At 34.6% G+C, this 57,671-nt stretch carries 59 protein-coding genes and 1 pseudogene (2 of these 60 running past the window's edge); 32 read left to right on the top strand and 28 right to left on the bottom strand.

The window, feature by feature from the left end; translation table 11 throughout:
- The 3 genes from ACQ65V_RS12635 to ACQ65V_RS12625 all read left to right on the top strand — a co-directional run.
- Positions 1-478, top strand: the 3' portion of a protein-coding gene (locus ACQ65V_RS12635) for a peroxiredoxin-like family protein (protein ID WP_273292291.1). Its footprint begins 32 nt before the window's first position; only the last 478 of its 510 coding nucleotides appear in the window; its start codon lies off the left edge, out of view; the stop codon is at positions 476-478.
- A gap of 29 nt (positions 479-507) precedes the next feature.
- Complete coding sequence (locus ACQ65V_RS12630; RefSeq protein WP_155087515.1) at positions 508-915, top strand: VOC family protein; 408 nt, start codon at positions 508-510, stop codon at positions 913-915.
- A gap of 306 nt (positions 916-1,221) precedes the next feature.
- A complete protein-coding gene (locus tag ACQ65V_RS12625) occupies positions 1,222-2,142 on the top strand; it encodes a mechanosensitive ion channel family protein (RefSeq protein ID WP_155087514.1) in 921 nt (306 codons plus the stop codon).
- Between the two features lie 231 nt (positions 2,143-2,373).
- On the opposite strand, the gene ACQ65V_RS12620 is transcribed toward ACQ65V_RS12625, so the two are convergent.
- Both ACQ65V_RS12620 and ACQ65V_RS12615 read right to left on the bottom strand, forming a co-directional pair.
- Positions 2,374-3,768, bottom strand: coding sequence for an NAD-dependent succinate-semialdehyde dehydrogenase (locus ACQ65V_RS12620; protein WP_430468175.1), 1,395 nt, complete (start codon positions 3,766-3,768; stop codon positions 2,374-2,376).
- 17 nt (positions 3,769-3,785) lie between these two features.
- A complete protein-coding gene (locus tag ACQ65V_RS12615; protein ID WP_430468174.1) occupies positions 3,786-4,526 on the bottom strand; it encodes an SDR family oxidoreductase in 741 nt (246 codons plus the stop codon).
- A gap of 334 nt (positions 4,527-4,860) precedes the next feature.
- Here ACQ65V_RS12615 and ACQ65V_RS12610 point away from each other — a divergent pair, with 334 nt between their 5' ends.
- Complete coding sequence (locus tag ACQ65V_RS12610; RefSeq protein WP_273292696.1) at positions 4,861-5,289, top strand: FKBP-type peptidyl-prolyl cis-trans isomerase; 429 nt, start codon at positions 4,861-4,863, stop codon at positions 5,287-5,289.
- Between the two features lie 231 nt (positions 5,290-5,520).
- On the opposite strand, the gene ACQ65V_RS12605 is transcribed toward ACQ65V_RS12610, so the two are convergent.
- Entirely contained in the window at positions 5,521-6,264 is a 744-nt protein-coding gene (locus tag ACQ65V_RS12605; RefSeq protein ID WP_430468173.1) for an arylesterase, read from the bottom strand.
- 26 nt (positions 6,265-6,290) lie between these two features.
- Here ACQ65V_RS12605 and ACQ65V_RS12600 point away from each other — a divergent pair, with 26 nt between their 5' ends.
- Both ACQ65V_RS12600 and ACQ65V_RS12595 read left to right on the top strand, forming a co-directional pair.
- Positions 6,291-6,980 carry an ABC transporter ATP-binding protein gene (locus tag ACQ65V_RS12600; protein WP_412560905.1) on the top strand — a complete coding sequence of 230 codons (690 nt, stop codon included), beginning with the start codon at positions 6,291-6,293 and terminating at the stop codon, positions 6,978-6,980.
- A 47-nt stretch (positions 6,981-7,027) separates the two neighbouring features.
- Entirely contained in the window at positions 7,028-9,526 is a 2,499-nt protein-coding gene (locus ACQ65V_RS12595) for an ABC transporter permease (RefSeq protein ID WP_430468635.1), read from the top strand.
- 98 nt (positions 9,527-9,624) lie between these two features.
- On the opposite strand, the gene ACQ65V_RS12590 is transcribed toward ACQ65V_RS12595, so the two are convergent.
- Positions 9,625-10,623, bottom strand: a complete 999-nt coding sequence (locus ACQ65V_RS12590) for an NADP-dependent oxidoreductase (RefSeq protein ID WP_430468172.1) — start codon at positions 10,621-10,623, stop codon at positions 9,625-9,627.
- 208 nt (positions 10,624-10,831) lie between these two features.
- Here ACQ65V_RS12590 and ACQ65V_RS12585 point away from each other — a divergent pair, with 208 nt between their 5' ends.
- The 18 genes from ACQ65V_RS12585 to ACQ65V_RS12500 all read left to right on the top strand — a co-directional run bounded on the left by ACQ65V_RS12585 (position 10,832) and on the right by ACQ65V_RS12500 (position 29,146).
- Positions 10,832-11,332 carry a hypothetical protein gene (locus ACQ65V_RS12585; RefSeq protein ID WP_155087507.1) on the top strand — a complete coding sequence of 167 codons (501 nt, stop codon included), beginning with the start codon at positions 10,832-10,834 and terminating at the stop codon, positions 11,330-11,332.
- Positions 11,333-11,539: 207 nt separating this feature from the next.
- The gene (locus tag ACQ65V_RS12580) at positions 11,540-12,724 is read left to right on the top strand and encodes an acyl-CoA dehydrogenase family protein (protein WP_430468171.1); all 1,185 of its coding nucleotides are present in this window, start codon (positions 11,540-11,542) and stop codon (positions 12,722-12,724) included.
- Between the two features lie 127 nt (positions 12,725-12,851).
- Entirely contained in the window at positions 12,852-13,907 is a 1,056-nt protein-coding gene (locus ACQ65V_RS12575) for a serine hydrolase domain-containing protein (protein WP_430468170.1), read from the top strand.
- 274 nt (positions 13,908-14,181) lie between these two features.
- Entirely contained in the window at positions 14,182-14,934 is a 753-nt protein-coding gene (locus ACQ65V_RS12570; RefSeq protein WP_430468169.1) for an HNH endonuclease, read from the top strand.
- A 60-nt stretch (positions 14,935-14,994) separates the two neighbouring features.
- Complete coding sequence (locus tag ACQ65V_RS12565; protein ID WP_155087503.1) at positions 14,995-16,188, top strand: hypothetical protein; 1,194 nt, start codon at positions 14,995-14,997, stop codon at positions 16,186-16,188.
- Positions 16,189-16,190: 2 nt separating this feature from the next.
- The gene (locus tag ACQ65V_RS12560) at positions 16,191-16,997 is read left to right on the top strand and encodes a hypothetical protein (protein WP_155087502.1); all 807 of its coding nucleotides are present in this window, start codon (positions 16,191-16,193) and stop codon (positions 16,995-16,997) included.
- The gene (locus ACQ65V_RS12555) at positions 16,994-18,346 is read left to right on the top strand and encodes a DNA cytosine methyltransferase (protein ID WP_155087501.1); all 1,353 of its coding nucleotides are present in this window, start codon (positions 16,994-16,996) and stop codon (positions 18,344-18,346) included. The genes ACQ65V_RS12560 and ACQ65V_RS12555 overlap by 4 nt, the downstream gene beginning before the upstream one ends.
- Before the next feature lie 1,136 nt (positions 18,347-19,482).
- The gene (locus ACQ65V_RS12550) at positions 19,483-19,950 is read left to right on the top strand and encodes a Dps family protein (RefSeq protein WP_155087500.1); all 468 of its coding nucleotides are present in this window, start codon (positions 19,483-19,485) and stop codon (positions 19,948-19,950) included.
- 28 nt (positions 19,951-19,978) lie between these two features.
- A complete protein-coding gene (locus ACQ65V_RS12545) occupies positions 19,979-20,293 on the top strand; it encodes a phosphoribosylpyrophosphate synthetase (protein WP_155087499.1) in 315 nt (104 codons plus the stop codon).
- A 129-nt stretch (positions 20,294-20,422) separates the two neighbouring features.
- On the top strand, positions 20,423-21,508 hold the full coding sequence (locus ACQ65V_RS12540) for a mechanosensitive ion channel domain-containing protein (protein ID WP_430468168.1): 1,086 nt from the start codon (positions 20,423-20,425) through the stop codon (positions 21,506-21,508).
- Between the two features lie 266 nt (positions 21,509-21,774).
- Positions 21,775-22,401, top strand: coding sequence for an MCP four helix bundle domain-containing protein (locus ACQ65V_RS12535; RefSeq protein ID WP_430468167.1), 627 nt, complete (start codon positions 21,775-21,777; stop codon positions 22,399-22,401).
- A gap of 7 nt (positions 22,402-22,408) precedes the next feature.
- Positions 22,409-23,500 carry a sensor histidine kinase gene (locus tag ACQ65V_RS12530; protein ID WP_430468634.1) on the top strand — a complete coding sequence of 364 codons (1,092 nt, stop codon included), beginning with the start codon at positions 22,409-22,411 and terminating at the stop codon, positions 23,498-23,500.
- A gap of 7 nt (positions 23,501-23,507) precedes the next feature.
- Complete coding sequence (locus ACQ65V_RS12525) at positions 23,508-24,836, top strand: sigma-54-dependent transcriptional regulator (RefSeq protein ID WP_430468166.1); 1,329 nt, start codon at positions 23,508-23,510, stop codon at positions 24,834-24,836.
- Positions 24,837-25,653: 817 nt separating this feature from the next.
- On the top strand, positions 25,654-26,967 hold the full coding sequence (locus tag ACQ65V_RS12520) for a Glu/Leu/Phe/Val family dehydrogenase (protein ID WP_430468165.1): 1,314 nt from the start codon (positions 25,654-25,656) through the stop codon (positions 26,965-26,967).
- A 20-nt stretch (positions 26,968-26,987) separates the two neighbouring features.
- Positions 26,988-27,407, top strand: a complete 420-nt coding sequence (locus tag ACQ65V_RS12515; RefSeq protein ID WP_273292717.1) for a GreA/GreB family elongation factor — start codon at positions 26,988-26,990, stop codon at positions 27,405-27,407.
- Between the two features lie 12 nt (positions 27,408-27,419).
- Complete coding sequence (locus ACQ65V_RS12510) at positions 27,420-27,839, top strand: hypothetical protein (RefSeq protein ID WP_430468164.1); 420 nt, start codon at positions 27,420-27,422, stop codon at positions 27,837-27,839.
- A 21-nt stretch (positions 27,840-27,860) separates the two neighbouring features.
- Positions 27,861-28,250 carry a hypothetical protein gene (locus ACQ65V_RS12505; protein ID WP_430468163.1) on the top strand — a complete coding sequence of 130 codons (390 nt, stop codon included), beginning with the start codon at positions 27,861-27,863 and terminating at the stop codon, positions 28,248-28,250.
- Between the two features lie 62 nt (positions 28,251-28,312).
- Complete coding sequence (locus ACQ65V_RS12500; protein ID WP_430468162.1) at positions 28,313-29,146, top strand: universal stress protein; 834 nt, start codon at positions 28,313-28,315, stop codon at positions 29,144-29,146.
- Between the two features lie 865 nt (positions 29,147-30,011).
- Here the strand turns inward: ACQ65V_RS12500 and ACQ65V_RS12495 are convergent.
- The 8 genes from ACQ65V_RS12495 to ACQ65V_RS12460 all read right to left on the bottom strand — a co-directional run bounded on the left by ACQ65V_RS12495 (position 30,012) and on the right by ACQ65V_RS12460 (position 38,631).
- Positions 30,012-30,656, bottom strand: a complete 645-nt coding sequence (locus ACQ65V_RS12495) for a hypothetical protein (RefSeq protein WP_430468161.1) — start codon at positions 30,654-30,656, stop codon at positions 30,012-30,014.
- Positions 30,657-30,772: 116 nt separating this feature from the next.
- Entirely contained in the window at positions 30,773-31,279 is a 507-nt protein-coding gene (locus ACQ65V_RS12490) for a Pycsar system effector family protein (RefSeq protein WP_430468160.1), read from the bottom strand.
- A 14-nt stretch (positions 31,280-31,293) separates the two neighbouring features.
- Entirely contained in the window at positions 31,294-33,108 is a 1,815-nt protein-coding gene (locus ACQ65V_RS12485) for an adenylate/guanylate cyclase domain-containing protein (protein WP_430468159.1), read from the bottom strand.
- Positions 33,095-34,228 carry a hypothetical protein gene (locus tag ACQ65V_RS12480; protein ID WP_430468158.1) on the bottom strand — a complete coding sequence of 378 codons (1,134 nt, stop codon included), beginning with the start codon at positions 34,226-34,228 and terminating at the stop codon, positions 33,095-33,097. Before ACQ65V_RS12480 ends, ACQ65V_RS12485 begins: the two co-directional genes overlap by 14 nt.
- 389 nt (positions 34,229-34,617) lie before the next feature.
- On the bottom strand, positions 34,618-35,688 hold the full coding sequence (locus ACQ65V_RS12475) for an alkene reductase (protein WP_430468157.1): 1,071 nt from the start codon (positions 35,686-35,688) through the stop codon (positions 34,618-34,620).
- 147 nt (positions 35,689-35,835) lie between these two features.
- On the bottom strand, positions 35,836-36,237 hold the full coding sequence (locus ACQ65V_RS12470) for a hypothetical protein (RefSeq protein WP_430468156.1): 402 nt from the start codon (positions 36,235-36,237) through the stop codon (positions 35,836-35,838).
- Positions 36,238-36,393: 156 nt separating this feature from the next.
- On the bottom strand, positions 36,394-37,947 hold the full coding sequence (locus ACQ65V_RS12465; RefSeq protein WP_430468155.1) for a DEAD/DEAH box helicase: 1,554 nt from the start codon (positions 37,945-37,947) through the stop codon (positions 36,394-36,396).
- Between the two features lie 258 nt (positions 37,948-38,205).
- On the bottom strand, positions 38,206-38,631 hold the full coding sequence (locus ACQ65V_RS12460) for a PepSY-like domain-containing protein (RefSeq protein WP_430468154.1): 426 nt from the start codon (positions 38,629-38,631) through the stop codon (positions 38,206-38,208).
- Positions 38,632-38,815: 184 nt separating this feature from the next.
- Here ACQ65V_RS12460 and ACQ65V_RS12455 point away from each other — a divergent pair, with 184 nt between their 5' ends.
- Positions 38,816-39,745, top strand: coding sequence for a peptidoglycan DD-metalloendopeptidase family protein (locus ACQ65V_RS12455; RefSeq protein ID WP_430468153.1), 930 nt, complete (start codon positions 38,816-38,818; stop codon positions 39,743-39,745).
- A 38-nt stretch (positions 39,746-39,783) separates the two neighbouring features.
- A complete protein-coding gene (locus ACQ65V_RS12450; protein ID WP_430468152.1) occupies positions 39,784-42,012 on the top strand; it encodes a DNA topoisomerase 3 in 2,229 nt (742 codons plus the stop codon).
- Between the two features lie 136 nt (positions 42,013-42,148).
- Here ACQ65V_RS12450 and ACQ65V_RS12445 read toward each other — a convergent pair whose 3' ends face one another.
- The 4 genes from ACQ65V_RS12445 to ACQ65V_RS12430 form a co-directional block, all read right to left on the bottom strand.
- Complete coding sequence (locus tag ACQ65V_RS12445; protein WP_430468151.1) at positions 42,149-42,619, bottom strand: GyrI-like domain-containing protein; 471 nt, start codon at positions 42,617-42,619, stop codon at positions 42,149-42,151.
- A gap of 67 nt (positions 42,620-42,686) precedes the next feature.
- Positions 42,687-43,142, bottom strand: a complete 456-nt coding sequence (locus tag ACQ65V_RS12440) for a cold-shock protein (RefSeq protein ID WP_430468150.1) — start codon at positions 43,140-43,142, stop codon at positions 42,687-42,689.
- A 162-nt stretch (positions 43,143-43,304) separates the two neighbouring features.
- Positions 43,305-43,766 (bottom strand): DUF4251 domain-containing protein, encoded by a 462-nt coding sequence (locus tag ACQ65V_RS12435; RefSeq protein ID WP_412560922.1) that lies wholly within the window; start codon positions 43,764-43,766, stop codon positions 43,305-43,307.
- 1 nt (position 43,767) lies between these two features.
- Entirely contained in the window at positions 43,768-46,236 is a 2,469-nt protein-coding gene (locus ACQ65V_RS12430; RefSeq protein WP_430468149.1) for a zinc-dependent metalloprotease, read from the bottom strand.
- Positions 46,237-46,369: 133 nt separating this feature from the next.
- On the opposite strand from ACQ65V_RS12430, the gene ACQ65V_RS12425 reads away from it, so the two are divergent.
- Both ACQ65V_RS12425 and ACQ65V_RS12420 read left to right on the top strand, forming a co-directional pair.
- Entirely contained in the window at positions 46,370-46,669 is a 300-nt protein-coding gene (locus tag ACQ65V_RS12425) for a DUF3817 domain-containing protein (RefSeq protein WP_273290407.1), read from the top strand.
- A complete protein-coding gene (locus tag ACQ65V_RS12420; protein WP_430468148.1) occupies positions 46,656-47,894 on the top strand; it encodes a mechanosensitive ion channel family protein in 1,239 nt (412 codons plus the stop codon). The genes ACQ65V_RS12425 and ACQ65V_RS12420 overlap by 14 nt, the downstream gene beginning before the upstream one ends.
- Here ACQ65V_RS12420 and ACQ65V_RS12415 read toward each other — a convergent pair.
- From ACQ65V_RS12415 to ACQ65V_RS12405, 3 genes are all read right to left on the bottom strand, one after another.
- Complete coding sequence (locus ACQ65V_RS12415; RefSeq protein ID WP_412560925.1) at positions 47,891-48,283, bottom strand: acyl-CoA thioesterase; 393 nt, start codon at positions 48,281-48,283, stop codon at positions 47,891-47,893. The two genes, ACQ65V_RS12420 and ACQ65V_RS12415, sit on opposite strands and share 4 nt — an antisense overlap.
- A gap of 164 nt (positions 48,284-48,447) precedes the next feature.
- Positions 48,448-48,996: a 2OG-Fe(II) oxygenase gene (locus tag ACQ65V_RS12410; protein WP_430468147.1), complete on the bottom strand. Its 549-nt coding sequence runs from the start codon at positions 48,994-48,996 to the stop codon at positions 48,448-48,450.
- 33 nt (positions 48,997-49,029) lie between these two features.
- Complete coding sequence (locus ACQ65V_RS12405; RefSeq protein ID WP_430468146.1) at positions 49,030-49,917, bottom strand: DUF72 domain-containing protein; 888 nt, start codon at positions 49,915-49,917, stop codon at positions 49,030-49,032.
- A 178-nt stretch (positions 49,918-50,095) separates the two neighbouring features.
- On the opposite strand from ACQ65V_RS12405, the gene ACQ65V_RS12400 reads away from it, so the two are divergent.
- Positions 50,096-50,512: a glyoxalase gene (locus ACQ65V_RS12400; protein WP_155087467.1), complete on the top strand. Its 417-nt coding sequence runs from the start codon at positions 50,096-50,098 to the stop codon at positions 50,510-50,512.
- Here ACQ65V_RS12400 and ACQ65V_RS12395 read toward each other — a convergent pair.
- The 5 genes from ACQ65V_RS12395 to ACQ65V_RS12375 form a co-directional block, all read right to left on the bottom strand.
- Positions 50,509-51,186, bottom strand: a complete 678-nt coding sequence (locus tag ACQ65V_RS12395; RefSeq protein ID WP_430468145.1) for a DUF2461 domain-containing protein — start codon at positions 51,184-51,186, stop codon at positions 50,509-50,511. The two genes, ACQ65V_RS12400 and ACQ65V_RS12395, sit on opposite strands and share 4 nt — an antisense overlap.
- A gap of 74 nt (positions 51,187-51,260) precedes the next feature.
- A complete protein-coding gene (locus tag ACQ65V_RS12390; RefSeq protein WP_430468144.1) occupies positions 51,261-51,821 on the bottom strand; it encodes a hypothetical protein in 561 nt (186 codons plus the stop codon).
- A gap of 49 nt (positions 51,822-51,870) precedes the next feature.
- Positions 51,871-52,035: a DUF1328 domain-containing protein gene (locus tag ACQ65V_RS12385; protein ID WP_273290396.1), complete on the bottom strand. Its 165-nt coding sequence runs from the start codon at positions 52,033-52,035 to the stop codon at positions 51,871-51,873.
- A gap of 147 nt (positions 52,036-52,182) precedes the next feature.
- Entirely contained in the window at positions 52,183-53,085 is a 903-nt protein-coding gene (locus ACQ65V_RS12380; RefSeq protein ID WP_430468143.1) for a mechanosensitive ion channel family protein, read from the bottom strand.
- Positions 53,086-53,139: 54 nt separating this feature from the next.
- Complete coding sequence (locus ACQ65V_RS12375; protein ID WP_430468142.1) at positions 53,140-53,643, bottom strand: Dps family protein; 504 nt, start codon at positions 53,641-53,643, stop codon at positions 53,140-53,142.
- A 260-nt stretch (positions 53,644-53,903) separates the two neighbouring features.
- Here ACQ65V_RS12375 and ACQ65V_RS12370 point away from each other — a divergent pair, with 260 nt between their 5' ends.
- Both ACQ65V_RS12370 and ACQ65V_RS12365 read left to right on the top strand, forming a co-directional pair.
- On the top strand, positions 53,904-54,125 hold the full coding sequence (locus tag ACQ65V_RS12370) for a hypothetical protein (protein ID WP_155087696.1): 222 nt from the start codon (positions 53,904-53,906) through the stop codon (positions 54,123-54,125).
- Between the two features lie 164 nt (positions 54,126-54,289).
- Positions 54,290-54,724, top strand: a complete 435-nt coding sequence (locus ACQ65V_RS12365) for a hypothetical protein (RefSeq protein ID WP_430468141.1) — start codon at positions 54,290-54,292, stop codon at positions 54,722-54,724.
- A gap of 51 nt (positions 54,725-54,775) precedes the next feature.
- On the opposite strand, the gene truA is transcribed toward ACQ65V_RS12365, so the two are convergent.
- Positions 54,776-55,561, bottom strand: a complete 786-nt coding sequence (truA, locus tag ACQ65V_RS12360) for a tRNA pseudouridine(38-40) synthase TruA (protein WP_430468140.1) — start codon at positions 55,559-55,561, stop codon at positions 54,776-54,778.
- 126 nt (positions 55,562-55,687) lie between these two features.
- Here truA and ACQ65V_RS12355 point away from each other — a divergent pair, with 126 nt between their 5' ends.
- Positions 55,688-56,131 carry a toxin-antitoxin system YwqK family antitoxin gene (locus ACQ65V_RS12355; RefSeq protein ID WP_430468139.1) on the top strand — a complete coding sequence of 148 codons (444 nt, stop codon included), beginning with the start codon at positions 55,688-55,690 and terminating at the stop codon, positions 56,129-56,131.
- Here ACQ65V_RS12355 and hisIE read toward each other — a convergent pair.
- From hisIE to hisA, 3 genes and pseudogenes are all read right to left on the bottom strand, one after another.
- A pseudogene (hisIE, locus tag ACQ65V_RS12350) lies at positions 56,132-56,734 on the bottom strand (bifunctional phosphoribosyl-AMP cyclohydrolase/phosphoribosyl-ATP diphosphatase HisIE); the annotation flags it as partial. It abuts the gene before it with no gap.
- Between the two features lie 18 nt (positions 56,735-56,752).
- A complete protein-coding gene (hisF, locus tag ACQ65V_RS12345; RefSeq protein WP_430468138.1) occupies positions 56,753-57,508 on the bottom strand; it encodes an imidazole glycerol phosphate synthase subunit HisF in 756 nt (251 codons plus the stop codon).
- 36 nt (positions 57,509-57,544) lie between these two features.
- Positions 57,545-57,671 carry the 3' portion of a 1-(5-phosphoribosyl)-5-[(5-phosphoribosylamino)methylideneamino]imidazole-4-carboxamide isomerase gene (gene hisA, locus ACQ65V_RS12340; RefSeq protein ID WP_430468137.1) on the bottom strand. The gene runs 617 nt beyond the window's last position, so the window shows 127 of its 744 coding nt (coding positions 618-744); the start codon falls outside the window, past its right edge — the gene reads right to left on this strand; the stop codon is at positions 57,545-57,547.

Below are 57,671 nucleotides of genomic sequence, written 5' to 3'. Positions count from 1 at the left end.
AAAAATAAACCTAGTCAATGATACCTTATGGGAATTGAGTGAACAGTCTCCTAAAAATTTCTCACTTATACTATTCTATCGAGGCAAACACTGTCCTATTTGCAAAAAGCAATTGGAAGAACTACAAAAGAAGTTATCGAAGTTTATTGAACGTGGTGTTAATGTTATTGCCATCAGTACTGATACGGAAGATGTAGCCAAAGCCACTTATAATGAGTGGGATATTGCAGATATACCTCTTGGATATGGGTTATCTATTGAAGAGGCTAGAGATTGGGGATTGTTTATCTCCAAAGGTATTAAGGATAGTGAGCCAGAGTATTTTACTGAGCCAGGACTGTTTCTATTAGCTCCTGATCAAACTATATATTGGGAATCCATACAGTCCATGCCTTTTGGAAGACCTAGCTTTAATGATTTATTAGGTGGCATAGATTATATCCTTAAGGAAGATTACCCAGCGAGAGGTGAAGCATAAATAGTCTAACAATTTAAAATAAAAATATTATGAAAGTACAACCATATTTAGCCTTTAAGGGAGATTGTAAAAATGCATTAGAGCACTACCAATCTATCTTGGGAGGCAACATTGTAAACGAACAAACTTATAACGACGTAGAAGCAGACATACCAGGAAGCTACCGCAATAAGTTACAGCATGCTGAACTTAAAGGTGATGGTTTTCACATTATGGCCTATGATGCATCACCAGATACTCCATTGACCAATGGCACTAATATTAATATGAGTATTGATGCGGAAAGTAAGGATAAGGCGAAAGACATCTTTAACAAGCTTAGCCAAGGCGGTACCATACACACACCGTTTCAAGAAATGTCTTGGGATGCCTGCTATGGCAGATGTTCCGATAAGTACAACGTTAGTTGGATGGTTAATTATAAGAAGCAAGGTTAGTTTTATTAGTTAGCCGAATTATTAATTAGGTCTTTGATTAATTAATAATTGAAAAGCACAGTTTTTATAACTGTGCTTTTCGCATACTATGTATTAAGAATGGATACGTTAGTAATTCCATGTAGGAAAAATCGATAGTTAACCCGAATATGACCCGCTTAAGACCCGAATTAAACCCGAAGATGATACGCTTATGCCATATTCATTTATTTGTAATAGGAAATGTGTTCTTTTTAAAATGTTTCAAGTTAATTCTTCAACCCATTATTCACGATTTTATAAAATCAAATAAAAACTTTGCACACTATGTTACTTATTTCACAAACAGCTTCTGACACCATATGGGATTCCGTTATGGACTATTATGAAAAGTTATTAGGGCTATTGCCACGCATCGCCTTGGGTATCTTGATTATTGTTGTTGGTGTACTTATTGCCAATCTTATTACCAGTTTCTATAGAAAACGTATTCTTAAAAAAGCTGAAGATCCATTAATGGCTCGGTTTTTAGCGCAAGCCATAAAAATTATCTTGGTCATCATTGCTATACTATTGGCTCTACAGGTTGCCGGATTAAGTGGTGTTGCCACAGGCGTTCTTACTGCTGCTGGTGGTGCCGCGATTATTTTAGGGTTTGCATTTCAGGATATTGGAAAGAATTTTTTGGCAGGTATTATCCTTGCTTTTAACAGACCATTTAATATTAACGATACCATAAAAATTGATAATCACTTTGGGAAAGTGAAGGCTCTGAATTTTAGGTATGCACATGTTAAGACCTTTGATGGTCGAGATATTTACATTCCCAATAGTGATGTGCTTACCAAGCCCGTTGAAAACTATACTGCAGATGGTTTTTACCGAAAGGACTTTATTGTAGGTATTGGTTATGAGGATGATATTGATGCCGCCAAGCAGGTAATCGTTGATATTTTAGACAGTAATGAATATATAGTTCAGAATGATGATGACCACGAAAGTTTTGTAATCGAAGACGAGCTTGCTGCCAGTACCGTTAATCTTAAGGTTTTCTTTTGGGTTGACACCTATGACTATCGTAAATCTGCGGCTGTTATACAAGGTATTATTATTCGGAAAGTAAAAGAAGCTTTAGAGGATAAAGGCTTTAACCTCCCTGCAGATATTAAGGAATTGAAACTCTATGGCAACGAAGAGGATATTCCTTTGCGTGTAAAAAAAGATCCTAAGGATGTTGAAAAGGCATAAAAAAAGTGAATTTAGATTAGGTGGTCTAAATTCACTTTATCATACATTCCTTCAGTTGGCATTATCCGACGAAGTGCAATGGGTATATTCTCAGCTGTTTAACTTTAAGCACCCCAAATATGATAGTCTTAATATACAATAAATTATTGATTTATCAAATTGATTAACAATACTTTATAAGTTCGTCCTCAATTAAGCAACTGCTTTTGTTGAGACTTGCAAAGACTCTACTTATTCTGAAATGAGAATGGCTTTAATATTCACGAATTCCTTCATTCCAAAGCCTCCATGTTCGCGTCCAAAACCTGAGTTCTTTACACCACCAAAGGGCATATTGGGTTCTGCCAATCCGAAAGAATTGACAAATACCATACCTGTATCAAAATGTTTTTCCGCCAATTCAACAGCACGTTCTTTATCTTCTGAAAAGATTCCTCCTCCCAATCCGAAACGACTATCATTGGCAATGCGCATGGCATCTTCATCATCTTTTGCTTTTATCAATGATGCTACAGGACCAAAAAGCTCATCATCATAAGCGGGTTGTCCTGGCTCCACCTGTTCTATAACGGTTGCAGGATAAAAGTAGCCCTCACCATCAGGAATTTCGCCTCCGCACAAAATCTTGGCCCCTTTGTCTACACTTTTGGTAACCTGATCGTGCAATGTTTCTCGCAAGTCCTTACGCGCCATAGGCCCTAATTTGGTGTCTTTTTCATTAGGATCTCCCATTTTTAAATCTTTCATAGCTTTTACAAAGCCTTTCTTAAACTCGTCATAGATAGCTTCTACAGCAATAAACCGTTTTGCCGCAATACAGGTTTCACCATTATTATAGATTCTACCCATCACGCATTTTTTAACGGCCTTTTCAATATCGGCATCTTCAAGAATTAAATAGGCATCGTTACTTCCCAATTCGAGAACCGACTTTTTAAGCTCGGCTCCTGCTTTTTTGCCAATGGTCTTTCCAGCATCTGGACTTCCTGTTAATGTTATACCTCTTACCAAATCGTGTTTAATAAGGTCATCGGATTGTTCGTGTTCTATTACCAATACCTGAAATAAATCCTTTGGCAAGCCTGCTTCATTGAAAATAGCTTCCAACATTTTGGCCGTACCTGTAACGTTGGAGGCATGTTTTAAAAACACGGAATTACCAGCCATAAGATTGGTTATGGCGTAGCGAATAACCTGATAGCTCGGATAGTTCCACGGTTGAATACCATAAATAATACCGATGGGCTGATAGGTAATGATGCCACGGCCACCATTGGAGAGTTCGCGTTCTTCGTTTTGTAATACGTCTGCTGCATTGTCTGCACAGTAGTTACAAATGGCGGCACACAAATCCACTTCTTGATGGCTCTGCTTTAAGAGTTTCCCCATTTCGTCCGTCATGAGTTGGGATAGCTCCTCTTTATGATCCTTTAAGGCTTTTCCGATAGACTTAATAATCTCACCACGATCTTCAAAAGATTTATGGCGCCATTTTAAAAATGCCTTATGAGAATTTTGTACCGCAGTTTCTATTTGTTCGTCGGTCATATATCTATAACTCGAGAGTTCTTTTCCATTGAGCGGATTAATGGTTTTAAATGATTTTTGTTTTGTTTCAGTTTCCATAGTTGTTTTTTGGTATTTTATTTTTGTTCGGTTGGTACAATGTACACATCATTAATATTCACACGTGCTGGTTGTGTTAAGGTGTAGTGAATGGCGTTGGCAATGTCTTCAGATTCCAAGGTGGTCATCTTTTGCATTTCCTTCATTTTTTCCTTGATGTCCTCATCAGTAATGGTACTTGTTAAATTGGTATCCACAGCACCTGGCTCAATAGAGGTAACGTTAATGCCATATTTTGGTGAGAGCTCTTGGCGCAGACCTTCGGAAAACATCTTTACTGCCGACTTTGTGGCGCAATAGACTGCTCCACCTGGGAAGTAACGGTGTGCTGCCATGGACGAAATATTGATGATATCACCACCTTTATTTTTTTTGAGTTCTGTCAATACCGCAGCGACACCATTGAGCACGCCTTTAATATTCACATCTACCATTTGTTCCCATTCGTCGGTCTTTAATTTTTCTACAAAGGATAAGGGCATTAAGCCTGCATTGTTAATGAGTCCGTCCACTTTGCCAAATTTATCAACCGTTTGTTGCACGGCGTTTTTAAAATCGTCTGATTTAGTAACGTCTCCAGAGACTACCAAGGCCTCTCCTTTATTATTTTCAATATCTTGTTTAAGAGTTTTGAGTTTATCTTCGCTACGTGCCATCAGCACTACTTTTGCACCGTCTTGTGACAGCTTTTTTGCTGTTGCTTCTCCGATTCCGCTTGATGCTCCTGTAATTATCAGGACTTTGTCTTCTAATGTCATAGTTTTTTGTTTTTGATTTAAGACAAGGTACCTGTAATTTCAAGGGATGGTTAGCTCTAATACAACTATTATTTGCTCATATATAGTATATAAGTTAGGTGATTGTAAAGTGTGTTTACGATAATTAAATTCTATGATTATTGAATTTTGAAATGCTTAGACCAGCTAAGTATATTAATAATTAGTGAGACATCACGTAATGGCATTTTTGCAATTAGAAGTAGTCCTAAACGTTAAGTTTTTTATAAAATCCCATATTATTCCCGTTTCATTCTTTTAACCATTATGTAGCCCATACCTTTGCAGCGTTTTTTATTAATACAAAGTAATAATTATGAGTAAAGTAAGAGAAAATGATGTGGTAAAAGTCCACTACACTGGAAAATTAAACGATGGACAAGTCTTTGATAGTTCTTTGGAAAGAGAGCCCTTAAAAGTAGAATTGGGTAAAGGACAATTGATACCAGGTTTTGAACAAGGACTTATTGATATGGCAGTAAATGAGAAGAAAACGATTACCGTAGAAAAGAAGGATGCCTATGGTGAGGTTGATGAATCTCTTTATCATAAAGTACCTAAATCAGAATTGCCTGAGGATATCAACCCTGAAGTTGGAATGGGCTTAGTTGGTTCTAGTGCAGATGGTGGTCAGCAACAGTTTAGAATTATAAAAGTTGAAGATCAGGATATCATCTTAGATGCAAATCATCCTTTAGCAGGTCAGGATTTAGTATTTGACCTTGAAGTGGTTGAGATTTTATAATCTGATTAAGATACCTTAATACTTAAACGTCTTATCTATTTGGTAGGGCGTTTTTTTTGTGCTTTGGTTCTTGGATTATTAGATGCCTAGCAACTACACTTCGACTGCGCTCAGTGTGATACCTCACCTTGTCTATTCGTTTGAAAGGAGAGATTGCTTCGTTCCTCGCAATGCCGTTTGGGTAGGGTAGCGAGATTGCTTCGTCCTTTGCCCTCGCAATGACAGTCTGGTTTATAATAGAGGTTTTAGATACTCCCAAACCGTATTGGCAATAATCTTGTGCCCTTTAACCGTAGGGTGGATGCCATCGCTTTGGTTAAGTTCTGCGATACCGCCAACATCCTTTAAGATGAATGGGATGAAAACCACATCGTTTTTCTTTGCCAGTTCTGCATACATGGTTCTAAATCCTGAAGTGTAATCTTGGCCCATATTTGGTGGCAGTTCCATGCCTGCTAATATGATTTTTATGTTTGGGTCTTTTTGTTTTACGGTAGTGATAATGGCTTGTAGGTTATTACGTGTTTCTGATAGTGGAACACCTCGTAAGCCATCGTTAGCACCAAGTTCCAGTAAAAATATTTCAATATCTTGATTGAGAATCCAATCGATACGACTTCTACCACCTGAAGAAGTTTCGCCACTCACACCTGAATTGACGACCGTATAATTTAGATCGAGCGAATCAATCTTTTGCTGTACTACCTCTGGGTAGGCGTCATCAGTGGTTTCCAATCCATAACCAGCCGTGATACTATCACCAAAAAATAGGATAGTCTTATTGTCTGTGGTTTCTGAATTCTCCGTCTCTTCAACAACCGCATCATCTAAATCCTTGGTGTTTTGTTTGTTGTTATTATTTCCGCAGGAAACCATCAACATACACAACATTATAAAATAACAAAACTTTAAGATTTTATGCGGTACAGAATTTAGAAGAATTGAAACCAATTGATTATTTTGAGCCAGATTCATAAGCAATACAATAAACGTCACTATTTATGTCAAAGATATTAAAGATTAATGGTCTTGAGAAAACATATACCAGCGGTAACAAACAATTAACAGTATTACAGAATATTAGTTTTGATGTGGAACAAGGGCAGACCTTTTCCATCGTTGGGCCTTCAGGTAGCGGTAAAACCACTTTGTTGGGATTATGCGCAGGCTTGGATACACCAAATTCTGGAAGTGTAGAACTATGTGGCCATGACCTAAACACTTTAAATGAAGATCAACGTGCCCAATTACGGAATAGGGAAGTAGGTTTTATTTTTCAAAACTTTCAGTTGTTGCCTACACTTACAGCTTTAGAAAATGTTAGTGTGCCGTTAGAATTGCAAGGAGCAAAGCATGCCGCTAAGCGTGGTATGGAACTCTTGGATCAGGTTGGGTTGGCAGACCGTTTTCATCATTATCCGTCACAACTTTCGGGAGGTGAGCAACAGCGTGTGGCTTTGGCGAGAGCTTTTAGTAATTCACCATCCATTTTATTTGCTGATGAACCTACAGGTAACCTTGATGAGGAAACTGGAGAAAAGGTCATTAAGTTATTGTTCGATTTAAATAAAGCGTCCAATACAACTTTAGTCATCGTTTCCCATGATCTGGACTTAGCGAATCGCACCCAACAAATCCTTCGTTTAAAAGGAGGGCAAATTCTAACCAATCAACCTACAGCAGCACATTGAAGTCAAACATATTAACATCAAAAACCAACATGTCATGGTTGTTTAAGATGGCATGGAGAGATGCTAAAGCCAGTCGTGTACGACTTGTATTGTTTATGGCATCTATTGTATTGGGTATAGCCGCTGTGGTATCGATTCAATTGTTTAGAGATAACCTTCAGGATAATATTCAGCAGCAATCTAAATCGCTCATGGGAGCTGATTATCTTATTGATATTGACGAAACACCCAACGAACGTGCCCAAGCCATTATCGATTCCTTAAATCCTGTGGCTACGGAAGTGAATTTTGTATCTATGATTGCTTTCCCGAAAAATGGAGGTACTAAATTGGTGCGTGTTAGAGGATTGGAAGGAGCATTTCCGATTTATGGAAAAATGAAAACCCAACCCGAATTGGCATCTTCGACGTATCAAGATGACAACGGAGCTCTGGTTGATGCCACATTGATGCTTCAGTATAATATTAAGCCAGGCGATTCCATAAAAGTAGGGGAGTTGACGCTACCAATTATTGGGTCGCTGAACAGTTTACCTGGTAGCTCTGCGGTGATGTCATCCGTTGCACCACCTGTAGTGATTCCGTTTGGATTGGTGCCAGACACGGAACTGCTTCAATTTGGAAGCCGAAAAGAATACCAATACTATTATAAAGCAGATGCACAAACCGATTTATTGCAGCTGGAAGAGGTACTCGAACCCATGCTCGATGCCGAGAAGGCTGATTTGGACACGCATACGAGTACCAGCAGGCGATTGGGACGTCGTTATGAAAACATGGGCAAGTTTTTGAATCTCGTTGCCTTTATAGCGTTGCTTTTGGGCTGTGTCGGAATTGCAAGTTCGGTACATATTTATATTCGTGAAAAACTGAAACATATTGCGGTATTAAAATGTTTGGGTGCTTCTAGACGCCAAAGTTTTCTGATTTACCTCATTCAAATTGCAGGTATTGGAATTATTGGAGGTTGTATTGGAGGTCTTATCGGGATAGGAATTCAGGAATCCTTTCCGTATATCTTACAGGAATTTTTACCTTTTGAGGTGAATATATCCATTACTGCTCAACCGGTCATAATGGGAATTGTGCTTGGCTTTTTAATGGCTGTGCTTTTTGCCTTGTTGTCTTTGCTCAACACATGGTATGTATCACCATTACAAGCTTTACGTATTAGTGACACGAGCAATTCCAATAAGCCGAAAGTGACCAGATTTGCTGTTTTTGGTGCTATTAATTTGTTCTTATTCTTATTTTCCTATTGGCTTTTAGAGCATATACCTTATGCTATTGCGTTTGTCATAGGTATGCTGATTACTTTTGCCATACTTGCTGGCGTCGCTACTTTAATCATGAAACTGATAAAATTATGGTTTCCAAAATCCTTGGGTTATACCACAAGGCAAAGTCTTTTAAATCTATATCGACCTAATAATCAAACCTTGGTACTAATTGTAGCGATTGGTTTGGGCACCTTTTTAATCAGCACCTTATATTTTACAAAGGACATTCTGCTGGCTAAAACCGAGGTTGGAAGCGGAGCACAATCTGCCAATATCATTATGTTAGACGTTCAACCCGAACAAGGAGAGGCCATTAGCAATACCATCGCTGGAAATGACTTGGAGGTCATCGATAATATTCCTTTAGTGACCATGCGCATTCATAGCGTAAAAGGTATGGAAGCTAACGAGGTGCAACAGGATACGACCATACGTATGAGGCGTTGGGTGTTTAATCATGAGTTCAGAACGACTTATCGCGATAGCTTAATAGCTTCAGAAGAAATTCTGGAAGGGGAGTGGGTTTCCGAAGTTTCGGCAGGTGAGGTGATTCCGATTTCCATTTCAGATAATGTTGCCGAAGATGCTCAAGTCACTATTGGCGATAAAATTGTTTTTAATGTACAAGGAGTCCTTATGGAAACCGTTGTAGGAAGTATTCGTATGGTAGATTGGGGACAATTACAGCTTAATTTTTCGGTGGTGTTCCCAAAAGGAGTATTGGAGAAAGCACCACAGTTTAATGTGTTAACGACCAATGCACCAAATGAAGCCAGTTCAGCACGTTTGCAACAAGCTGTGGTTAAGGACTTCCCTAATGTCACGATTATTGATTTACGACAAGTTTACACTATTGTTGAAGATATTTTGAGCAAGGTCACCTGGATCATTAATTTTATGGCGTTCTTCAGTATTCTTACTGGCATCATTGTATTGATAGGTTCTGTCCGTACAAGTAAATATCAACGCATCAAGGAAAGTGTTCTTTTAAGGACTCTAGGAGCCCAAAACAAGCAAATCCTTAAAATCTCTGCCTTAGAATATTTATTGCTGGGCTTGGTTGGTAGTTTAGTTGGTATTGTATTAGCTTTAATCAGTGCGATGCTCTTAGCTCTATTTGTATTTAACGAACCGTTTGTGCCCTCAGTGATTCCGTTTGTGGTATTTCTACCTATCATTTCACTGTTGGTATTAGGGATAGGGTTGAGCAATATTCGTGGTGTATTGAATAGTTCGCCTTTGGAGGTATTGCGTCGGGAGGTGTAATTAATTATTACTTTCAACTTTATGAACATAAAAAAAGGGAATTAAAAGATGATTACATTTTTAATTCCCTTTACTAGTGTAATTTATTAGCCTGATATTTAAATTTTTACTACCATCTTCCCTTTATTCTTACCATCAAACAGATCAATAAAGGCTTGAGGAATGTTTTCAAAACCTTCAACTATTGTTTCAGAATAGGTGAGCTTGTCATCTGCTAACCAACCTGATAAGGTTTTAATAGCTTGTGGGAATTTGTCTTCAAAATTAGACACTATAAAACCTTGCATAGAGGCACTGTTTTTTATGAGAAATGGTCTTACACTAATACTTTTAGGGATTTCGGTATTGTTATACACCGCTATGGCACCACAATTCACCGTTCTGGCAAATTTATTAATGTTAAACAGTACGGCATCAGAAATAGGACCTCCGACATTATCAAAATATACATCCACACCATTTGGTGCAGCTTCAGCAATAGCCTTTGTCATATTTTCGGTAGTATTGTAATTGATGCCAGCATCAAAACCAAACTTAGATTTTAGCAGCTCAACTTTTTCGTCGGAACCTGCAATACCAATCACTTTGAGTCCTAAAATTTTTCCTATTTGTCCAACGACACTACCAACAGCACCTGCAGCACCAGACACCACTAATGTTTCGCCTTCTTTTGGCTTCCCAATTTCTATTAAGCCACAATAAGCCGTTAAGCCAGTCATACCCAAAATACCTAAGTATGCACTTAAATCTGCTTTGGAAGGATCTACTTTTTGAAGTCCTTTGCCGCTCGACACTTGTTTTGTTTTCCAGTCCAACATTCCGGATACATAGTCGCCTTCCTTAAAGTTGTCATTTTTAGATTCGAGAACTTTAGCAATAACACCAGAATGAATGGGTTTATTGAGTTCAAATGGTTCTACATAAGATTTGGCGTCACTCATTCTTCCTCTTAAATATGGATCAACGGAAACATAAAGCGTTTCTAAAAGTAGTTGCCCATCTTCAACAGTTAGATTATCCTCTTCCTTAATGAATTCAAAATCAGCTGGACTTGGTGTTCCTTTAGGTCTATTTTTTAATAAAATGGTCTGTATCATAATCGTTTTTTAGTTGTCATTAAAATAAGGAAAAATGAATACACATGGACTGTATTAACATAGATTTATGGGTTTGTAAATTGTATGCAGAATTAGTCGTGGTGTCTTGCAGAGTTTGACTATGGTAGTGCTGCGTAGGGAAGTCTAGAAAATAACTTTTGATGACATTCTTGATTTTGATCGATGCTATATAAACAAAATCAAAATTATGAAAACCACAACAAAATTAGTAGTACTTCTACTCACTGCAAGTTTTATTTTCTCTTGTTCTAGTGACGACAGTAATGAACCCGAAGGGCAGCTCCCTATGGTGTTTAATGTAGATCCCTTATTGTACAAACAGTACGATATAGATATTAGCCCACAATTTAGCAATGTACAGGTCTATGCTTGGGCAGTATTTACGGTTCAGCCAACCGCAAGTCAATATACCTTGACCTATACCTGTGAGACAGCACCACATTTGAGTTTTCAAATTACGTGGCAAAATGGTGAACCCATTCCAGATCCTGGAGCACCACCACCAAATTGGATTCCAGGTTACGAATTAGGTATTATTAATGGGCAATACCATATAGTTATTTTGGGTAGTGGCTGTCAAAGTGGTATAGGTGGCTCTTGCACTGTTAATGGTGAAACACCAAATTTATTAGAAAGCAACCTAAGAGACATACAAGGTACTGTTGAAGTCCGTATAGATTTTGAATAGTAAAATTTTAAGTTCAGTTTACAAAAGCATCCATTGGGTGCTTTTTTTATCTTTAAGCGTGACTGAACAGAGCTTATAACCAAATCATTAAAAGCGTATTGAACACATAATTGCCAATTGATGAATTCTCGTTTAAAGTAAACTACTGAGATTAGATTAAAACATAAAAAGGCACTATCTTTAGATAGAATTAACCTTTTCAAAGCCATGTTAAAAAATGTACTATTAGAACGCGACATCTATGCATCAGAAGAACATAAAATGATGCAGAGTATGATTCAAGACTTCATACAAAATGAAATGATGGATCAAATCGATGAATGGGAAGAAAACGGCATGGTCAATCGCACTATTTGGGAACGTGCAGGTGAATTGGGTTTACTCTGTATCGATATGCCTGAAGACTATGGTGGCAGCGGATTGGATTTTAGTTTTAGTGCCTTACTCATCGAAGAAATGAACAAAGAAGGTATAACTGGTCCAGGCTTCTCACTACATTCTGATATCGTAGCACCATATCTCTTAAAATACGGCACCGAAGCCCAGAAACAAAACTACTTACCTCAAATGGCTTCTGGTAAAATGATTACCTCAATTGGCATGACAGAACCCAATTGCGGTAGCGACCTTAAAGCTATACGAACAATAGCAGAAGATAAAGGTGATCATTATTTGGTCAACGGACAAAAAACATTTATCACCAATGGCTATATGTGTGATATGTCCATCGTTGCCGTGAAAACCAATTCAGGAACTGAAAATGAAGGCGTCTCTTTATTAATTATAGAAACCGCATTCGATGGTTTCACCAAAGGAGTGCCATTTAAAAAAATAGGCTTAAAAGCTCAAGATACCTGCGAATTGTTTTTTGATAATGTAAAAGTCCCAAAAGACAACCTATTGGGTGAAGAGGGCCAAGGTTTTAAAATTATGATGACAGAATTAGCACGCGAACGTTTGTCAGTGGCACTTGCTGCCATCGGTGGAGCAGAGGGAGCCATAGAAAAAACCATAGCGTACACCTCTACAAGAACTGCTTTTAAACAGCCCATTGCACAATTTCAGAACACACAATTTATACTTGCAGAATGTGCCACTCAATTACAACTCAACCAAGCCTTTATAGACCGTTGTACACGTTTGGTCTCTGCTCATCAGCTCACTGCCGCAAATGCTTCTATAGCAAAATATGCGGCCACTGAAATGCATGGTAAAGTCGTTGACGAATGCCTACAGTTATTTGGAGGTTATGGCTATATGTGGGATTATCCTATTGCACGTATGTATGCCGATAATAGAGTGGCCAGAATTTATGCTGGCACCAATGAGATCATGAAATTATTAATAGCGCGTGGTTTATTTAAGGAACTGTTTCAGAAGAATAAAGCGTAAGGTCTAATATGCATAGAGAAGAAATTCAATTCATCCCTAACCTATTACAGTTCAGTAATTCACAATTTAATCATTGTCTGATCTAAGATATATTTGAACCCCAAATTACAATCAGCGGTATACATTTATGGAAAGCACCAAAAAAAAGCCCTCAAAAGGAAAACAGATATTCAGAATTGTATTATTTGTTGGGACTTTTATATCCTTATGGTTTGTACCTTGGATTTTAGTTAAGGCGTGGCTATTACCACTGCCTAACACTGTTCAAGAACAAGTCAACCAGACTTTAAGTTATGGCTTTGATGGTGTTATTGTATATGTAGATGAAGCCGGTAAACCACCAGCATTCTACACAGCTGGTTATCATAATAAAGAAGAAAAAATTCCTGCCAAACCACACGCTTTGTTCAAAATAGCAAGTATAAGCAAGTTGTATGTCGCTGTAGCTATTACCAAATTAGCTCATGAACAGCGTATCGACTTGGATGAATCACTAACTGAATACTTTCCTGAACTTATAAGAAGAATTGAAAATGCCAATAAAATTACATTGCGTATGATGGTGCAACACCGAAGTGGTATTCCTAATTTTACGGACAATCCTGAATTTTGGGCAAACCAACCCAACACCAATATCGATGTGCTAGACTATGCACTCGATTTACCAGCGACTTTTGAACCGAACGAAGATTACGGCTATTCCAACACCAATTACTTATTGCTTTCTAGAATCATTGAGCAAGTCACCGGAGGTAGCCGTCAAGAGTATTTCAAAAAAGAAATTTTAATACCACTTGGACTGAAAAATACATTTGGATCCATTGACGAGGTAAATCTAGACGATGTTATGAGTGGTTATTATGTCGGTATTGATAAGGACTTTAAGGACGAGAATAACGGCATGATGATAGCTACAGCAGAAGATGTCGGTGTTTTTTTAAGAGCTTTAAACGATGGTTCACTGCTTGATGAAGAAGAAATGGACATCTATAGGTCTATTTATGAATTCAATCATGGAGGCTTGGCACCAGGTTACCAATGTATGGCAGAATACCACAAGGATATTGATGCTGTTGTGGTGCAGTTTATGAACACTACCGATTTTGAAGGTTATCAATGGAATTTATTGGAAATAACGCATAGTCGTGTTGTTAAGATTTTGCTTGAGGCAAAGGGATTGTAAAACATTCATGATAAATTATGTAACAAGTATTGCCCAAAAGCACTATTACGCTAATTGTTGCTTTGTGTCCTATAATGTACTTGCGTTATGTACAACATGGGCTTTATTCACAAGGTTTCTATTTTAAATTATTGAGCTCATGAATCTTCGATTTGGTTAAAAGCGCATGTTAAGACATAGTTTCTAGAAAAATTTGATCTATTATTTTCTTTACTTAGTTAATGAAATACTCTTTTTCTGAAAGGGCAGAGGAGTGGAGGAAAATGTGTGTGGAATGGGAATTTTAATTATATTTAAAATAAAAGTTTTAATGGCTAAAATCACACAAGAACATATTAAAAAATCATTCGAAATAGCAAAAAGTATTTATGAAAATAGAATAACGCAAAAAAAAGGTTTAGATGAGTTAGTAGATTTCGGAATGAATCGAAATTCCGCATCAGATTATGTTTACAACTATCAATGCATGATGACTGGAAAACTTATGACAAGAAATTCAAATGTCTTTGGTACTGAATATTATTTAAGTAAAATCTATGAGAATGAAGGTGAAAAAGGATTGCAAAACGCCTTAATTTCCTTATCCGCTCATTTAGATTATTATGAAAACGTATCTAATACTAGAGTTTTAAAACGAAGAAAAATTTATAATAAGTATTTAGAAAAACTAGAAAATAAAACTCAACTAGTTTTTCCAGACGAAATAGAAAAAAGTGAAAAATTTTTAGAAGGTAAGTCAAAAAAAGTATATGTCAATGTGTTCGAAAGAAATACAGCGGCTCGAAATAAATGTATTGATTATTATGGCTACATATGTCAAATCTGTGACTTTGACTTTGAGAAAAAATATGGTGAGATTGGAAGACATTTTATACACGTTCATCACATAATAGATATATCTTCAATAGGTGCTGAATATGAGTTAAACCCTATTTTAGATTTAGTACCTGTCTGTCCTAATTGTCATGCCATGTTACATAAAAGAAAGCCCGCATATTCATTAGAGGAAATTAAAAAACTTATATGATTATCGAATAAGATAAAAATTGGATAATATCTTTATATTTGTTATAAATAACGCTAATCAATGACTTTTGCAGGTAAAGGAAATAGAAGACCACAATTAGATATTCAAATTGATTTAATTCAAGTTGATAAAAAGAACCCTCGTTTAGTACCTTATTTAGAAAATCCAGATGAGGCGACTCAATTCGATTTAATTTCAGTTCTTTATGAAAATTTTGACACTGAAGTCGTGGCAATGTCTTTAGTCGAAAATGGATATTTTGACGAAGAACCAATAATAGTAGTACCTAATAAAATACCTGCAGATTTTTCGTTTTCGACTTATCAAAATCCTGATGATTTAGCTGATGCTATTAGTAACTTAATTGACCATGATGAGATTAGTTTTACCGTAGTTGAAGGAAATAGAAGAACTTCGGCAATAAAGCTAATAACCGATACAACTTTAAGGAAAAAGTTAGGAATTGATAAATTTTATCCAAAAACCAATAATGATTCTGTTGTATTAGATATAACAAACATTCCTTGTATAATTTATGAGAAAAGAGAGGATGTTTCATCTTACCTTGGAGTAAGACATATTGCAGGATTACTAAAATGGGAAGCATTTGCTCAAGCAGCTTACACAGCTAGTGTTATCGATCAAGAACTCGAAAAAGGACTCTCAATAGCTGATTCAATAAAACAAGTACAAAAAGTTGTTGGCGATAGATCCGATAAACTTAGGAAACAATACATAACATATAAATTATTTTTAGAGGCAAAGAATAATCTTGAAGATTTTGATGTTAGACCAATTATAAATAAGTTTTCGTTATTAACAGTTGCATATAATTCCGCCTCAATCAGAGATTATATTGGAGTTGACTCTTATGCAAAGGTAGACCTAGAAAATGAATTAGTTGAATCAAATAAACAGGATGAGTTTAAAAATTTACTGACATGGATTTATGGAAATAAAGAAACTAATGAACAACCTGTTTTAACAGATTCTAGAAAAATAACTAATACGTTAAGCCATGTGGTAAAAGAACCTGAAGCCGTAGAGTTTTTAATTCAATTTAAAGATTTGGAAGGAGCATATGAAAGAACTGGTGGTGAAAGAGATTATTTATCTAAAAAATTAGTAAGTGCAAATAGAGCGATACAAACTTCTTTAAAATTTGCATATAAATATAAAAACGATGATGAGTTGTTAAAACAAGTTGCAGAATTAGAGGAATTGATTGCAGCTTTAAAAAGTAATTTATCATAATAATGTCACAATATATTAGTTTCAAAGTTGGGAAAGAGATTGAATGGCTTGAATTGAATCTACTAAAAAACAATCAGCCGCTAAGTAAATCAAAAATAAGTGATTTAGCAGTTGGAGTAGATGAACAAACTATTGATGGATGGCTAACCACTTTAGAATGGAGAACATTTTTATACAATAAACCTATCTACGAAGTCAAAGGAAATAAGATTACTCCAAATTTTTCATGGGATCAAATTCCTGAATATTTTTTATGTTTATATTATTCATTTAATGGGGCAAATGATAATTCTGGCGGAACCGGTTTATTTGAAAAAATTTCAGCACAGGCACTTAAAAATTTCCTTAATGGTGAAGTCTTTACTTTTGGTTTCCCTGCTGGAAAAGGATTTAATGAGAATTTAGATGAAATAGAAAAATTATGTTATGAAACTAGAAATATGCAGGCAGATTCCTCATATAAAGATGATGGTGTAGATGTTTTAGGATATAAATCTTTTCAAGATAAAAGGAGTTCTAATTTATATGTTTTACAACAATGTGCAGCTGGGAAGCATTGGGCAAAGAAGAGGGCAATAAACATGAACAATTGGACTAATTATTTAGTTTGGTTTCCAGAAAATATTATACAATCAATTTCTACTGTGGAGTTTGTTCAACAAAAGACTTGGAATAAAAGAACCTCAAGTTTTGGGATGCTTTTTGATAGATTAAGAATATATAATTTCTTGTATGAAAAGAATGTAGAACCCAGTTTACGAAGTGAAGTGTCTAAATGGTGTAATGATAAAATTACTCAAGGAATATGAGGTTTATAGATTTATTTGCTGGTTTAGGTGGATTTCACGTAGCTCTTGAAAATCTTGGTCATGAGTGTGTTTTTGCAAGTGAGAAAAAAGAAAATTTAGCTTTACTTTATGAAAAGAATTTTAATATTTCTGTAAATAGAGATATAACAAAAGTTGACATTTGTGAAATACCTAAATTTGATATTTTATGTGCAGGATTTCCTTGCCAGCCATTTTCAAAAGCAGGTGACCAGTTTGGACTTAATGATAAAAAAAATGGTAATCTTTTTGATAAATTAGTGGACATTATTGAATACCATGAACCTGAGTTCTTCATTTTAGAAAATGTTCGAAATTTAAAAAGTCATGATAATTTTAATACCTGGAAGTATATTAAAGATAAACTTGAAAATAAATTAGGTTATTTCATTGATGATGAAATTCTATCTCCTCATAATTTTGGTATTCCTCAACATAGAGAAAGAATATTTATAATTGGCTCTAAAAATGGTTTACAACATTTTAATTGGCCAGAACCTTCAAAATCCACAGAATCAATTTTAGAATTTTTAGACGTAAACCCTAAAGAAGCAACTAAACTTGAAAATGAAAAAATATCAGTAATCAAGCTATGGCAAGAGTTTATTAATAAAATTCCTTTAGAAGATAGCTTACCTAGTTTCCCAATTTGGAGTATGGAATTTGGAGCAACCTATCCTTTTGAAAATGAAATACCATATAGAAGTTCTTCTAATGCCTTAGGGAGATGTAAAGGCAAGTTTGGAATTCCTTTGAAAGGAATGACTAGAAAAGAAAAATTTGAAAATTTACCGAATTATGCAAAGAAAAATCAATTGCATAAGGAGACAAAAGAACCAATTCAATTTCCAAATTGGAAAAAGCACTACATAAGAAGCAATAGAGCTTTTTATGAAAAGTATAAAGTGGAGTTGGAGCCAATTGTGAAAAAAATTAAAGATTTAGGTGTGTCTAGTTGGCAAAAATTTGAATGGAATGTTCAAGGAGGAGAGAGAGATTTATCTAAATATATATTACAATTTAGAGGTTCTGGAGTTAGAGTTAAAAAAACTGATTTTTTTCCTTCTTTGGTAACTGTTAGTACTCAAATACCTGTTATTGGCTGGGAAAATAGGTATATTACACCAATTGAAGGCGCAAGAATACAATCTTTAAATGGAATATCATTACCAGAAAATCTTGGTAGCTGTTTTGCAGCTCTTGGTAATGCGGTTAATGCTCATGTTGTTGAATTAATTGCTTCTAATTTGATTATTGAAGTTGAGGAAAACAATCATGAAGATATAGATTTGCCAATTGATATATCCAATAAGCAGAAAGTTGCTATTTAGTATTATTATGTAAAATAGAATTTCAATATTTAGCTCGGCCTCATAAAATTTTGGTTAAAACAATAGGTGAAATGAGCGTACATATTTTAGGGGTTTAGTAATACATAACGTAAAGAAGTCTAACTATAAATGGAACTTCAAAGCAATCTTAGCTAGTTCAAAAGTTTCCTAAAATATAGTGAATGAGCCGTTAATTGTTTCCAAAATTATATGCAGCCTTGAATTTTTGTTTCTTTTGTTTCAAGACAAAAGATATTAGAAACTTAAAAAAAGTCAATTTGGAATTCAAAATATAACAAGTGCATAGAATTTTATTTTTTTAAAATTTATGCTCTTGTGGCAATCCACGAGAATCGTCTAAAATTTTTTATCACGTACATTTTTATCATTTACGTGATTTTTAAATAGTAATCAAAAGTTAGCTTTTATTGTGCGGCTGGCAAGCGGCTGGAAATTGCATATAAAATAAATTACAATAGTAATTTGATTTTATCAACGCAATGAGCGTTTGACAGCGGACATTTGACATAACGGCAAATTATAGGACATGTGCTTTTTTAACTCTGCGAAGCAAACCGTTTCTAGTTTAATGCCCAAGTACTGCACATTAAAACCAATAATACTAAAGCTTCTGGGATATTTTACATAATATCATTATAGTTGACAAATGGTACACTATCATTAAATAATCAACAATAGCATTTGTCCTATAATGTACTTGCGTTATGTACAACATGGGCTTTGGTTAAAAGCGCATGTTAAATAATACTTTTCTTTATTTTTTTCTTCTCAAATAATTCTCTAATCGGTTAATGAAACACTCTTTTTAAGCAAGGGCAGAGAAGTGGAGGAAAATGTGTGTGGAATGGATTTTTAGATACAATAATTAACGAATATGGTCAATGTCATAGAATTATATATATAAACCGGGTAATTATCACCCAATCGAGTATTTATTACCCAATTTTTATTATTAAAATTATCATTGCGATTTACGTAAACACTTGATATTTAGTGTTTAACAGTTTTATGATATGTCTTGATAATATTTAGGTACAGGCATTGCTAATATCATATAATAACAATAAAAAGTTAGCAATAGCGTAAAATTTTTTAACGGATAAAAACTTAAATAAATGAAAAATTTAGTAGGATTAGACAGTAACAAAGCTGAGAAACTAGCGGAAGAGCTCAATATTTTATTGGCAGATTATGAAATTTTCTATCAAAATCTTAGAGGACTTCACTGGAATATAAAAGGAAAAGAGTTTTTTGAGTTACACGATAAGTTTGAGGAATTATACAAAGATGCCTTCGTTAAAATTGACGAAATCGCAGAACGAATTCTAACGCTAGAAGCTGTACCATTACATATATACTCAGACTATCTAAAAACCACACAGATTAAAGAAGAAAAAAACGTATCGGATGGTACAAAAGGAGTACAGGTAGTAATAAATAATTTTAAAACTTTAGTGGAAAAAGAGCGCGAAATACTTGCTATTGCAGCAGATGTAGATGATGAAGGCACAGTAAGTTTAATGAGTGACTACATTTCAGAAACGGAAAAAACACTTTGGATGTTTAATTCTTATTTAAAATAGTGAAACCATCAAATAAAGCAAACATAAAATGGGAAAATATACAAGTTTATCTGAAGCAATAAACGACCTTACAAATAAAGGCTATATCTATAACTTTAATATGAAAGAAAATTTTATAGAGTGCCCTGAAAATCAATGTCAATTGCAACCAGACGAGTTTGAAATCGATGAAAAACACCGTTTTCAAGAAATGTCAGATGTAGATAATGAAAGTGTTTTATATGCCATTTCATCAACAGATGGTTCTGTAAAAGGTCTATTAGTAAATGCTTATGGTATTTATGCCGATTACGCATCTTTTAAGTTAGTTCAAAAACTAAATAGACCAGATAGATTTGGCTAAAATAGGAATACTTATTGGTTCTTTTATTTATACAAACATCGAGTATTTTATTATGTGAATGTTTTCAATTAAGGAATAAGAATCTTCAATAAAAATATAGAAGTATTTAGTTTTTTAAAATTATAAACTATGACAGATTTTTTAGAAACACATCAACTAGATATTATTTTTGGGATAATAGTCATAGCTGTAATTTTTATTTTACGGTTTTTAACCAATAAATTACACCGTTGGCTCGCTAATGAGCAACAGGAAAAGTTTCCAGGAGAAATATCAAAGCCGTTAAAATTATTAAAACGTATACTTAATACTTTATGGATTGTATTAGGCTTAATAGCTTTAACCTATCTAGTTGTAGATGAAAGTAAACAAAGCACCTTGGCGGATAATTTCAAAATAGCGCTTTATATAGGTGTTGTTTTGTCGCTAACCATTATTGCTGCTACAACTTCAAGTATGTGGTTTAAGCACGATATTAAAAAAAAGAAGGAAACGGAGCAAGATTCAACTAGTTTTCAGTTTCTAAGATACATTGTTCTTTTTGGTATTTATTTTACAGGAATTATACTTTGTCTTTTAGCCTTCCCGTCGTTAAAAGGTTTAACTCAAACAGCTTTGGGTGGAGCAGGTGTTTTGGCATTAATTGCTGGTTTTGCATCGCAAGAAGCTTTATCTAACGTTATAGGTGGTATATTCATAATTTCATTTAAACCTTTCAGGGTTGGTGACCTAATAAAAGTCACAGATACAATGATTGGTAGGGTTAGTGATATAACGCTACGTCATACAGTAATTCGTAATTTTGAAAATAAGATGATTGTCATTCCAAACGCTATAATCAATAAAGAAAAACTCATTAATTTTGATATGGGAGAACTAAAAACTTGCGAGCGTATTGAGATTGGAATCTCATATGATAGCAATATAGATTTGGCAAAAAAAATCATGCAAGAAGAATGTGAAAAACATCCACTTATATTAGACAACCGTACAGAACAAGACATACAAGATGGCAAACCAATAGTTAGAACAGCTCTTATAGCGTTAAATGATTCCTCAATGACAATTAGAGCATGGACTTGGGGAAGAAATTTCAGCGATAGCTTTCAACTAAAAATTGATGTTTTAGAAAGTATTAAAAAGCGGTTTGATAAAGAAGGAATTGAAATACCATTCCCACATAGAACTGTTGTCATGAAACAAGATTCACAATAAGTTTTATGATAGCAATTAGCGTTGCTCAACAATAATATATCTTTTAAAATATCATATTAAGAGTGTTCATATGAGAATTTTATATTTCAGATTTAGGTTTATTTTTGGGTAATATTTACGCAAGCGGGTAAATATTACCCGATAGTATTTTAGATACAATAGTTTAAAATACTAATAATCAATTATTTATGTTATATGACTATTAAAGGCACAAATTATGATTATACCATTTACATTTATTTTCTAATGACTAAAAATAAGTAGTTATGACTAAAAAAACATCTACTTCAAACCGTGTAAATATTGGTTTTGCGCTTGCCACAGTTTTTTTATTGGTTCTCGCCACAAATAGAATTGACCAAAGACATTTTGAAACTGTTCAAGATACATTAACTACAGTTTATAATGATAGAGTGGTTGCACAGGATTATGTTTATAAGATGAACAATATTATGCACAATAAACGATTGCAGCTTCTCGATTCAAATACTACTGAAAATCAAAATAAGCTTAATAAAGAATTTGCTACCTTGATTGATGTATTTTCAACAACCAAACTCACACCCAAAGAATCTAAAACGTTTAATGATTTAAAGCAGAATTTTGAAACATTAAAACGTAATGAGAATAAAACGGAAGATCAATTAAACAATAAAAAGTTAATAGATAATTTAAACACTATTGAAACAGATCTAAATAACCTGGCACTCATTCAAGTTTCAGAAAGTAAACTTAAAGTCGGTATTGCACAAAAGAGCTTGGATACTAATAATCTAATGTCTAATCTTGAAATTGGTTTTTTAGTTTTTATGGGTATCATTGTTCAGCTTGTCGTATTTTACAGGATAAGAAAATCTAGCTATGCAAAAGCAGAACAATCAACACGTCTATAACAGCAAAATGGATACCACCAAAAATGCATTAAAAGAACGAATCAAAGAGCTAACTTGCCTCTATGAAGTATCTTCTATTATTGCTAATACCAATTTTGAACTTATTGAAGATACTTTAAAAGCAATTGCTTTTAGTCTAAAAAAAGCGTTTCAGTATCCTGAAAAAACAGATATATTGATTGATTGTGATACGGTCTCAATTACAACGAATTCCTTTTCAAGAGATAATTTAACTATTGCTTCCAGTATCAAAATATTTAATACAGAAAAAGGCACTATTATAGTGCATTTGAATACTTCAGAATCAAAAAAAATCAATTTTCTAAAAGAAGAACAATTGCTGTTGGATAATGTTGCACTTAAAGTAGGAAACCTTTTTGAGCGCATAGAAATCCAAAAAAACGAAGCATCACTTAAACGTCAAATGGAGCATGCGGACCGTTTAAGTATTTTGGGCGAAATTACTGCAGGTATTGCTCATGAGCTAAACACACCTTTAGCAAATATTCTTGGCTTTTCAGAATTGCTCAAAGTCGATTTAAAATCAAATTCCAAAGCAATTTCAGATATAGATAAAATAATTAAGAATGCTATATTCTCTAGGGAAGTGGTTAAAAAACTAATGTTTTTTGCTTGTGAGATGCCACAAGAAATGAAGCGTGTCAACATCATAGTACACATAAAAAATGCGATTAAACTATTAGATGCCACATTTAAGAAAGAGCAGGTAAAGTATATCGTGAAAACTGAAGAAGATGAATTATGGTTGAGAGCAGACCCTATACAATTAACACAGATTATTTTCAACTTATTGATGAATGCCATTTACTTTTCACCTAAAAACGGTCTAATAACCATTAATACATTTAGCTCAAAAAACAATATTGTCTTGAAAATTTCCGATGAAGGACCTGGTTTTAAAAAAGACAATTTAAGTAAGGTTTTTCAACCCTTTTTCACAACTAAACCTATGGGAGATGGATCAGGCTTGGGATTAAGTGTTGTGCATGGCATTGTCGCCTCACACAAAGGCACAATAACAGCCGAAAATAACACAAAAAAAGGTGCTACCTTTACAATTACACTTCCAAAAGACTAAATTGATTATGCAATTACGAAAAGAAAATATACTTATTGTTGACGATGATGTTAATATTCTAGAGCTTTTGCAGCGTCACTTACAATCATGGAATTATCATGTTTTTAAAGCTATTTCGGTAAAAGAAGCGGTCACAATTTTGCGAGACACACAAATAGATTTATTGATTACCGATTTAAAAATGCCAGAGGTTGATGGTTTTGAGCTCATAAAATTTGTGTCAGAGCACTATCCTAAATTACCAAAATTGGTAGTTACTGGTTATCCATCCGTTCAAGGGTCTTTGGAAGCTATTAAGTCTGGAGTGGTGGATTATTTAACCAAACCTTTCACAAAAGATGAATTGAAATCTGCATTAGACAAGTCTTTAGTTGCTTCAGAAGGAAAGGCAATACAACCTAAAAACACTTCCGAACATAGAACTGAACCTTATGGAGAAATCATTGGCAATTCAGAAAAAATAAATGACGTTATACAGGTTATAGAGCGTGTAAAAGATAACAAGGCAACTGTTTTTATAAAAGGTGAAAGTGGTACAGGTAAAGAATTGGTGGCTCGAGCCATTCACTATCAAGGTAAATTTTCGAGAGCACCATTTATTGCGGTAAACTGTGGTGGTATTCCAGAGAACTTGTTGGAAGCAGAACTGTTTGGCTACGTTAAAGGCGCGTTTACAGGTGCTGAAACCAATAGAGAAGGTTTTTTTCAAGCCGCAAATGGTGGCACTATTTTTTTAGATGAAATAGGTAATGCTTCACTTACGGTTCAATCACGATTATTACGCGTGCTTCAAGAAAAAGAAGTGGTTCGTGTAGGTTCAACAAAAGCCGAAAAAGTTGATGTTCGCATCATAGCAGCTACAAATAGCGATTTGCAAGATATGATACAGAAGCAAACCTTTAGGGAAGATTTGTATTATCGATTAACAGTGGTGGAAATTCATATTGCACCATTACGTGAACGAAAGGATGATATTGCATTACTAGTCGATAAATTTCTGTTTAAATATGGCATTGAATATAAAGACCGATTTTTGAAAATCACACCTGAGGCTTTGGATATCTTAAACCGTTATAATTGGCCAGGAAATATTAGAGAACTAGAAAATATCGTTCAGCGTGCTGTGATTATGTGCGACATGGTTGTAGATGTTGAGCATCTACCAGACCACTTAAAACATACCATAGCTTTTTCTGCGGACGCTTTGGTGCCACTTAAGGTGGTTGAAAAACAATATATAGAAAAAGTATTACGAGCTACAGGAAATAATAAAACTAAAGCAGCAGAAATTCTTCAAATAGACCGTAAAACCATCCGCCAAAAATTAGCGGATTAGTCATTGCATGCTGATACCTTTTTACGCAGGTGGGTAAATAAGTATCGGTATAAAATTTAATAGAACAATAGTTAATAACCTCAAAACCCTTTATGCAAAAGGGTTTTGAGGTTTTTGGTTGATTAAGGTAATGCAATTGGCACAAGCATTGCCTTTAGGTATGTGAATAACATTAATACATTTAATTATGAACCACATTAATATCTGTCCGAGTTGCATACATCGCAATAACTGCGCACTAACGATGCAAAAAGATAAGGTTTGGTCGTGTAGTGAGTATGACGAAGAGGTTGAGGATTTAACCACCCTAGAGACAGTGCAAGAACCAAAAGAGAATGAAGAAAGAAAACTAGAATTAGTTTAACAATGTAATACTAAAGATTATGATTTTTAACGCAATAATATCAGCAGTAAGATGTAAAAATTCAAGAACTAAAAAATCTGATAAAGCATCACGAAACAAATACATCACTCAAAAATACAATGAGAGATCTATTGTAAATAGAATTTAATTAAGAAAGTCTATTCAGCGATAACCTTATTGGAAACTTAAAAAATGGTCACTTTGGGCACAGTTAAAACTAACAGTATGATAGTTGGATAATTAATAGCAATTCGATTGTGCTTAATGTGACTTTAAAAAAATAAATACAAAAACAAAAAATAATGGAAATTAAAGCAATTATATACGAATTCATAAATCGAAGGACAAAACAAAATAAATTGAGATTTGATACTATTAAAACAAGTCCTTACAGATTTGCAAATAGAAGAAAATTCTAAAATCAATTAAGCAACAACCTAAAACATATCAGAAATGACAACAATAACAGCAGAATTAAAAAAACCATCAAAAAAATCAAAAAAAGCACCTGTAAGAGGTATGATGGATAATGTTATGGAGCAGTTTGAAAGTGCTGCAGATCAAATTAACCTTCATCCAAACATCAGAAAAATTTTAAGCATTACCAACAATGAAATCATTGTGAATTTTCCAGTAAAAATGGATAATGGGGAAGTGGAAATATTTACAGGTTATAGAGTACAACATAATAACGCATTAGGACCATATAAAGGTGGTTTACGCTATCATCCAACGGTAGATATAGATGCAGCAAGAGCATTAGCAATGTGGATGACCTGGAAAACTTCATTGGCAGGTTTGCCTTATGGAGGCGGAAAAGGAGGTATTAAGTTAGACCCAACAAAATATTCTAAAGGAGAGTTAGAACGTATTACAAGACGTTTTACGTTTGCTCTGGCAGATAATATTGGGCCGGAACATGATATACCTGCACCAGATATTAACACCAATAGCCAAACCATGGCCTGGATTGCAGACACCTATATGAGTACGCGTCCACCAGCAGAACGTACAGCAAACCAACATGTGGTAACAGGTAAGCCAGATGGAAGTGGCGGACTGGAAGGTCGTGATAGAGCTACTGGTTATGGTGTATATCTATCGATTAAGTTTTGGGCAGAAAAAAATAACAAAAGTCTAGATGGCAAAAAATTCATTGTTCAAGGTTTTGGTAATGTTGGTTATTGGGCGGCACATTTCTTGGAAAAAGATGGTGCAAAATTAGTCGCTGTACAAGATGCTTATGGTAGTATTCAAAACCAAAAAGGGATTAAGGTTGAAGATTTGTTTAAATACAGTAAAATCAATGATGGAAGCATTGTGGATTTCCCTAATGCCAAGCCTGTTGACAAGAATCAATTTTTCACTTTAGATTGTGATATCTGTATACCTGCAGCTTTAGGCAACCAGATTACTTCAGATAATGCACCAAAGATTAAGGCAAGACTTATCGCAGAAGGTGCCAATGGACCAACAAATGTTGAAGGGGAAAAAATATTGTTGGATAGAGGTATCACTATCATTCCAGATATCTTATGCAATTCCGGTGGAGTAGTAGGTAGTTATTTTGAATGGCTTCAAAACAGAAATGGAGAGCTTTGGCAGTTAGATGAGGTTATGGAAAAACTAGATAAAAAGATGAAAGAATCTTTTGATAAAGTTTTTGACTATTCTAAAAATGAAGGTGTTGATATGCGTACAGCAGCATTTTGTATCGCTATAGAACGCATTGAAAAAGCATACATACAAAGAGGGATTTTTCCTTAATAATTTAAAAGAATAAAAACATGAAGTACGGAAGTTTAATTTTAGAAAAGAAAGAGTATGTCTACCTTAAGCGCATACTCAATATATCAGGCTATGCTGAAGACCATGAAACACAAAGGTGTTTAATGAATTTATCCGAAGAGCTAAAAACAGCACATATTGTTGACGAGGAAGATATGCCAAAAGATGTTATCCGTTTTAACTCAACAGTAACGGTAACATTTAATAATGGTGTGGAAAAAACACTGCAATTGGTTATTCCTATGGATAAAGATTTTCAAAATAGTAGGATTTCTGTTTTAACACCAATGGGATCTGCATTGATTGGCTACTCAGAAGGAGATTCTATTATATGGGACTTTCCAAATGGCACACAGCAAATTACAATTTCTAAGGTTCAGCAGAAAGAAACCTACAGTGGTATAGATATAGTTATATAAAAATTTAAAATTATGAAAACTTTAAATACAGAAATATTCAATCACGACACTAGTATTGATGTAACACACAAAATCAATACTATGGAACTGGATAACTGGATTAATCATTTAAGATACATTAAAAAGGAGCTCGGTAACCTCATAAATATCTGTAACAAGGATTTAAAAAACAATCTCAATGAGCATGATATCGTAGAGCGTTTTGAAAAAAAACAAATTGAAAATGAAACATTGCTTAGTGCGCTTCTGAGGTATTCAAATTCTAGAACAGATATTGCCGAATGCGAAGACACGCAATGCGATATGGTGTACATCACAGAGCACGAGAGTTACCGCAGAAGCTACCTCTATCATTTAGATAAATACCGAAGGTTAAAAGATGCTTTTTTTGATAAAGTGCATGGTAAATTTTCACTTTCAAAAATTGATTAACCTTTAAAAATAATATAAAATTTGAGTACAATTCCTGCATATAAAATAGACGTCCATAGACGCTTGTGTATAAAAAAAGATTTAAACGAGTTAAATCTATGGACGACTATGCTAGAAGATTTTAATATCGAATTAGACCATTTTGCCATCATTGAAAAACAGTTGGTAAAAGTGATTTCGGTAGCACAAAACATCCAGGCCATACGCAGAAAAATTGTGCTCACAATGGCTAATCTTTGTAAGTACGAGCAAGAGCTGAAAACAGAATACGAATACGGAAAAACGGAATATGATGCCACTAGGCTAAAGGTGCATGAGCATAAACGCGATACCTATTTAAAATTGGTAGAAGAGCATCAGAAATTTAAAATTCAATTTTACACGATACTAAAAAAGTATCAACGCAGGTAATGGTGAGAACAATCAAGTTTAAATACGCAGCATTCAAATAAAATACTAATTTAAAATTCAAAATGATGAAAAAAATATTGATTCCAACAGATTTTTCGCTTAATAGTTATCAGACGGTTGACTATATCACCAGTCTCTTCAAAAAGGTAAATTGTGAGTTTTATTTTTTGAATACCTATAGATATGAAAATTCTGGTTTAAGTGCTATTGAAATGCTTCAGGCTGACGACGAATGGTTCGACAAACCAAAAGAAGAATCCCTAAAAAAACTCGGAAAATTAGTAACACGATATACCTTAAAATCTAATAATGATAAACATTCATTCCATGCAATTTCAGAACATAGGGATATTGTAGATGGTGTAAAAGAAAATGTTGATACAATAGGTGTTGATGTTGTGGTATTAACAGGTAATGGTACTGCTCAATTAAGCTCAACGACTGAGAGTATATTAGAAAGGGTAAGGTCTTGTCCGGTTTTAATTGTGCCACCACATGCCACAGCATGCAAAGGTATTACTTTGACTATTGCTTCTGATTTTCAACACAAAATCAATACAAGCGAAATAGAACGTTTTATCAAGGCACTAGAAAACACGAACACTCAAATCGGTATATTGGTACTAAAAGAACAGAATAATCTTTCGGACAAAGCAGTGTCAAATTTAGAAATATTATTAGAATGTCTCAAGCAACTTTCAAGCAAGTCTATTGCTTTAGAATTTTTAAACCCAGCATATAGATTAAAGGATTACGCTTCTAATCACAATGACGAAATTATGTGTGTAGTAGATAATAAACCCGATTTGTTTAGAAGAATTGGTATTGTAAAATCAAAGGTGATTTCAACCTTAAAAAAACTAAACAGCAACACCGTATTAACGGTACATCAATAAAATTATAAGTTATTAAAATTTAACTTTTGTTTTTTAGGTGGAATAAGTGTTGATGCCTTAACGATGTAATAAAATATATATTGAAAATATGGATAATTTAAGTATAATAACAATCATTGCAGTAATTCTATTTGCAAGATTAGGTTTCAGGCTTTTAGTAGGTTATGAAGAAATGAAAAACGATAAAGATGAGGCTGGCGAAAAAACACATTACACTTGTTGGAAGAACGATAAGTGATTGATCATCGTGAAAAAATAGTAAATTCTTATTCTTTTGTGCTAAGGAGTTTTTACCCAGATGAAGCGTTGGCAAAACGACCTCATATCATTTTGGCAAAACAATAGGTGGAATGAGCGTAAACATTTTGAGCTATACAAATTCAATTATCCAGTAGCTAAGAATCGCGTATTTGAAAATCTATCGTGATTTGGTCGTATAACGGAATTTTGAAAGCACATGATCTAGTGAGATTGCTTCACCTGATAAAAATCAGGCTCGCAATGACGTTTCAATTGTTTATGAGGTTTATTTTATCTTTTAGTTTTAATCCCACAATTAGCTCAACATAATCATAAACGATATATAATACTTTTAAAATGAGAAGATCCTGAGGATGTTTTCATTTTAAAACGAATTTAATCTAATTCCAATCCCACAATTAGCTTGTACATAATCATTGACGTTATAGCACACTGCGTGATGCTAGAACTATGATTATGTCAAATATCGCCCAAAAGCGCTATTACGCTAATTGTTATAAAATGTCCTATAATTTATGTTATGTAAAATAGAATTGTTGTAGTGCTAAACCTTCTACTCTAAAAATCCACTATCGCTCTTCATTAAGTTTTATTAATTGAGCTATTAATTTAAATCCGTATGGTCATTAAGCAAAACCTTTGTTAGCCATTGGCCTTCGTGCAGTTGATGCATCAAACCAGAAATTATAGCTTTTTTACTAAACCGTTTACCAAATCCGTCGATGCCAATAGTATCATTCACTTTGGCTTTAGTGTTGCCTGATATTGTAAGGTTTCCTAAAAGTTGTGCTTTGTCAGAATTTGAAATTATAAGTTCGGAATCCATGATATCAATTCCGTTGGTAACACTGATAACAGGTTTTTTATTTATATCAAAATCTAGTTTACGTTTTACATATCCTGTATGGTCATGACGCAAACAACTAACATGTAGTTGCGGCTTGTTATCCTTACCTACAATGAGTTTTTGCTGTACAACTATGCCTTTAAAAACGCTATCATTTTTATGCTCATAACCAAGTTTTATTTCAATTTGAGCATTAAATTCAAAAGTTTTAGAATCCGTCACTTTAAACTCATCACCTATGGTGCTGTCATCTCTTAATATAATCAGGGCTTCATCAACAGCATTGGCATATTGTAGTATTTCTATGCTAATAATTTCTACTACATCAGGTATTTCTTTTCCATTGGAAAGGATGGAGAAACTAACTAATTCTGCATTAAAGTCCGAAGGTGACGATGCCATATGTTTTTATGTGTTTAATTTAAGTGGTAAATACGGTTTATAGCTTCCCTAATTCTATTTATTTAGCTATAAAGGATTGAAATCCAATATACTAAATCTTGTTGGATTTAAGAGGTTTACACAAACATTACCCAATACAACACTATGATGATGACAAACAGAAAGCTCAAGGCAAAAAACGTAATGGAACGTTTTACATTATTAAATTTCTCATCAATTATTGTGCTTTCGGCATGAATCTGTTCTGCCAAAACTTTATAAAGCTCATCTTCAGAACCACAGATTTTTATTAATTCTTCAGTGTACTCATCCTGACTACCGAAACGATGCGCAGCGTCCTTAAAGAAGAACACATTTTTATCATAATGCAAATGCATGGCTGGTCTAAAACACCTAAAACAGAAATATATGGAAATACCCACGAGCACAAACCAACAGATCAGTAACACCAGAAGTACGGTATTTTCCATAAATACATCCTTAAAGCGCTCTAGGCGATCTACAAAGAGCCCAAGGATTAAACTGTGAAATGAAAATACCACGCCTGCTTTAAGTTCGGAGGCTCTTATGAGCTTTTCCAGACGTTCTAATTGTTCCCAATAATTGTTAGGATCTTGTGCCATAGTAAAGTTTTATGCTATGAATTTACAAAATACATATTCAATTCGCCTCGGTTTTTTACAGCGAGTTTACCTCTATACTCGCAATCAAACGCATCTTTCACCAATCTATAGGTGTCTTCCGAGATATTGATACGTCCTGCTTCAGAACTGCTTTCCATTCGCGCCGCAATATTTACGGTATCTCCCCAAATATCGTAAGCAAATTTTTTGGTGCCCACTACTCCAGCAACCACTGGCCCTGTATTAATACCTATTCTAATATCGAATGTAGCATCGGTAATATCGTCTAGTTTTGCTGTAGCCACAAAATCGTTCATTTCTTTTGCCGCTAATACCATGTGCTCGGCATGTTTTTCATTGTCGAAATTTAGTCCACCAGCAGCCATGTAGGCATCACCTATGGTTTTAATTTTTTCCAGGTCGTATTTTTCCATAATTAAATCGAACTTAGAAAAATAATGGTCAATCGTTTGTACTAGTACTTCTGGAGAGAGATTTTCGGCATATTTGGTAAACCCTTTAAAGTCTGAAAACAACACCGTAACCTGAGGATATTTTTTAGCTTCCACTCTACCCTTGTCCTTAAGTTCTTTGGCGGTGTCTTCTGGTAAGATGTTTAATAATAGATCGTCTGAGCGTTGTTTTTCGGCAGCTATGATTTTATTGGTGGCCTTTACAAATTTGTGACGTTTGAATAAGCCATAAGCTAGTAAACCTATAAGAAACAGAACACCTACAGATGCCCACATTAGTATGTTTTGGGTTTTTTGTTTTTGATTGGCTAACTCTGCTTCAGTTTGAGCTTTACTCGTCATGGCATTACCAATTCTTTGAACTTCTTTTATATTTCTTACACTGTCCCTATAGATAATATAGTCTTTATAATGACGATGTGCTAGCTCTATATTACCTGCTTTCTCATATAATTCTGAGAGTTTTAGATTGGCATCGCTTATTTCTTTTTTTAAACCATTTTTCTTTGCTAGAGCAAGACTACGATTTGCATATTTAAACGCCAAATCAAAATTTTCTTTATCAGCATATATATCAGCTAAATAGGTTAGGTAAATAGATATCGCATAGTAATCGTCTAATTCTTCTAAAATTGTAATGGCCTCGTTTATGTTATTTTCCGCAAGTAAATCATTGTTTTGTTCAGCATGTACTATACCAATATTTCCAAGGTTATAGGCTCTTCCTAGTGGATTATCTAATTTTTTAAAAATAAGGCTCGACTCATTAAAATAGGCTAATGCCTCATCATATTTTTGATGGGTAATAGACCAATCACCAGCATTCAATAATGCTGATGCAAGATTTATGGAATCCTTCACCTTCCTCAACATGGCTATTCCTTTAGTATAATATTTTTCTGCATATTCTTTATTTTCCATAGCAGCATAGGTGTCTGCAATAGATATTTGAAGATAACCCATAGAACGTTTGTCTTTAGCATTTTCCGCGTAATCAAGACTTTTAAGAAATGCATCTATGGCTTTTGAGTTATCCCCTTTAGATTGCAGTGCATTGCCTTTTGCTAAATATCCATTTTTAAATGCTTCTAAAGATGAATCTTTAGGCTTAACAGCTTCGGCTTTATCAATTAAAATATTGGCATAGGCAAGAATAGAGTCTGGATTGGTCTCAGATTCGGTAATTTTAGTTAAAATTCTAAATTCAGTTAGACTGTAATCTCCTGTTTTGTATAAATTTTTTAGGTGATCTGCTTTATTTTGGTTTTGACCAAAAGCAAATTGAAAGCAAAATAAAAAAAGACCTATCCAAAAATAGGCCTTACTTTTATTAAGATAGACCTTATCTTGTACCATCGGCTTTCATTTTAAGCTTAGGATCAACAGTAAAAGTTTGCGTATTAAATGGCATAGGAGCCACATCTATCCAATTATTATTGGCATAACTATTCATATATTTTACTTGTGGACCATAAAAAACAATTGGCCCTCTAGAATTGTTTCCTGCAATACCTTCAATAACAAATGGTGCATTTGCCACAGAATTCCAAGTATTATTGGCATAACTATTCATATATGCAACTTGTGAGCCTGCATAGGCCACTACACCTTGAGAATTATTACCCGCTATACCTTCTATATTAAATGGTGCAACGGCCACCTCATGCCAAACATTTTCGGCATAACTATTCATATAGGCGACTTGATTTCCTGAATAAATAATGGCTCCAGCTGTATTTTCGCCAGCAATACCTTCTATATTAAACGGTGCATTAGCAACCTCATGCCAAACATTTTCAGCATAACTATTCATATAGGCTACACGATTACCAGAGTACGCTATAACTCCATGTGAATTATCACCAGCTATACCTTCAATTTCAAAAGGTGCAGGCGTTAGACGTTGCCAAACATTATTTCGATAACTGTTCATATAAGCCACCTGATTACCTGAATAAACAATTGCTCCATGAGTATTTTCACCTGCAATACCTTGAATTTCGAAAGGCGCGTCCGAAACGACTTGCCATACATTATTTGCATAACTGTTCATATAGGCTACTTTATTGCCTAGGTAAGCAATAGGCCCATATTCATTATTGCCAGCAATGCCTTCATAGCCAGCCAATCCTATAGTGATGCTATAGCTTTCTTCATCTCCATCATTTATTGAATTATCTCCTTTTATTTTAGCTGTGTATTTATTGGCTCCATCTCCCCTACGAATATCCTTAAGGAGGGTAGAGCCACCATCTTTTTTTATATTCTGAAAGAATATTGGTGTTACTCCATTTTTAGCCACCGCTGTCCATGTAATTTTCTTATTTCTATAAATGGTTGAAACGTAATTAGCTGGATCACCTGGACTTGATGGATCGCCTAAATCGTCTGAGAATACTACTGTAGTATTAGTATTACTACTGTTAATTGCCTCTGTATCTACTGTTACAGTAACATTTGTGTCTTTTGCACTCATAATTTTATATTTAATTGATTAATAAATGATTCTAAGGAGGAAGGGAATTATGAATTATGTGTATGTGAAGTTTCTAGACTATTGGTATTCCATAGCCAAAGATTTTTCCTTAAAACATAAAATATACTTTATCATATTAGTGCGTATAGCACCACTTAATAAGTAGAACGCATATTGAGATCTACACAATAGTATTGCTCTATAGAGCTCAAGAGTAAATTAGGGATAACAATAAGATGATATAAAAGTTCTGTAACGTGAGGTAATTTTAAAAGTAGGAATTTATTTCTTATTATCCTAATATATAAGTTTAACGGAATTTTATTTAGGGTAATGAAACAAAAAAGCCTCACGCAAAGGTCAGGCTCAATTCATCTATATTTTAAATTTTAATAATCCGTATAACCCTCTGCACCTGGCGTGTAGAATAAATCAGCATTAGGCTCTTTTATCTCATCCCTATTTAAAAACTTCTTCACCAAGTCAGGATTACTGATATACGATCTTGCAATGTATGCCAAGTCAAAACCATCTTTTAATACTTGTTCTGCATCTTCAACGCTATGAATGTCTCCTCCTGTAATTATGGTGCCACCAAAATTGAGTTTTATGGTGTCCTTAATATCGGTTTTAAACTCAGGTGCGTCCATAGAATCCCTGTGGTCCACAATATGTATATAAGCTAAACCTATTCGACGCATTTCTTGTGCTAAATAAGAATAGAGCTCTACCAGATCATCATAGTTATGCTCCATATCATTAAAGGCTCCATAAGGTGACACTCTTATACCGAGACGTTTTGCACCAATGACATTGGCCACTTTTTCTGCGGTTTCTATGACAAAACGCGCCCTATTGGTAAAATCGCCCCCATAACCGTCTTCCCTTACGTTAGATCTTGGATTGAGAAATTGCTCCATTAAATACCCATTTGCCGAGTGCAGTTCTACTCCATCCACTCCTGCCCTTTCAACCAGCATTTCTGCACTATCGGTATATTCCTGTTGGGCATGTTCAATGTCTTTTAGAGTCATTTCCCTTGGTGTAGGATGTGGCACAAGCCCTTTACTGTCTGTGAACATTTCTCCAGCAGCTTTTACGGGACTTGGTGCTAGTACCTCTCCTCCATCTGGTAGATTTTCTTCTGCAGCAATACGACCGCAGTGCATTAGTTGCACAAAAAACTTACCTCCTTTATCATGTATGGTTTTGGCAATTTGCTCCCAGCCTTCGATCTGAGCGGGTGAATATGCACCTGGTATCCGTGGATAGCCTATTCCGTTTATTGATGGTGATGTTCCTTCGCTAATGATGAGTCCTGCTCCTGCTCTTTGGCCGTAATAGGTCTCCATTAAATCGTTTGGGATATTATTAATGGCACGATTACGCGTCATCGGTGCCATTACAATTCTATTTTTTAGTTCTATATTACCTAGTCGGTATGATTCGAATATACTCATATATATTTTTTGATGTTCCCCTAAAATTAAGGGATAAAAAATATTTAGTTTGATAGTTTTACTACAAGTTTTAACGTAAATGCAAAAAGACGATGGGTTTAGATTCCATCGTCAATCAAAGCAATTTTATTTATCTAGGCAAGATGCTTACTTGTTGTCATCATCTTCCATGCTGTCATCATCCTCTTCAACTTCCGTAATAGCTATAGGTTGTATCTGCGGTTTAATACGTCTATACAAATCAAATTGTGGTTGTGTAAGGATATTACGCATTTCCATAGTCTCTGCTTTACGCAGATTGTAGATCATGTCTAATTTTTCTTTTCCAGTATAAGTTTCGTGAAGCTTTTCTTCCCTTATCAAGAATTCCTCTATTTTCTTTTGAAATAAGGTGAATTGCTTGCCGTCTAAACCTAGCTGATCATCATATTTTTTTGTGATGCTGGTCGCTACACTTTCTAAGGCTTCACTGTCCTTTTGCATTATAGGGTCTTGTGCAGATAATTGTATAGTGAATGCTAAAGCTAAGATGTATATTAGTGTCTTCATGTGTTTTAAAGTTTTATGGTTATACTATAATATAACAGACATGACGCATGAAGTCAAATAAATTAAGAAACCTTAACGTTGGATCATTCGATTTAACAATGAATTAATACTTTATGTTAAATTATTTAACTATTTGAATATTAGCATCTTAAAATATTAATCCTCAGGTGGGTGTCCATGGATTTCTTCAAATTTTTCATCGAAGTTGGCACGCAAGTAAGAATTGAGTTTTTTCTTATAATCGTCCTTTAACCATTTCAGGAAATTGTGTGTGCTTTTACTGATACATTTAGCGTAAATTTCAATACGCATATTAATATCGTCCTTAAGCATTTTAGCTAAACCTAAGGCGTCATAAACATCCTCGCTATTCTCAATGCAGATTTTGGCATGTTGCTCAATGGAACGTTCTAAAACCACTTTAGAAGATTCTCCCTTGGCTACAGCATCCTTATAGGTTTGTTTGATATCAAAATACGTCTCTTCAGATTTTGAAAACTCTTCTTTAATCTCATCATCCAATTCGTGCTTAAAGTTAGCTTCAATTGCTTCATCACTCTTAATGCGGTCTGCATACCAATTCGGAGATTTAAAAATCAGTTGCCAATCCAAATCCGCTCCCCAAGGTCCGAATCTATAAAGGTTATTCCCAAGATCAATAACCGTAAATTTGGATTTATTGTTCAAAATACGTGAGCCTCTACCAATCATTTGATAGTATAAAGTCAGGGATTTAGTCGCTCTATTTAAGATGATGGTATCTATGGTAGGCTCGTCAAAACCTGTGGTTAAAATACTAACCGACGTCAATATGGCATTTGGTGTTTCATGAAACCATTGCAATATTTGCTTACGTTGTTTCTTAGTCGCTGTATTGTCCAAGTGCATTATTGGCAATCCTGCTTCTCTAAAGGCGTAGTACACACTAATCGAAGTATTGATACCATTGTTGAAAATCAAGGCCTTCTTCCCTAGCGAATGTTTTTTATAAGCATCGACCGTTTTTTGAAGCATTGCCGGACTCGTATATAAATCTTCCGAGGATTTTACGGTATAATCACCATTAGAGCCGACTTCCAACGAGGTCAGTCCCATATCATAAGCATACGTTTCGCAGCGTGCCAAAAACTCATTTTCGATAAGGTTTTCTATAGTTTCACCAGCAATAAGTTCTTGGTAATTATCCTTCATAGGTAATTCCTTATTAGAACTTAAAGGCGTTGCCGTAACTCCAAGAATAAAGGACTTGTCAAAAAACTTAAATAACTTGGTAAATGAGTTATAGTGTGCTTCATCAATAATTACCAATCCGACATCCGAGATATCCAGCATATTGTCATTCAAACGATTATTGAGCGTTTCTACCATGGCCACAAAACAAGAGTACTCAGCTTGGTCGTCTAAATTCGCTTTACTGTTCACTACTTTATTGGTCACGCCAAAACTGGTCAACATTTTAGAGGTCTGGTTACACAGCTCTATCCTATGCGTCATCACCAACACTTTTTTATCGTGATTTTTAAGATATTGGCGTACCATTTCGGAAAAGATCACAGTTTTACCACCACCAGTTGGCAATTGATAAAGTAAGTGGTAATCGTCTGGTGCGTTGTCAAACTTATCGAATATCTGCTGGATGGCTCCTTGTTGATATTCGTAAAGTTCCTTATCGGTTTTCTTTTCTTGAATGACTGGCTTGGTTTCGGACATGCTATATATTATTGCTTTTTTGGAGTTGCAAATCTACAATAGTTTAAGGCATAAAAAAAGCATCATACTCTGATGCTTTTAAAATTATACTATTGGGAACCCGTTGTGCGTTATTAACATTTCATCGATTTTTGCCCTATCCCTTAAGGGAATATCGATGAAATTTCAAGTTCATCCTTTAGGACAAGAGACAAAAAGCTTGAAATTTCAATTGTTTTTAACGAAATTCACTCATAATGCCCAACGCGTTATTGAGAATTAATTCAAAATGGTGCCGTCTTCTCTAAACTCCACATCTTTGTTTTTTCCTTTTTGCTTAAACTCTACATCATAGAACAAGCCTTTGGTAGCACTTTCTACTTTTTCTACTTCGGTAATTTTTTCATCATCAAACTTCTCCTTAATGACTTTTTTTATGGCATCTGGCAGATCATCTTCATCAATACTGGTTTCGGTTTCCACCCAAGTACCATCAGCGTTAAAATCTGCTCTATATTTAATACCATCTATTTTGAAATTAGCCTCGTAATAACCATGAGAGTCTTTATGCCAATCTGGATCATTTTCTCCAGGATATTTAGCCTGAAATGTTTTCTTTACAGCTTCTGGTGCTTGTCCTCTTACCGAAGTGTTACAACTAAAGGTTATTATTATCGCTACTAAAATCAATCGTTTTAAAATCATGTGTTCTTTTTAAAATTTCTAAAAGCTTAATATAATAATCTGCCTACGCAATGGCAATACTTTAACAATAGCTTAATAATTCTTAACATCTGTGGTATTGTTGATAACGTATTTATCTATCATAAAAAAGGAAATACTATTTACAGTATTTTTACGTTTTCGCTTACAATACTATTTTATATTAATGAAACATTTATTCTTATGTATTGCCTTGATAACAGGCATTATAACCGCTAAAGCACAAGAAAAAACCAATCCAAAAACCATAAAGTTAAATTTGCCTTTAACTGATTTCAGCAAAGGTTTAGCAACACCCAATATTGAAATTCCGATTGTTGAGGAGAGCAATTCTGAGGCTAATATTGACATAAAAGCAGAATATTGGGACACCACAGTTTACAATCCTTATAAAGATAACGTTGAAGAATTCCCTATTCAGTTAACGTTTAACGATTCTACTTACGCCTCGCCTATTCAGCGTAAAAAAGTAATAACCTCTCGTTATGGTTGGCGCAGAGGACGTCCGCATAAAGGTATTGATATCGATTTAATTACAGGTGACACTGTAGTTTCTGTACTCGATGGCATTGTGCGATTTGCAAGATATAGTCGTGGGCATGGCAAAACTGTTGTGGTACGACATTTTAATGGATTAGAAACGACTTATGCCCATTTATCACATATTGCAGTAAAAGCAAATGATACCGTGTTTAAAGGCGAATATATTGGCAAAGGAGGAAATACAGGGCGTTCTACCGGAAGTCATTTACACTTTGTAGCAAATTACAAGGGAGAATATATTCATCCGGAATACTTGTTTAAATTTGATAATACCAATGCTATACGATCCCAAGACATTTGGGTCACCCGAAAGTGGACCAGGCCATTTTACCATAGCTCAAGAGGTTTAGCAAAGCTTACGCTTTTTACAACTAAAGAAGAGGCTTTAGCGAGTTTAGAAAAAGAGCGCAAAGTTTATGTGGTAAGACCAGGTGATACTTTATCGCGTATTTCTAAACGTAACCAAACCAGTATTGCGGCGATTTGTAGGACGAATAAAATCCGAAGTACATCGACGCTTAAAATCGGTCAGAAATTGATTTTAGAGCTTTAATTTTCTTTATTTTGTGGCTTCATTAAATTAGCTTCCTTTTGAAAGTTTGTATAGCCGAAAAACCAAGTGTAGCGAGAGAAATTGCAGCAGTATTAGGAGCCAACACCAAGCGTGATGGTTACTTTGAAGGCAATGGCTATGCGGTAACTTACACGTTTGGGCATCTCTGCACTTTATATGAACCTGCAGATTACAAACCGTATTGGAAAAGTTGGGACTTAAACAACTTGCCGATGCTTCCTAAAAAATTTCAGGTTAAGGTTGCTGATAATGAGGGCATAAAAAAGCAATTCAATATTGTAAAATCACTTTTTGATAAAGCCGAAGTGGTTATAAACTGCGGTGATGCTGGCCAGGAAGGAGAATTGATTCAGCGTTGGGTGATCAATGAAGCCAATTACAAAGGTAAAGTGCAGCGTTTATGGATTTCGTCATTAACCACTGAAGCTATAAAAGAAGGTTTTAAAAATCTTAAATCCTCAAAAGATTATGATAACCTCTACTATGCTGGATTTTCTAGATCTATTGGTGATTGGCTTCTTGGTATTAATGCTACACGACTTTATACCGTAAAACATGGTGGTTACAAACAGGTGCTTTCGGTAGGACGTGTACAGACTCCTACGCTTGCCATGTTAGTCAATCGTTTTAAAGAGATTGAAAACTTCGTACCACAGCCTTATTGGGAACTACAAACCTTATATAGAGATACCTTGTTTAGTTATGAAGAAGGTCGTTTTCTTAAGATGGAAGATGGCGAAATTTTAGCCAACAAAGTAAAAGAGCACGAATTTGAAATTGTTTCCATCACCAAAAAGAAAGGTACTGAATATGCTCCTAAGCTATTTGACCTTACAGGCTTGCAAGTGTATTGTAATACTAAGTTTGGGTTTTCGGCAGATGACACCTTAAAAATTGCGCAAAAGCTATATGAAAAAAAGGCTGTGACTTACCCAAGAGTTGATACCACATTTTTACCAAATGACGTCTATCCAAAAGTAAAAGGTATTTTAACTAAACTTACTGATTACTCAAATCTTACAGCGCCTTTATTGACTAAAAAAATAAAGAAATCCGCTAAGGTGTTTAACGATAAAAAAGTAACCGATCACCATGCTATAATTCCAACAGGAATACAGACCCATTTGCAATATAATGAGCAGCAAGTTTATGATATTATTGTTAAGCGTTTTATAGCGGTTTTTTATGACGATTGTAAAGTTTCTAATACTACAGTCATTGGAAAAGCAGCTGATGTCAATTTTAAAACTACAGGGAAAGAGATTTTGTCCAAAGGTTGGCGCGTTGTTTTTGAATCAGACACTTCTAAAAACAAAGGGGAATCCATTTTACCAACATTTGCAAAAGGCGAAAAAGGACCACACGAGCCTTCATTCTTAGAAAAGCAAACCAAGCCACCAAAACAATACACGGAAGCCTCTCTCCTGCGCGCCATGGAAACCGCTGGCAAGCAAGTGGATGATGATGAGCTACGAGATTTAATGAAAGAAAACGGGATTGGCAGACCATCCACGCGTGCTAATATCATTGAAACGCTATTTAAACGTAAGTACATAAAACGCAACAAAAAGCAGATATTACCTACGGTAACTGGTATTCAACTTATTGATACCATACAAAATGAATTGCTAAAATCTGCCGAACTAACCGGAACCTGGGAAAAGCAATTAAAGGATATTGAAAAAGGTAAAATTAGTGCCAATGCTTTTATTAAAGGTATGAAACGCATGGTTGATGCCTTGGTCTATGAGGTAAGAAGTGAGAAAGTGCAAACACGGATTTCTGCAGTAAATAATAAACCCGTAGGAAAATCGAAGTCGAAATCGAAAGGAAAAACAAAAGCTAAAAATTTAGTGGGCAGCAAATGTCCAAAATGCAAATCTGGTCAGCTTATAAAAGGAAAATCGGCTTATGGTTGTAATCTTTATGGCAAGTCTTGTGATTTTACCTTGCCTTTTAAGTTTGGTGAGAAAACCATTTCTGAAAATCAATATATACGTTTATTAAGTAAAGGTTCTACCGTAAACTTAAAAGGGTTTAAGATAAATGGAAAATCCGTTGAAGGTTTATTGCGTTTTGATGATGCTTTTAAACTAAAGCTAGAGCCCAAACAAACCACTAAGAAAGCAGCTGTAAAAGCTGGTGACATATGCCCAAAATGCAAAACGGGTAAAATACTAAAAGGTAAAACCGCTTTTGGCTGTAGTAATTACAAAGTTGGTTGTGATTATCGGGTGAGTTTTTAAATTTTATTCCATAAGTATCTATTGGAATTACACCCCTAAAGTCCCCTCAAGGGGACAATTCATACATTTAAATTAGTCGATTGTCCCCTTGAGGGGACTTTAAAGGTGTTTTATTTAATGCTCTATAGGAATTCTATTAGTTAAGACTATCAGTAATCGGCACATAAAAGTCCTCCTCAGAGTCCAGGCTTCCGTTTTTGTACTTTGATCCCATAATTTGAAAATGTGGTCTGTCATCGATTTGATACCCAGAATTTGGTAGCCATTCGGTCATTATACGTTGATACGTTGCTCCAGCATCCATCCCTTTATGAAGAAATACAGCGTACAAACCGCTGGGAATGGTGTAAGACATCATACCTTCTGGAATATTATTAATTTCTGAAACTTCGGCACATGCCCAAATCTCGAAAGGTTTATTAAAATTACCATAATCCTCATACTCTTGCATTGCAATCAACTCGTTGTTTTTCCAATTACCAACTTCTTCTTTTCGAGGCATAAATTGTTTCCAAAGCGCAATAATACTTTCCATCTGATGCCTTAGCATATGACTTTTCATGCCAATGAGTTTTTTTTCTTGTATGGTAACTATTCTTGGATTCATAAACTTGTTAGATGTAAAAAAGCCACTATCTAAGATAATGGCTTTATGTTATTTTCAAAGTGTATTGTTATGCTTTTTTCACTTTTACGGCATTCATGCCACGTTGACCTTTTTCAAGTTCAAAAGTGACTTTATCGTTCTCAGCAATGTCGTCTATAATATTACTGACGTGCGTAAAATGCTTTTCGTTAGTTTCTGTATCTATAATAAATCCGAACCCTTTAGAGCTATCGTAAAATGATACTTTACCGTTTCTAACTGGGTCAAATTCTTCGTCAGAATCTTCTTTTTGAGGCACACCAAGTACAATGTTTTTGGCTTTTACCTTGATTTTCATTGAAGGATCTGGTGGAGTATCCGTAAGGTTTCCGTTGTGGTCCACATATGCCAAAGGAATACCTGTGATTCCGCTTTCTTCTTTTTCGAGTTTGCGCGCTTCCATCTTCTTACGCTTTTCCTCTCGCTTTTTTAATCGTTTTTTTTCTTTTTCGCTTTTACTAAATGTCTGTTGTGATCTACCCATTCGTTGTTTTAAAAATTAATATATGCTTGCTTATGAAAATATATAATGCAAACAAGTTAATTTACTTAACAATGAATCGTATTAAAAACCAGAAAAGATAACGTAGAAAATGTTACTAGTGTGGTGTGGTATCTTCAATAAACTTGTGGCAAATATACAATTTTATCTACTTTGAACTTTACCTACCTGTGTAATGTTATTAACACTAGACTTTATGGCTAAAAATGCATTACCATTTGGTTTTATGTCTATATAAACTTTTATGTCGTCTACAGTAAATTCAATCGCTATTTCTTGCGCATCATCGTCAAAGTTAACGTTGTAATTTGTAATTTTTCCATTAACATTAATTGCTTCATCTTTAGCATATAAAGCAGATGCAAATCCTGAAACTTCACTTTGGTTTACAGCTATATTATTCGTAGCACTATCTAATTTCTCTCTCTTTTTATTATTGTACACAAAATCTCCGACAAACTTATAATCTTTGGACTGTACCAAAGCTTTCATCTCATTGTATGTAGATTGAAACTTCTCTTTTTGTGTTGTTTTAGATTGGGCACAACTTAGGCTTGTCGCCGTAAATCCGAACAATAGTGTTAGTATGAATAAATATTTTTTCATTTTATTTTGGTTCAAAAAGGTTATTAATTCTTTCTATACAATCTCTATAATGGTATTTGGTTTCCGTGTTAACCGATGCTCTAACTGCTGAATTTAATACTTGTTTCAATTGGTTAAGCTCTCCTCTTACCAAAGCCCTTACATCAGACTGATTCACATCAAAATACTGTCTGCTACGTCTAGGGTCTAATTTTTCTGTCATTAGGTACTCCATTCTATCTAAATAAACGCGCTGTAAGTTACGTCTAAAAACTGATACGTTAGCTCCAGAGCGTGTCTCTTTCCATAAGCCTAAACGTATATCTTTAAGCATATTTAAAGCAGAATAATTATCACTATCCATGGTATGATGATCAATAAGTCTACCAATGCGCTCAAAATTCAATAAATTATTCAGGTGACGGCTTTGCAAGCGTCTTAGTTGCTCAGTATATCCTGCATAGTTTATATTTTGAAGAATTGATCTATCGATTAACCACTCAGGTGTTTCAAATGCATTTTTGTGCAACCATTGAATCGCATCCTTTTGATAGGCTTTATCTACAGGATTATAAACCATACCTTCTTGTGACGGATTTTTAGTGTCTTCTACTACTCCACCAACATGGGCAACCACATGGCCAACATAGCGACTCCATACTCCAAGTAGCTCTCCGTAAAGTTCCTCTAAATCTTCATAATTATCGGTTTGATCACTTGTCCAGCTTGGTAAATTTTTAGCAACATATTTTAGATTCTTTAAGCCGTATGTACTGGCTTTTATACTGTTATTGCCAATATCCTCAGTTTGTGCAGTTGGGTCAAAACGGCTACTTTGTTTGCCAAATTTATACTTTGGATCACCAGCTTTTTCCATAATCCAACGATTCAATATTTCTTTTTCATCGTCAGCTGAATTTGCTTCTGGGATATAGCGGTAACCAAAATTGATGGCATAATCGTCATAAGGTCCCAATTGTCTCACAAATCTAATATTTTCATCACCTGGTTGTGCAATGTAATTATAGCGTGCGTAATCCATGATGGTTGCTGCGATACCATTTTTTTGAGTAAAGTCACCATCTCTATAACTCTCAACATCATAGGCATAACTGGCACTCATGTTGTGTGGTAAACCTAAGGTATGCCCAACTTCGTGGGCAATTACCATTTTCATCATTTCACCGATTTCATCATCTGGCGTATTCAGTGTTCTTGCAGATGGATTTGCTGCACCAGTTTCCAATAAATAACGGTTTCTGTAAGAGCGTAAATGGTTGTGATACCAAATGATATCACTTTCTATGATTTCACCACTTCGAGGGTCAGAAACACTCGGTCCTGTGGCATTACGCGTCGTACTTGCTACGTAACGCACTACCGAGTAACGAATGTCTTCTGGACTAAACTCCGGGTCTTCCTCTTTTGTTGGCGGGTCTTTGGCAATGATGGCGTTTTTAAAGCCTGCTGCTTCAAATGCTGTTTGCCAAAGTTCTATACCTTCCTTCATGTATGAACGAAATTTTTCAGGAGTCGCAGGATCTAAGTAATACACAATCGGTTTTACAGGCTCCACAAGCTCACCTCTTTTATAAGCTTCAATGTCTTTTGGAATTAATTTCCAACGTCTTAAGTAGGTTTTTCTATCTGCTTTAAGTTCGTCACTTCCGTAATCGTATTGGCTGAGTGTAAACCAACCTACCCTCTCATCAAAATAACGTGGTTGCATTGGTTCTTCGGGCAATAGAATCATGGACTGATTAATTTGCATACTTATGGTCTCAGCACTAGAGTTACTTGGCGGTTCGGCTGCATTATAGGTAAAATCCTGAACGACTTCGATATTTTCAGGATAGCTCCTCACGGAATTAATGAAACTTCTGGATTTATCAAGACTTCGCACCTTATACTGTTTTCTAAAGGACGAAGGCAAGCCGCTAATTGCTTTAACATCTGAGTCGTAAAATTTGGTAACATCAACCACTACAGCAGATGAGTCCTTAGAAAATGCTGCAATATCAAAGGCATATAAGGTCGGCTCATAATTATTGGCCCTAACCGACACATTAATTGGCAAACTATCTGCAGCTACAGCGCTAGATGATTTTTCCTTTATGAGTATTTTGTCCTTAAAGCGTTCCCAATTGATCATTCGGGTATTAATTTTTGTACCAGCATTTACATAGCCTCCACCTAAATTTGAAGGCAATTTTGCCAGTCTGCTCACCAATAGCATATCCGTATTAAGGTATTCCATTGGTATTTCGTAATAGTACTTCTCCCCTACCAAATGAACATCGAATAATCCTTCGTCAGTTTTGGCATCTTTGGTAATCACCTTATCATAATCCTTAATCTTTCCGTTTTTCTTTTTTGGTGTTTGTGCATTTGCCGTTGATGCTTGTGGTGTTTTTGATTTAGATGCTTTTTCAGTTGTAGCACATGAAAAAACGACTAATGTGCAAAGCGTTATGGCGAAGAAATTTTTCATATTGGGATAAGTGTTTTTTAGTTGAGACTTTAAAGATAAATAATTGAATCGTAGTTGCAATTTATTTCTTAAAAGCTGTTAAAATACTATGGTTATTCCTCCATTCTAAAGTACTTTTGCATAAAATGAAATTATGTTAAAGCTACTTCCTGTTTTTAGAATTGTTACCTTACTCGAAGGGGTTTCTTATATCCTTTTATTATTTGTAGCAACACCTATAAAATATTTTGGCAATGATCCGCAGTATGTAAAATTATTGGGTATGCCACATGGCTTATTGTTTATTGCTTACATTGTATTAGCGATTCTTATCAGTAAAGATATGAAATGGAACAATAGAACATTGCGCACTGTATTACTGGCTTCTATCATTCCTTTTGCCACATTTTATGTAGAAAAGAAATTCTTAAGGAAATCAAATGCAAAACATTAAACATTTTATCTACGATTTTTTGATAGACAAGGGTTTTTCTGAAACCACAGCCATCTATCTTAATATGCTGGGTTTATTATTGGCACTTTTGTTAATAGCATTTGTTGTGGATTACGTCACCAAGCGATTACTCTGGAAATTTTCTTCAGGAGTCGCTAAACGTACCAAAACCGATTTTGATGATATCTTAATCCGAAATAAGCTTCCAAGAGCGGTTGCACATATTATTCCGCTCATCATTTTAATTGAATTTGTGCCTCAGGTTTTTTTCGATTTTGAATTTACAGAATCAATAGTGGAAAACACATTGAAAGTTATCGCGATAGTGCTGGCGCTACAAATCATTAGAAGACTTCTTCACTCTATTAGAGACTATTTAAAAACCTTACCACAATATAGGGACAAACCTGTTGATAGTTATATACAGGTCTTTATGATTTTTGCATGGTTATTGGGACTATTTTCCATTATAGCCATAGTCACAGGCATTTCATTCCTAAAATTTGCTGCGTCTCTTGGTGCTGCATCCGCTGTTATTATTTTGATCTTTAAGGATACCATCCTTGGTTTTGTGGCAAGCATCCAAGTCTCCATTAACGATATGGTGCGTATTGGCGATTGGATCACTTTTGAAAAATATGGCGCTGATGGTGATGTTACAGAAATCAATTTAGCAACAGTAAAAGTTCAGAATTGGGATATGACCATTACAACCATACCGACCTATGCCTTAATTTCGGATTCGTTCAAGAACTGGCGAGGAATGATGGCTTCTGGTGGACGACGCATTAAACGTTCCGTAATTGTTAAGGTTTCAACCATTAGATTTTTAACTGCGGAGGATGTCGAGGAATTGAAGAAAATTCAATTGGTAACCGATTATCTAAATTCCATTTCTACAAAAATAGAAGCACAAAATAAGGAAAGTGGTGCTGACAAATCTTTGCTTATCAATGGTGTAAATCTCACCAATTTTGGTGTATTTAGAAAGTATCTACAGACCTATATTGAAAATCATTCTGCCATTAACAAGGATATGACTTTTATGGTACGACAGTTAGAGCCTACTCCACAAGGCATCCCAATGGAAATTTATGCCTTTAGTAAAGACCAGCGCTGGGTGAACTATGAATATATTATCGGAGATATTTTTGACCACGTTTTGGCTTCTGTTAAATACTTTGGTCTTGAGATTTATGAGCTCTCATTAAACCCACAAGCTTAACCATTTTTTAATCGATCCTTAACAAACTCAATTTCCGTTTTACCATGTGGTACAGGTTTGCCGTCTTCACCAAGGTTAACCATAATAATGTTATCTACAGTTAAGATGGTTTCTCTTGTCATCTTATTTCTGGCTTCACATTTCATGGTAATAGATGTTTTGCCAAATTTGGTGACCTCGATGCCGATCTCAACGATATCTCCTTTTTTGGCTGATGCCATAAAGTTGATTTCTGAAATATACTTGGTGACAATCTTGGAGTTTTCTAATTGAATAATGGTGTATAAAGCAGCTTCTTCGTCTATCCAAGCTAACAATTGCCCTCCGAACAAGGTGCCATTGGGATTTAGGTCTTCGGGTTTTACCCATTTTCTGGTGTGGAATCTCATGTGATGTTTTTTATATCGTCTGTTCGAGTGATTTTCTGGTAAGGAATTCATATCGAGAACTTCACTAATAAGGCTTCTCGATAAAAAATTTTCTAAAAAACGAAAATTTCACTCGAAGTGACGGTTATAATATCATTATTTACTTTGTTTATTACAGCTAGTTTTTATTCCTCAAATCTGTACATAATATCAGTTCTGAGAATATATTTTTCTCCTAAAGTCAATTTAGTTCCTTCGTGTTCTAAATCGTGAAAAAATATTAAGCAGCTTCCCTTTTTTGGTTCTATCTTTAAATTCCCAAAAGTCGTTTCGCCTCCAACAAAATTGTCATTTAGATAAATCATCATTGTGTAATAGCTCGATTCAAATTCATTTCGAATATAACTTTGGTCGCGGTGTTTTTTGAATTCCTGATTTTGCTCATACTTATAAAAGCGGAACATTTCATTTAGTCCAATTGCTTTAGTTTTTCCAAGTTTTGGATTCACGAAGTTTTTTATGTCATTCCAAATGTTTTCAGCCAGTTCAAAGTCGGTAAACAGTATGCGTTGATTATTTCTTACGTGTTCAACTAATTTTTGCCCACTTTCGGTTTGAACCATAGCAGGCTCATATCCTATCCTTTCACTTTTGGAAATGAATTCATCACACCTCTCTGATGTCCAAAAATTTTCAATTACTGAAATATGTTCTGTATGTTTAATTAAATTCATTATTTAAATCGTTTGGCAATTACTTGCCTTGAACTAAAGCAACACTTGCTGGTCATCCTCACCAGGATTTTTTAAATCGGTTCCGAGTTTAGCATTAAGCTGTTTTATAAAATAAGCTGAAAGCAAAGGTGATTCTTTTTCAATGTTTTGGTGGACAAAGAAATCGATTTCTTCAATGCCATTGTCTTTCCAAATTTTTAAACGTTCTATCCAATCATCTAATCTGGTGTAATCGCTTTTATGGTTGGCACCTACGTAGCGTATAAATGCTCTAGAGTTGGTTAATCGCATATGCATTAAATCTCTTCTGCCTGCACTGTCTACAATTACGTTGGAAATATTGTTTTCTTCAAGCAATTGATATAAATCTTCAGCAATAGTTTTGTCATTGTACCAATCTGTATGTCTAAATTCTATAGCCAATGGTACTTCTTTTGGCCAACTTTCAGCAAAATTCACCACACGATCAAAATCCTTAGGTGCAAAGTTGCTGTGCATTTGTAAAAATATACAGCCTAACTTTTCTTTTAAATTGATGGCACTGTTAAGATAGTTGTCTACAACTGGATTGATGTCCTCGTTGAGACGCTTCCAATGGCTGATTTCCTGACTCAGTTTTGGAAAAAACTTAAAATTATCTGGTGTTTTATCGTACCACTTTTCAAACTGTTCTGGTGGAAAAATTCTGTAAAATGTAGCATTGAGTTCAATGGAATTGAATTGATGCGAATAGTATTCCAGTTCATCTTTTGTGCCTCTTGGGTAAAAACCTTTTAAGTCGGCTTTATTCCATTTAGCACAACCAACAAACACATTAAACTTGTCCGATGGGTTTTTCCGCAAGGTCTTTAAGGTGTCAGGATGGTCTGGAGGTAAGGTAAAATCAATATCACCTGGATTATCAACACTTCCGAATTTCATATTTAAAAGTTTTACTCAAAGATAAAGTTAAAAGGCTATTTATGAATTAAAAGATATAGGATTTTCCTATTCTAAAATCACCAATGTTAATAACACCGTTAACAACATAAATGAGCTTAAAGCTATAGCTGTAAGTTAATACTTAAATTTAATTCCGAATTAAATAAATTACTTAACCATGTCAACCCGAACTGAAAATCTACTGGCCATTAGACCTGTTATTCTTTCTGCAAAAATTTATGATTCTATGAGTTCTGAAGAGTTATTTCAGAATAAAACACTGCGTCCGATTATTAAAATGCAGCACGATTTGATCGTTGCCGTATTTAACAATTATATTGTTAAGCGCAAGAATGTATTTTACGATTTAACACTGCAGAAACAGTTGGCTTATATTGACAATACCATACATAAGGATATGAAGTTTAGAAACTCTGTAAAAGGAATGATTATAGGTCAATTTACCACAGAGGAATATGCGTTGTACATTGAAAATTCATCTGCATTGAACAAGCGCATGATGAATATTGTAAAAGAACGCCTTATTGATAGCGTTCAGCTTTTTACAAAGCCAGAAGTTTTACAGGCTGTTTAAAGCAAAGATTCACCATTGAGATTGGTTGTGAGTACATCGCTCATATAATCAAAGTAAGGTCGTATTTTTTTAAAATCGTCATTGACCTCTTCTAAAAAGCCTTCAGCAATAACTTCTTTGTCTTTATATTTCTTTGTAAATATGAATTGCTTTCTACGGATTAAATCTATCGCTGGATGCTCTTTATCAAATCCCTTTGGTGCTGTCTTTAGTTCATCACCAACAAATCCTCCCCAAGTTTCTTTAAAAGCTTTATCATTTAGGATAGCTCGCATCTCGCTATCATCCATTTCAAACTCTTTTCTAATACGCAAAAGGTCTTCTTTGTTTGGTTCCCAAAAACCTGTGGCTATAAACGACTCGTCATTGGGCTGAATATGTAAATAATAACCACCTCTTAATTCTGGTTTTTTCCTTGCGAACGAACCACCAAAATGGGTTTTATAAGGTAATTTGTTTTTAGAAAACCGTACGTCTCTATAGATTCTAAAGATTTTTATTTTTTCAATCTGATCATGCGAATTCATCAACTCACCCAAATAGTTATAAGCTGCTTTTACCTTAGTCTCAATGGCTTTAAACTCTGGTTTGTGCTCATTAAACCAGTCTCTATCATTGTTCGTAGCTAGCTTTTTAAAAAATGTAAGGGTTTCTTTTGGTATAGTTGTGCTCATAGATTTTTCGGTTTGCATAAAAATAAGAAAAAGCCATCAACTTGATGGCTTTTGAAAATATATAATGGTACTGATTACAGCTTACTATCGTTAAACTTTTTAACGATCAACGTTCCTTTATCATCGTAATATTCTATTACGAACATACCGTTTCTAAAGTATCCAATTCCTGAATATTCACCAGTTTCCAATAAGTATACATCTGCATTGTTAGAAAACCTTGCATTTGCCAAGTTCTGATTGGTTTCTTTGTCCAAAATTTCAAAACCTGAATTGGTAGGGTTAAAACTATAGGTTTTACCATTATGTTGATAAAAAGATAATTCTGACTGAGTATCGTAAAAAGGATCTTCATCATTGTCTATATATATGACTTTAGAAACTTTTGTAGCAGGAAAAACTCTTGGAGCATCAATTGTACCCTCATAATTAGGATCGGTTTTGATATCCTGTTCTTTTGTTGTTTTTATCATTACCTTTTTCTGCACCATCTCACCATCTTCCATTACGTTGATGACTTTGGTTTTGGTAACGACCATTTTATCTTTATTTTCTTTTTTTGTTTTTTCCATTTTTTCTTGGGCTTGCAGGCCAATGAAAGCTACAAGTGCCAATGCTAATATTTTAAATTTCATGTTTTCTGTTTTGTGTTAATAATTAATTATGGTTACCGAACTATGAATTCTAGGCTTTTTTTGTAGAGCCTCTTAAAAGAGATACTATAAATAACACCAAGAATACAAAGAATAGAATTTTCGCGATTCCTGCAGATGCTCCTGCTATACCGCCAAATCCTAAGATCCCAGCAATGATTGCAATGATTATAAATGTGATTGTCCAACGTAACATAATATATATTTTTAATTATTAGAATTTTTAAAAACTCTGGCTATCAGAATCTTATAAACATAATATGACTATGATTTAGAAAAGGCCTTTGCTCTTATACTATAAGTTTTTGCTCATTTATATAAGTGCAAAAGCCTGTTTGTGCTTTTAGTTCTTGTTGAAAGCTTCCTTTAAGTCTGAAGTGTTAACGTTTAGCTTATTATCGAACTGAAGTGTTCTTATAGGGAAAGGGATATTAATATCTTCCTTGTCGTAAGCTTTTTTAATCTCAATTATAGCTTTGGTCTTAGCTTTAAGCTTCTCTAGCATACTTTCGGCATCAATCCAAAATCTGCAAAGATAGTTTATAGAACTACCACCGAATTCAGTGTAGTAAAACTCTACGTCCTCAGGTTTTTCAACTTGGTCAAAAGTATTTGCAATTACCTCCTTTGTCAACTGCTCTACTTTTTCAAGGTCGGACTCATACCCTACACCACATTCTAAAAAGACTCTCATCTTTGTAGTTAGTGAGTAGTTTTTAAGAGGGTTATCTAAAATGGTCTTATTAGGAATAACAACAATGTTGTTATCTGATTCTTTTAGAGTAAAATCTTTTAAATTTATATCCATTACTTCACCAGAATATCCCGTAGTTTCTACCCAGTCACCGATACGAATTTTCTTTCTAAAAGACAGTATTAGCCCTGCAAATGTATTGGCCAAAGTGCCTTGTAATGCTAAACCTATAGCTAAACCTACAACACCAGCACCAGCAAGTAATGAGGTTAATGCTTTACCTAAGTTCATTACTCCTAAGGCTATAAATAAACCTAAGGCCACAACTACAACAGCAGATACTCTTGCTATGGCATTTTTAATTGAATCTTGTTCAATTTTCTTAGATACCAATTTACCTACAATTTTGCTTATATATCTAGCAGCAAAAAAAGCTGCTACCATTACTAAAATTGCTAAAATAAAATTAGGTATATATTCTATGGTTGTGTTAAACCAGCCTTGTAACTTTTCAATAAGATTACCGAGGGCTTCATTAAATTGTTCTTTCATTTGTTTATTAATATTTTATTCAATTAACTACTTTTTTTTAGAAAGTCTTAACTCTTATGCTTCTAAAACGCTCTCATTTAATTGTGATGCGGTTTCTTTTGTAAAGGCATCTAGCATCCAACTACTTTTTTCTAATTCTCTAATGTAAGCTCCTATTAAATCTATGGTTCCTTCGTCTTTAGCATTTTCGGCTTTGTCTATGACTTTAGACATCTGTGATAATAATGTGGCATGATTGTCTAAAATCATTGTTACCATTTCTTTATCTGTTAATTTTGAAGTTGCCTCTTCAATTGATGCTGATTTTAAGTAATCCTTAAGTTTACTCATTGGATGGTAGCGCAACGTTAATATACGTTCTGCTATTTCATCTATTTTTACTCTTGCATCCGTATATAATTCTTCAAATTTATCATGCAGTTCAAAGAAATTCTCACCTAAAATATTCCAATGAAAATTTCTAAGATTTTGATAGTAAATGTGATAATCCGCCAATAATGTATTTAGCTCTACAACTGTTGGTAATAGTTTTTCGTCTTTTATGTTTAAATAGTTCATATATGAATTTTGTTTTTGGTTAAACTGATTTGCTCAATATTTGCTCAATCTTAATATATGGTTACAGTAGAGCCTGTCAAGCGACTTAACAAGGTTTAACGATGCGCCTGTTTTATTAACTTAAAGTTTTGTTAATGAAAGCACTAATTGTTAAAGTGATTTAACATGTTAATATCTCAGTTTGGAATAGTTAAAAATAAACTTGTATGTTGAAAGAATTTTCAGTATTATGCACAACTTTTAAAACACACATTTATTTTATGGGTAGACCAGCAACAAGACCAACAAAGTTAAAAGACGGATATTATATTGAAATCCGCAACAAAGGTTCAAAATCAGGTGTTAAGCTTTACAGTGGCACCAAATTACAGATGCATCGTGCTATAAAGATGTACGAACGATCAAAAGAAGTTATAATTCTAGGAGAATCTGTCAACGGCAAATTTGTTGACAAGGAACCAAAATTACATGTAGTAGATTAACTATATATAAATGGTATTTAAAGAAGGGTGGAAATTTTATTTCACCCTTTTTTTTGTTTATTGAAGTTGGATTAACAAATAACGTTCTAAAAATTTTTCATAAATTGTTATTCTTAATGGTAGATAATTCTGCTAAAAACTAACTAAATTAAATCAATATTATTATGACAACATCAGTTAACAAACCTCCAATTTGGTTTTGGATTGTCAGTGTTATTGCACTTATCTGGAATGGAATGGGTGTACATGGTTACTTAAGTCAAGCATACGAAACAGCAGCTTACACAGACACATATACCACTGATCAGCTTGAAGTTATGAATAATTTACCCGCTTGGTACACAGCCCTATTTGCTATAGCAGTTTTCTCTGGCGCCTTAGGTTGTTTATTATTGTTAATTAGAAAAAAAATAGCAAAGTTATTCTTAATACTTTCATTTATAGCTGCAACCATACAGATGATTTATTTCTTATTTATCGCCGACTTAAATGGAGTAGACTTCAGTGCGAACAAGATAATGGCTTACATTATAATTATTTTTGCTGCTTTTCTGGTTTGGTTTGCGAAGCATTCCGCTAGTAAGCGTTGGATCAATTAGAAAAATTACCAACCAAATTAAGAAGGAATTAGTTTTTACTAGTTCCTTTTTTTATTCAAAATTGATGGAATGTAAGATTAGGCCTGATGCGGGAGCAATATAATCCATCACTTCAGTACTGTCATTTTGCAACGTACTTTTAATATAGTCTAGAGTTACCTCTCCTCTACCCAATTTTATAAGACAACCAAACATCAGTCGGATTTGATTGCGCATAAAACCCTTTCCTTTAATTTTGAATACATATGACTTCTTTGGGAAAAAATTTGCAACGTAGATATTGTTATCTACAATAATTGAAGACTCTATTGTCCTTGTATATTCACCCTTATTTGTGGCTTTGTAGCAATAGGTTTTAAAATTGTGGGTGCCTTCAAACAATTTAGCACCTTGCTGCATCAGCTCAACATCTAAAGGCTCTAAAATTGTCGTTAATATTGGAGCACAGAATGGATGGTTTTTTTGGCCTTCTGAAAAAACATGATGGTATTCCTTTACTTTAGAATCTTGAATAACATTAAAGTCCTTATTAACTTCTTCAATAGACAATGCTCTAATGTCTTGAGGTAAATTGTGATTGAAGAGCTCCAAGAATTCATCAAAATCTTCAATAGGCTCATTGTAAATAAAAAGTTCTAAAGCCGCTTCATTTGCCGAAACCATGGCATCCGTTCTACCTGCACCTAAAGTTTTAAATCGCGTTTCACCAAGAATATACTTCAAGGTTCTATCTATCATTAGATGAATCGTTTTTACATCGGGTTGTTTTTGCCAACCATGAAAACGATAGCCTAAGTATTGTATTTTTATGAGGTAGTAAAAACGCTTGTCAAACATTTTAACAAGAACGTTATTTTATTGAAGATAGCAAAGTGACATTTATAATTTTGAAATTATACTAGGAAATTATGAATTAACTCATCCAAACCTATTATTAATGTGTAATTAATAAAAAACATTACCATGAAAACTATTTTATCATTCACCATTTTTTTAATACTGTTTAATTATGGATGCGCTCAAGAGGCAGAAGTAAAAAAGTTGGTCGCTATGAGCGACACATACCAAAAAGCCTATAAATACGGCTCAAAATATTACGAAGTAGGATCAGACGAACCTTTTACAGGTGTGTTATATGGAAAATATGATAATGGTAATTATATGACTATGCAAGAATATGTAGATGGTATTGGCAATGGAAAATGGATAGACTTTGATCCTTACGGAAGAAAAGTGTGTGAAGGCACCTATAAAGACAATCGTGTTGAGGGCCCTATCACATTCTATTATGAAGACGGGAGCATCAAATTAAAAGGTCAATACACGCATTGGAAACGTCCTATTGGAGAATGGACATATTATGATAAAAAAGGTAATGTCGTTTCTACAATGACCTTTACTCGCTAATTACTTTTCTCGTGACTTTAACACCTTCTCTACATCATTAAGCTTAAACCCTTTTGCTTGTAACAACATTAAATAGTGAAATAACAAGTCGGCACTTTCCTCTAAAAACAAGTCATCATTATTGTCTTTAGCTTCAATTACTACTTCCACTGCTTCCTCTCCTACTTTTTGAGCGACTTTATTAATGCCTTTGGCAAATAATGATGCTACATAAGATTTTTGGGAATCGGCATTTTTAATTCTTGAGGTGATTGTATTTTCTAATGTCGTAAGGAATCCATAAGACTGTTTGTTGTCTTCATTCCAGCAGGTGTCAGATCCTTTGTGGCATGTTGGTCCGTTTGGATTTACTAATACAAGAAGAGTATCATTATCGCAGTCTAATTTAATATCCACAAGGTTTAAAACATTACCACTTTCTTCGCCTTTGGTCCAAAGTCTATTTTTGGCTCTGCTAAAGAACGTAACTAAGCCAGAAGCTTTTGTTTTTTTAAATGCTTCAGCGTTCATGTAACCCAACATGAGCACATTTTTAGTTTTAGCATCCTGGATGATTGCTGGTACTAATCCGTTTGGGTTTTTATTGAAATCTATGTTCATTACAAACTTGTTTGTTAGTGTTTATATTCTTACAGGAATACCATGTTTCTTTAATTCTTCTTTTAATTCTATTATTGGTATTTCACCAAAATGAAACACACTTGCGGCTAATGCAGCATCAGCTTTTCCGTCTATAAATGTATCTGCAAAATGCTGAATCGTTCCTGCTCCTCCTGATGCAATAATCGGAATATTTACCAATTCTGATAGTTTGGCCAATGCCTCATTTGCGAATCCTGCTTTTGTTCCGTCGTGATTCATTGAAGTAAACAGGATTTCCCCAGCACCTCGTTCTTCAACCTCTTTTGCCCAGTCGAAGAGATTTAGGTCTGTCGGAATAGTTCCTCCAGCTAAATGAACAATCCACTCCTCTCCTATTTTCTTGGCATCAATTGCTACGACTATACACTGACTTCCAAATTTATCAGAAAGCTCATTGATTAATTCCGGACGCTTTACTGCCGACGAGTTTATTGACACCTTATCTGCACCACAATGCAATAAGTCATCTACATCTTCAACCGATGAAATTCCACCTCCAACCGTAAATGGTATATTAACTTGCTCTGCGACTTTTAACACCATATCGTGCATGGTTTTGCGTTTTTCTTGAGTTGCAGAAATATCTAAAAACACCAGTTCGTCTGCACCTAAATCGGCATATTGTTTTGCCAGAACTACTGGGTCACCAGCATCACGCAAATCAACAAAGTTGACACCTTTTACGGTTCTTCCGTTTTTAATGTCTAAGCATGGTACGATTCGTTTTGTAAGCATAAGCCCATCCTAGCCTTCCCAAAGGGAAGGAATATTTTAATTATTAATTATAAAATTCTCTAATTCTTTTAAACTAATTCTATTTTCGTAAATGGCTTTTCCTATAATCACACCTTCACAACCAATAGCTTCTAAATCTTCTAAATCATTAATGCCAGAAACG

It is taken from the genome of Winogradskyella ouciana, assembly GCF_965284585.1.
Taxonomy (GTDB): Bacteria; Bacteroidota; Bacteroidia; order Flavobacteriales; family Flavobacteriaceae; genus Winogradskyella; species Winogradskyella ouciana.
Note: the sequence above shows the minus strand (reverse complement) of the source record. Positions and strands in the feature narration are given on the sequence as shown.

What these genes read in the sequence shown, in the direction of transcription:
- ACQ65V_RS12630 (WP_155087515.1), top strand. Translation starts at nt 508, where the DNA reads ATGAAAGTACAACCATATTTAGCCTTTAAGGGAGATTGTAAAAATGCA.
- ACQ65V_RS12625 (WP_155087514.1), top strand. Translation starts at nt 1,222, where the DNA reads ATGTTACTTATTTCACAAACAGCTTCTGACACCATATGGGATTCCGTT.
- ACQ65V_RS12620 (WP_430468175.1), bottom strand. Translation starts at nt 3,768, where the DNA reads ATGGAAACTGAAACAAAACAAAAATCATTTAAAACCATTAATCCGCTC.
- ACQ65V_RS12615 (WP_430468174.1), bottom strand. Translation starts at nt 4,526, where the DNA reads ATGACATTAGAAGACAAAGTCCTGATAATTACAGGAGCATCAAGCGGA.
- ACQ65V_RS12610 (WP_273292696.1), top strand. Translation starts at nt 4,861, where the DNA reads ATGAGTAAAGTAAGAGAAAATGATGTGGTAAAAGTCCACTACACTGGA.
- ACQ65V_RS12605 (WP_430468173.1), bottom strand. Translation starts at nt 6,264, where the DNA reads ATGAATCTGGCTCAAAATAATCAATTGGTTTCAATTCTTCTAAATTCT.
- ACQ65V_RS12600 (WP_412560905.1), top strand. Translation starts at nt 6,291, where the DNA reads ATGTCAAAGATATTAAAGATTAATGGTCTTGAGAAAACATATACCAGC.
- ACQ65V_RS12595 (WP_430468635.1), top strand. Translation starts at nt 7,028, where the DNA reads ATGGCATGGAGAGATGCTAAAGCCAGTCGTGTACGACTTGTATTGTTT.
- ACQ65V_RS12590 (WP_430468172.1), bottom strand. Translation starts at nt 10,623, where the DNA reads ATGATACAGACCATTTTATTAAAAAATAGACCTAAAGGAACACCAAGT.
- ACQ65V_RS12585 (WP_155087507.1), top strand. Translation starts at nt 10,832, where the DNA reads ATGAAAACCACAACAAAATTAGTAGTACTTCTACTCACTGCAAGTTTT.
- ACQ65V_RS12580 (WP_430468171.1), top strand. Translation starts at nt 11,540, where the DNA reads ATGTTAAAAAATGTACTATTAGAACGCGACATCTATGCATCAGAAGAA.
- ACQ65V_RS12575 (WP_430468170.1), top strand. Translation starts at nt 12,852, where the DNA reads ATGGAAAGCACCAAAAAAAAGCCCTCAAAAGGAAAACAGATATTCAGA.
- ACQ65V_RS12570 (WP_430468169.1), top strand. Translation starts at nt 14,182, where the DNA reads ATGGGAATTTTAATTATATTTAAAATAAAAGTTTTAATGGCTAAAATC.
- ACQ65V_RS12565 (WP_155087503.1), top strand. Translation starts at nt 14,995, where the DNA reads ATGACTTTTGCAGGTAAAGGAAATAGAAGACCACAATTAGATATTCAA.
- ACQ65V_RS12560 (WP_155087502.1), top strand. Translation starts at nt 16,191, where the DNA reads ATGTCACAATATATTAGTTTCAAAGTTGGGAAAGAGATTGAATGGCTT.
- ACQ65V_RS12555 (WP_155087501.1), top strand. Translation starts at nt 16,994, where the DNA reads ATGAGGTTTATAGATTTATTTGCTGGTTTAGGTGGATTTCACGTAGCT.
- ACQ65V_RS12550 (WP_155087500.1), top strand. Translation starts at nt 19,483, where the DNA reads ATGAAAAATTTAGTAGGATTAGACAGTAACAAAGCTGAGAAACTAGCG.
- ACQ65V_RS12545 (WP_155087499.1), top strand. Translation starts at nt 19,979, where the DNA reads ATGGGAAAATATACAAGTTTATCTGAAGCAATAAACGACCTTACAAAT.
- ACQ65V_RS12540 (WP_430468168.1), top strand. Translation starts at nt 20,423, where the DNA reads ATGACAGATTTTTTAGAAACACATCAACTAGATATTATTTTTGGGATA.
- ACQ65V_RS12535 (WP_430468167.1), top strand. Translation starts at nt 21,775, where the DNA reads ATGACTAAAAAAACATCTACTTCAAACCGTGTAAATATTGGTTTTGCG.
- ACQ65V_RS12530 (WP_430468634.1), top strand. Translation starts at nt 22,409, where the DNA reads ATGGATACCACCAAAAATGCATTAAAAGAACGAATCAAAGAGCTAACT.
- ACQ65V_RS12525 (WP_430468166.1), top strand. Translation starts at nt 23,508, where the DNA reads ATGCAATTACGAAAAGAAAATATACTTATTGTTGACGATGATGTTAAT.
- ACQ65V_RS12520 (WP_430468165.1), top strand. Translation starts at nt 25,654, where the DNA reads ATGACAACAATAACAGCAGAATTAAAAAAACCATCAAAAAAATCAAAA.
- ACQ65V_RS12515 (WP_273292717.1), top strand. Translation starts at nt 26,988, where the DNA reads ATGAAGTACGGAAGTTTAATTTTAGAAAAGAAAGAGTATGTCTACCTT.
- ACQ65V_RS12510 (WP_430468164.1), top strand. Translation starts at nt 27,420, where the DNA reads ATGAAAACTTTAAATACAGAAATATTCAATCACGACACTAGTATTGAT.
- ACQ65V_RS12500 (WP_430468162.1), top strand. Translation starts at nt 28,313, where the DNA reads ATGATGAAAAAAATATTGATTCCAACAGATTTTTCGCTTAATAGTTAT.
- ACQ65V_RS12495 (WP_430468161.1), bottom strand. Translation starts at nt 30,656, where the DNA reads ATGGCATCGTCACCTTCGGACTTTAATGCAGAATTAGTTAGTTTCTCC.
- ACQ65V_RS12490 (WP_430468160.1), bottom strand. Translation starts at nt 31,279, where the DNA reads ATGGCACAAGATCCTAACAATTATTGGGAACAATTAGAACGTCTGGAA.
- ACQ65V_RS12485 (WP_430468159.1), bottom strand. Translation starts at nt 33,108, where the DNA reads ATGGTACAAGATAAGGTCTATCTTAATAAAAGTAAGGCCTATTTTTGG.
- ACQ65V_RS12480 (WP_430468158.1), bottom strand. Translation starts at nt 34,228, where the DNA reads ATGAGTGCAAAAGACACAAATGTTACTGTAACAGTAGATACAGAGGCA.
- ACQ65V_RS12475 (WP_430468157.1), bottom strand. Translation starts at nt 35,688, where the DNA reads ATGAGTATATTCGAATCATACCGACTAGGTAATATAGAACTAAAAAAT.
- ACQ65V_RS12470 (WP_430468156.1), bottom strand. Translation starts at nt 36,237, where the DNA reads ATGAAGACACTAATATACATCTTAGCTTTAGCATTCACTATACAATTA.
- ACQ65V_RS12465 (WP_430468155.1), bottom strand. Translation starts at nt 37,947, where the DNA reads ATGTCCGAAACCAAGCCAGTCATTCAAGAAAAGAAAACCGATAAGGAA.
- ACQ65V_RS12460 (WP_430468154.1), bottom strand. Translation starts at nt 38,631, where the DNA reads ATGATTTTAAAACGATTGATTTTAGTAGCGATAATAATAACCTTTAGT.
- ACQ65V_RS12455 (WP_430468153.1), top strand. Translation starts at nt 38,816, where the DNA reads ATGAAACATTTATTCTTATGTATTGCCTTGATAACAGGCATTATAACC.
- ACQ65V_RS12445 (WP_430468151.1), bottom strand. Translation starts at nt 42,619, where the DNA reads ATGAATCCAAGAATAGTTACCATACAAGAAAAAAAACTCATTGGCATG.
- ACQ65V_RS12440 (WP_430468150.1), bottom strand. Translation starts at nt 43,142, where the DNA reads ATGGGTAGATCACAACAGACATTTAGTAAAAGCGAAAAAGAAAAAAAA.
- ACQ65V_RS12435 (WP_412560922.1), bottom strand. Translation starts at nt 43,766, where the DNA reads ATGAAAAAATATTTATTCATACTAACACTATTGTTCGGATTTACGGCG.
- ACQ65V_RS12430 (WP_430468149.1), bottom strand. Translation starts at nt 46,236, where the DNA reads ATGAAAAATTTCTTCGCCATAACGCTTTGCACATTAGTCGTTTTTTCA.
- ACQ65V_RS12425 (WP_273290407.1), top strand. Translation starts at nt 46,370, where the DNA reads ATGTTAAAGCTACTTCCTGTTTTTAGAATTGTTACCTTACTCGAAGGG.
- ACQ65V_RS12420 (WP_430468148.1), top strand. Translation starts at nt 46,656, where the DNA reads ATGCAAAACATTAAACATTTTATCTACGATTTTTTGATAGACAAGGGT.
- ACQ65V_RS12415 (WP_412560925.1), bottom strand. Translation starts at nt 48,283, where the DNA reads ATGAGATTCCACACCAGAAAATGGGTAAAACCCGAAGACCTAAATCCC.
- ACQ65V_RS12410 (WP_430468147.1), bottom strand. Translation starts at nt 48,996, where the DNA reads ATGAATTTAATTAAACATACAGAACATATTTCAGTAATTGAAAATTTT.
- ACQ65V_RS12405 (WP_430468146.1), bottom strand. Translation starts at nt 49,917, where the DNA reads ATGAAATTCGGAAGTGTTGATAATCCAGGTGATATTGATTTTACCTTA.
- ACQ65V_RS12400 (WP_155087467.1), top strand. Translation starts at nt 50,096, where the DNA reads ATGTCAACCCGAACTGAAAATCTACTGGCCATTAGACCTGTTATTCTT.
- ACQ65V_RS12395 (WP_430468145.1), bottom strand. Translation starts at nt 51,186, where the DNA reads ATGAGCACAACTATACCAAAAGAAACCCTTACATTTTTTAAAAAGCTA.
- ACQ65V_RS12390 (WP_430468144.1), bottom strand. Translation starts at nt 51,821, where the DNA reads ATGAAATTTAAAATATTAGCATTGGCACTTGTAGCTTTCATTGGCCTG.
- ACQ65V_RS12385 (WP_273290396.1), bottom strand. Translation starts at nt 52,035, where the DNA reads ATGTTACGTTGGACAATCACATTTATAATCATTGCAATCATTGCTGGG.
- ACQ65V_RS12380 (WP_430468143.1), bottom strand. Translation starts at nt 53,085, where the DNA reads ATGAAAGAACAATTTAATGAAGCCCTCGGTAATCTTATTGAAAAGTTA.
- ACQ65V_RS12375 (WP_430468142.1), bottom strand. Translation starts at nt 53,643, where the DNA reads ATGAACTATTTAAACATAAAAGACGAAAAACTATTACCAACAGTTGTA.
- ACQ65V_RS12370 (WP_155087696.1), top strand. Translation starts at nt 53,904, where the DNA reads ATGGGTAGACCAGCAACAAGACCAACAAAGTTAAAAGACGGATATTAT.
- ACQ65V_RS12365 (WP_430468141.1), top strand. Translation starts at nt 54,290, where the DNA reads ATGACAACATCAGTTAACAAACCTCCAATTTGGTTTTGGATTGTCAGT.
- truA (WP_430468140.1), bottom strand. Translation starts at nt 55,561, where the DNA reads ATGTTTGACAAGCGTTTTTACTACCTCATAAAAATACAATACTTAGGC.
- ACQ65V_RS12355 (WP_430468139.1), top strand. Translation starts at nt 55,688, where the DNA reads ATGAAAACTATTTTATCATTCACCATTTTTTTAATACTGTTTAATTAT.
- hisF (WP_430468138.1), bottom strand. Translation starts at nt 57,508, where the DNA reads ATGCTTACAAAACGAATCGTACCATGCTTAGACATTAAAAACGGAAGA.